Source organism: Brevibacillus sp. SYP-B805, assembly GCF_011059135.1.
Lineage (GTDB): Bacteria > Bacillota > Bacilli > Brevibacillales > Brevibacillaceae > Brevibacillus_F.
In genome coordinates, this window is the sequence record NZ_JAALGD010000005.1 from 15,629 (window position 1) to 73,299 (window position 57,671).

Consider the following 57,671-nt stretch of genomic DNA (forward strand, 5'->3'; position numbering starts at 1 on the left):
CCGATAGGAGCACCCAACTAACGGCGTCTAGGCGTGGAAGGGAGGAAGTGGGGAAAGACGCCGTAAGTCGGGCACTTCCCTCCCCACGCAAAGCGTCGGTCGGGTCGTCGAACAGGTTTCCCCCTATGGGGGAAAAGGTTCGACTCCACAACGATAGGCAATTAAAAAACCGGCGTGACAGCCGGTTGTTTGTTGGCGATATGGTGCGCCCGATAGGAGCACCCAACTAACGGCGTCTAGGCGTGGAAGGGAGGAAGTGGGGAAAGACGCCGTAAGTCGGGCACTTCCCTCCCCACGCAAAGCGTCGGTCGGGTCGTCGAACAGGTTTCCCCCTATGGTGGAAAAGGTTCGACTCCACAACGATAGGCAATTAAAAAACCGGCGTGACAGCCGGTTGTTTGTTGGCGATATGGTGCGCCCGATAGGAGTCGAACCTACGCAAGACGCGGTTCCGGAGACCGCCGCTCTATCCACTGAGCTACGGGCGCATGACGTTGCTCATTTATTATATAAACTGACGCGGAAAAATGCAAGAAAGCAGTGAATTCATATTTTGGCAGGAAAATTGCATAGCGACTTCGAATATAATGAATGGAGAAAGAAGCCTTGGCTTTCAGTTCATTGGAAGGGGGTCGGAACTGAATGAATATGGGGCTTGGTCTTTATCAGGAGCAGACGCTGAAGCTGGTGATGACTCCGGAGTTGCGGCAGGCGATCACGATCCTGCAATATTCCACGGCAGACCTGATTTCCTATTTGCAGGAGCAGGCGAACGAGAATCCGGTCATCGAACTGCAGGAGATCAGCGCTGCGGCGGATTTGGCCGCAGCAAAAGCGGAACGGCCCGCGCCGGAAGTGGATTGGAAAGAGCTGATCGGCAACCGGGCGACAGGCGAGTATAGTGTGGCGAAAAATGAAAACACTTACAATCCGATTGATCATGCGCATAAATCCGGCTCTACGCTGTATGAGCATCTGGAGAGCCAGCTGGGTCTGGTCAAAGGATTGACCGACGGACAGAGAAAAATCGCGCTCTATTTGATCGGCAATCTGGATGAGAAAGGGTACCTGGAGATCAGTCTGGAAGAGGTGGCCCACCGCATGGGGGCGGCGCTCGACGAAGTGGAAGACATGTTGACCGTCATCCAGCATTTCGACCCGGTCGGCGTTGGCGCGCGGAGTCTGGAAGAATGCCTGCTGCTGCAGCTGCAGCATGAGGGCCTGGATGACGAGAAGGTGGTCCGGGTGGTGCGGGATCATCTGGCCGATCTCGCCAACAACCGTTTTCAGCGGATTGCCGAGAAGCTGTCGTGCAGCATTCAAGAGGTGCAGGAGATCGCTGATCGGGTGCGCTCGTTGAACCCGCGCCCGGGAGCCTCATTCAGCCATGGCGAGACCCGCTATGTGATTCCGGATGTAACGGTGGAGAAGGTGGGGGGCGAGTACATTGTCCTGGTGAACGACATTTCCGCTCCGCGCCTGGTGATCAACCGGTTTTACGAGAAAATGCTGAAGGAGCAAAAAAGCCAGGATGAGGCGCGTCAATTTATTCATGAGAAGCTGAATGCGGCGCTGTGGCTGGCCAAAAGCCTGGAACAGCGCAGGCTCACACTCATGCGGGTCACGCAGGCCATCGTTGAGGTGCAGCGCGATTTTTTTGAACACGGCGTTCATTTCCTGAAGCCGATGACCCAAAAAGAGATCGCCGAACGGGTCAATCTGCATGAGTCGACGATCAGTCGGGCGACCAGCAACAAGTATGTCCAGACCCCGCGGGGAATCTTTGAGTTGAAGTACTTTTTCACGTCGGCGCTGGCGACCGCCAGCGGGGAAGCGGCTTCATCCGAAAGCGTAAAAAAACGGATCAAGGCGATCATCGACGGAGAGGACCGCAAACGGCCGCTGTCGGATCAGGCCATCACAGAAATGCTGATGAAGGAGGGCATCGAAATCTCCCGGCGTACCGTGGCCAAATACCGGGAAGAGATGTTGATTCCTTCCTCTGCGAAACGAAAGAGGTTTTGACGAGAAATGGACGCACACGTTTTTCACATCAGGCTGTATGGGCGCAAGGGATGCTGTCTCTGCGACGACGTGGAGGCCCGGATCCGGTGGGTTGGAAGGGAGACCCCCCTTCGGCTGGAGCTGGTCGATATCACGACGGATCCCGCGCTGGAAGAGAAATACATGCTGACGATTCCCGTCGTGGAGATCGACGGCGAGGAAGCTTTTGTGTCCGTGACCGGCATCATGACGGAAGAAGAACTGCGGGAGGAATTGGCGAGACGCAAGCGGAGATAGCAGGGAAGCCCTTTGATTCGGAAAATCAAGGGGCTTTCCCTTGTATGTATGTGGCAATTGTGTTACAGTATCGGTAGAAGGGTATTTTTTTATCCCGTACCGGGACAAAAAATGTATGCGCGGGACATTTTACGTCCCTAAAAGGAAGAGAGAGATGCGCGACTTGATTGAGATTCAGCAGAAGCTGCTGCCCGATCTGGTGGACGTCCTGCGAAAACGATACATGCTGCTGCAATCCATTTTTCACCTCCAGCCGATCGGCCGGCGGACCCTGGCCCAGGTATCGTCTACGACGGAGCGGATCCTGCGCGGTGAAGTGGAGCTGTTGAAGGAGATGGGGCTGCTCTCCTTCACGGCGGCCGGCATGAGCGTCACGGAAGAGGGACAGCGCGTGCTGGAGCGGCTGGAGCCGATGGTGGCTGAACTGTTTGGCCTGACGGAATTGGCCCAACGTCTGCAGCATCGTTTGAAGATTCCAGAAGTGATCGTGGTGCAGGGGGATGCCGACCGCAGCGAATGGGTAAAGCAGGAGCTGGGACGCGTCGGCGCCCGTGTCTTGAAGCAGCGCATCCGGGAGCGGGATGTGGTAGCGGTCACGGGGGGGACGTCGATCGCCAGCCTGGCGGAGCATCTCACGCCGTCGCCTGTTTTTCGCTCCGTACAATTCGTCCCCGCCCGCGGCGGTTTGGGGGAGAAAGTGGAGCTGCAGGCGAATACGCTGGCTTCCGTCATGGCGGCCAAAACCGGCGGCACCTACCGCCTGCTGCACGTGCCTGACCGGCTGTCGCCCGATGCCCTGCAGGCGCTTCTGGATGAGCCGCAGGTGGTGGAGGTGCTGGAACTTTTGCGCACCGCTCGCATCGTCGTTCACGGGATCGGGGATGCGCTGGTCATGGCGAAGCGGCGCAAGTATTCCCCGCAGGAGCTGGAGGAACTGGAGCAGACGGGGGCGGTTTCCGAGGCGTTTGGCTATTATTTCGACGAGGCGGGAGAGATCGTCCATCGGATGCCCACCATCGGGCTGCAACTGGAGGATGTGCGCAAGGCGGAAGTGGTGCTGTCGATCGCCGGTGGGGCAAGCAAGGCGAAGGCCATTCTGTCGTTTGCGAAGCAGTCCTGCCAAAGCGTACTGATCACCGACGAAGGGGCGGCCCGTGCGCTCCTGGCAGAGGGGAATGAGAAAGAGGGGGAACAGCCATGACGTTCCGCATGTATGTCCCTGTCATTGCCCTGATCGCGGGAATTGCGGCCAGCCTCTCGCTCTCCTTTCCGCTGGCGCTCGGCATCCTGTTCGCCCTGCTCGTCACGCTGGCAGCCGTGAAAGGTCTTGGGTACAGCTACCGCGAGCAGCTTCAATTCGGGTGGGAAGGCGTGCGGCAGGCGAAGCCGGTGCTCAGCATCCTGTTTCTTGTCGGCTTGCTGATCCCGCTGTTGATGATGGGCGGGACGATCCCGGCGATCATTTACTATGGTTTATCGATCGTCAATGTGGATTATCTGTTTGTGCTCTCGTTTGCCCTGACTGCGCTCGTTTCCTGCCTGCTCGGGACCTCGGTCGGCACATTAAGCACCGTGGGCCTCTCCTTGATGGGGATCGCCCATGCGGCCCAGATGCCCCTTGGGATGATGGCAGGCGCCCTGATCAGCGGGGCGATGGTGGGGGAGCGTTTTTCGCCCCTCTCTTCCAGCCGCCTGCTGGTCATCAGCAGCGTGAAAGCCGATGCCCGCATCGAACGGTACTCCATCACGACCGGAGGAATCGCGGTGGGGCTGAGTGCCATCTTCTTCCTGGCGTTGGATCTATGGATGAAGCACGCGCCGGCGGATTCGATGATTGCTTCGTATCAGGAACTGTTGCGCCGGTATTTTTCCCCGTCGCTTGTGCCGCTCCTGCCGCTGGTGATCCTGATCGGCTCGTTCGCCCTGCGGGTAAAGGCAACCCGTGCATTGGGGTATGGGATCGCGAGCGCGGCGCTGCTGGTCACCTTCACGCATCCTGCCGGTTGGACAGCGTTTGTCAAGGCGATGCTGTTCGGCTACGAGCTGGGGTCCGGGACGAAGCTGGATGCCCTTGTCCACGGCGGCGGCATGCTCGCGATTCTGCAGGTCCTTCTGCTGATCAGTTTAGCGGGATTTATGAACGGCATACTAAATAAAGCCCAATTAATGGAGCCCCTTGTCGATCGGTTGATCGGAAAGACGGACAGCGTCCCGGTGCTGGTGACCAAAAGCGTGATGCTTTCCCTCGTGGTGGTAATCATCAGCTGCAACCAGACGATTCCGATCCTGATCCTCGGCACAACGCTGCAAAACCGCTTTGCCCGGTTTCCGGACGGGAGCCTGTTGTTCGGCCGAACCATGCTGGACTCCACGCTGGTCATGCCGGTGCTGATCCCCTGGAACGGCTTGGCGATGGTGATGAGCGTCACCCTTGGCGTCCCCACCATCCAAACCTTGCCGTATCTCTGTTTCGGACTGGTGCTGCCGCTCGTGACCATCCTGTTTTCGCGGTACCATCGGGCGGGAAAGACCGACGGATTTGCAAGCTCGTCACGTTCCACCGCTTAGGCGACTCCCGTTTTCCATCAAGGAAAGCGGTAGCGATAGAGAAACCATCGAGATAAAAAATAGGAGGTAATCAACATGGTAAAAGTAGGGATTAATGGATTTGGCCGCATCGGCCGCAACGTTTTCCGCGCCGCATTGGCCAACCCGCATGTGGAGATCGTTGCAGTCAACGACCTGACTGACGCGGCGACGCTGGCTCATCTGCTCAAATATGACTCCGTTCACGGCGTGCTGGACGTGGATGTGGAAGCCCGCGAGAACACGCTGATTGTCGGCGGCAAGGAAATCAAGGTGCTGGCCGAGCGTGACCCGGCGCAATTGAAATGGAGCGAGTACGGCGTGGAGATCGTCGTCGAATCGACAGGACGCTTCACCAAGCGCGAAGACGCGGCGAAGCACCTGGAGGGCGGCGCGAAAAAGGTGATCATCTCCGCTCCGGCCACCAATGAAGATATCACGATCGTCATGGGCGTCAACGAAGACAAATACGACCCCGCGAAGCATACCGTAATCTCCAACGCCTCCTGCACGACCAACTGTCTGGCTCCGTTTGCCAAGGTCCTGCATGAGAAGTTTGGCATCGTGCGCGGCTTGATGACCACCGTCCACTCCTACACCAATGACCAGCAGATTCTGGACCTGCCGCACAAAGACCTGCGCCGTGCGCGCGCTGCGGCCACCAACATCATTCCGACTTCCACCGGTGCGGCGAAAGCGGTGGCGCTGGTGCTGCCGGAGCTGAAAGGCAAACTGAACGGCTTTGCAATGCGTGTCCCGACCCCGAACGTCTCGGTGGTTGATCTCGTCGCCGAGCTGAAAACGGATGTGACCGTCGAAGAAGTGAACCGTGTGCTGAAAGAAGCGGCGGAAGGCCCGCTGAAAGGCATCCTCGCTTACTCGGAGGAACCGCTTGTCTCTTCCGACTACAATGGCAATCCGGCCTCTTCCACGATCGACGCCCTGTCCACCATGGTGATCGAGGGCAACATGGTGAAAGTCGTTTCCTGGTATGACAACGAATGGGGTTACTCCAACCGTGTGGTCGACCTGTGTCAATTTGTTGCAGAACGCGGCCTGTAAAACGTACAATAGGGATGTTGCCAAAAAGGGAGAGCATACTCTCCCTTTTCCCGTGCGTATGTTCACTGGTAAGAAATAGGGGATGACCCCGGAGGAGGATCCGTTCATGAACAAGCAGTCCATCCGCGATGTAGAACTGTCCGGCAAGCGTGTCTTTTGCCGTGTCGACTTCAACGTGCCCATGCAGGACGGGATCATTACCGACGATACCCGCATCCGGGCAGCGGTACCGACCATTCAGTACCTGACGGAGGCAGGGGCAAAAGTGATTCTGGCCAGCCACTTTGGCCGTCCGAAAGGGGCCGTCGTGGAAGAGATGCGCCTTACCGCGGTCGGCAAGCATCTGGAAACGCTGCTCGGCCGTCCGGTGAAGAAGCTGGACGACTGCGTAGGGCCGGAAGTGGAAGCGGCGGTTGCCGCGATGCAAAACGGCGACGTCGTGCTGCTGGAGAATGTCCGTTTTCAACCCGGCGAGGAGAAAAATGATCCGGAGCTGGCCAAACGCTTCGCCAGCCTGGCTGACTTGTTCGTCAACGACGCGTTTGGGGCGGCCCACCGCGCTCACGCATCGACAGCGGGTATTGCCGCGTACATCCCTGCCGTGGCGGGACTGCTCATGGAAAAGGAGATCCGGTTCCTCGGCGGAGCCCTTTCCCGTCCGGAGCGTCCGTTTACCGCGATTGTGGGCGGCGCGAAGGTGAAAGACAAGATTGCGGTGATCGAGAACCTGCTGACCAAGGTGGATACGCTGATCATTGGCGGCGGGATGGCCAATACGTTTCTCAAAGCCCAAGGCTTCGGCGTCGGCGCTTCCCTCTGCGAGGACGACAAGCTTGAGCTGGCCCGCAGCCTGATGGCGCAGGCGAAGGAGCGGGGCGTGCAGCTGCTGATGCCGGTGGATGTGGTGGTGGCGGACCGCTTCGCCCCGGATGCATCGAAACAGACCGTGCCGGTCAACGCCATTCCCGATGGCTGGATGGCCTTGGATATCGGTCCGGAATCGGTGGCGCTGTTCCGCGAGGCGGTCGTGGCGTCCCGGACCGTGGTATGGAACGGGCCGATGGGCGTGTTCGAGATGGACGCGTTTGCCCAGGGGACGATCGGCGTCGCCCAGGCGATGGCCGACTGCAGCGGCACGACCATTATCGGCGGCGGCGATTCGGTGGCTGCCGTTGAAAAAGCGGGTGTGGCCGACAAGATGACCCATATCTCGACCGGTGGCGGCGCGTCGCTTGAGTTCATGGAAGGCAAAGAGCTGCCCGGCGTGGCCGTGCTGCAGGACAAATAAGAGAGGAGCGTGGATGTTCTGAGAACCCCTATTGTTGCCGGAAACTGGAAAATGTACAAGACAATCGCCGAAGCGAGCGAGTTTGCCGCACAGGTGAAGGAAGCCAATCCGACCGACGCGGTGGAAAAAGTGATTTGCGCCCCGTTTACCGCGCTGCCTGCACTGGCTACCCTGTTGAAAGGGACATCCTATGCGCTGGGAGCGCAAAACATGCACTTCGCCGACCAGGGCGCATATACGGGCGAGATCAGTCCGCTGATGCTGAAAGAGCTCGGCGTGGCGTATGTGATCATCGGCCACTCGGAGCGTCGCCAGTATTTCAACGAAACGGATGCGACCGTTCAGCAGAAGGTAAAAGCGGCGCTGCAGCACGGGCTGAAGCCCATCATCTGCGTGGGCGAGACCCTGGAAGAGCGTGAACAGGGAAAGACGCAAGAGGTGGTGCGCGTGCAGACGGAAGCCGCCCTGCACGATGTGCCGGCTGATCAGCTGAAGAATGTCGTCTTTGCCTACGAGCCGGTCTGGGCGATCGGAACGGGCAAATCGTCGACGGCGGAAGACGCCAATGAGACGATTCGCTACATCCGCAGCGTGATTGCCGCCCGTTTCGGTCAGGAGGCGGCTGATGCCGTGCGCATCCAGTATGGCGGCAGCGTGAAGCCGGACAATATCGCCAGTTTCATGGCGCAGCCCGATATCGACGGCGCGCTGGTAGGGGGCGCAAGCCTGACGGCAGACGGCTACCTCCAGCTTGTGGCCGGAGCCGCCGGAAAATAAGGGGCGGAAGCCGTAACCCCATTTTGAAGGAGGTCCATGCTGTTATGGCGAATCGACCAAAACCGGTTGCCCTGATTATCCTGGACGGATTTGCCCTGCGTGAGGAAACCTACGGGAATGCGGTGGCGCAGGCGAAAAAGCCCAACTTTGACCGCTATTGGAAAACCTATCCCCACGCCACCCTGCAGGCCTGCGGATTGGCTGTCGGCCTGCCGGAGGGGCAGATGGGCAACTCGGAAGTGGGACACTTGAACATCGGCGCCGGCCGGATCGTCTATCAGGACTTGACGAGGATTACCAAGGATATCCAGGAAGGCGCCTTCTTTGAAAACGAGACGCTGCTGGGGGCGATCCGGCACGCCAAGGAGAAAGGCAAGAAGCTTCATCTCTTTGGCCTGCTGTCGGACGGCGGCGTGCACAGCCACATTGAGCATTTGTTCGCCATTCTGGAACTGTGCCGCCGGGAGAAGTTTGACCGGGTCTTTATCCACGGCTTCCTGGACGGCCGCGACGTGGCGCCGGACAGCGCTGTGGGGTATATCGAAGCGCTGCAGGAAAAAATCCGGGAGCTCGGCGTAGGACGTATCGCCACCATTCAGGGACGGTACTACGCGATGGACCGGGACAAGCGCTGGGAGCGGATCGAGAAGGCGTACCGCGCGATGGTTTACGCGGATGCCCCGCATTATACCGATCCGATCCAGGCGGTGAAGGAATCGTACGAGAAGTCCATCATGGATGAATTCGTCATGCCCACGGCCATCGTCGATGAGCAGGACCGACCGGTGGCGACGATTGAGAGCGAAGACGCGATCATCTTCTTCAATTTCCGCCCGGACCGTGCCATTCAGATTTCGCAGGCGTTTACCAACGAAGATTTTCGCGGCTTTGACCGCGGCGAAGGCCGTCCGCGCAGCCTGTATTTCGTCTGCCTTACCCATTTCTCCGAGACGGTGGACGGGTATGTGGCCTACAAACCGACCAATCTGGACAACACGATGGGAGAAGTGTTGGCGCAAAACGGGCTGAAGCAGCTGCGCATTGCGGAGACGGAAAAGTATCCGCATGTCACCTTCTTCTTCAGCGGCGGTCGCGAGCAGGAATTCCCCGGGGAGACGCGCATCCTGATCCCGTCGCCCAAGGTGGCTACCTATGATCTCCAGCCCGAGATGAGCGCACCGGCCGTGACGGATGCGGTGGTGGCGGAGATCGAAGCGGACAAACACGATGCGATCATTCTGAACTTCGCCAACTGCGACATGGTGGGCCATTCCGGCAAGATGGAGCCGACGATCAAGGCGGTGGAGACGGTGGACGCCTGCCTCGGCAGGGTGGTCGATGCCGTCCTGGCAAAAGGCGGGGTAGCCATCATCACTGCGGATCATGGCAATGCCGACCTGATGCTGGATGAAGCGGGACGTCCGATCACGTCACACAGCACGTATCCGGTGCCTGTCATCGTGACCAAACAAGGACTCACCTTGCGGGAAGACGGCGTTCTGGCCGACTTGTCCCCGACGATGCTGGAATTGCTGGGTCTGGAGCAGCCGGCGGAAATGACCGGCAAATCCTTGATACAATCCTAAATTGAAATGAAGAGGAGTGGCAGTACGATGGCAATGATCACCGATGTCTATGCACGCGAAATTTTGGATTCCCGCGGCAATCCGACCGTGGAAGTGGAGGTTTATCTGGAAGACGGTTCCTTCGGCCGCGCTTGCGTGCCGTCCGGCGCCTCCACAGGGGCGTACGAAGCGGTTGAGCTGCGCGACGGCGACAAGAGCCGTTACCTGGGCAAAGGCGTCCTGAAAGCCGTGGAAAACGTCAATGAGATCATCGCGCCGGAAATCATCGGCATGGATGCGCTGGATCAGGTGGGCATCGACATGACGATGATCCAGCTGGACGGTACGCCGAACAAAGGCAAGCTGGGCGCCAACGCGATTCTGGGCGTCTCCATGGCAGTCGCCCATGCGGCGGCCAACTCTCTCGGCGTTTCCCTGTACAACTACCTGGGCGGCTTCAACGCCAAAACGCTGCCGGTTCCGATGATGAACATCCTGAATGGCGGGAAGCATGCGGACAATACCGTAGACATCCAGGAATTCATGGTGATGCCGGTAGGCGCGGAGTCTTTTTCCCAGGCCCTGCGCATGGGTGCGGAGATCTTCCATTCGCTGAAAAAAGTGTTGAACGCCAAAGGCCTGAACACCGCCGTGGGGGATGAAGGGGGATTCGCTCCCAACCTGAAGTCCAACGAAGAGGCAATCACCACCATTCTGGAAGCGATCAAGGCAGCGGGCTACGAGCCGGGCAAAGACGTTTTCCTGGCGCTGGACGTGGCCGCTACCGAGATGTACAAGGACGGCAAGTACCATTTCGAAGGGGAAGGCGTCGTGAAGTCGACCGACGACATGATCGCCTTCTACGAAGAGCTGGTTTCCAAATATCCGATCATCTCCATCGAAGACGGCTTGTCCGAGGATGACTGGGATGGCTGGAAAAAGCTGACCGAGCGGCTGGGCAGCAAGGTTCAGCTCGTCGGGGACGACCTGTTCGTCACCAATACGGAACGTCTGGCACGCGGCATTGAGAACGGCACGGGCAACTCCATCCTGATCAAGGTAAACCAAATCGGCACCTTGACCGAAACGTTCGACGCCATCGAAATGGCGAAGCGTGCCGGTTACACGGCTGTCGTTTCCCACCGCTCCGGCGAAACCGAAGACGCCACCATCGCCGACATCGCCGTGGCCACCAATGCCGGCCAAATCAAGACCGGGGCTCCGTCCCGCACCGACCGCGTGGCGAAATACAACCAGCTGCTGCGCATCGAAGACGAACTGGGCGAAACCGCCCGCTACGGCGGCCGCGCCGCGTTCTACAACCTGAAGAAGTAAGCGCCGCGCGATCGCGCAAGCAAAAAAAGGTGCGTTCCCTGTGAGGGGACACACCTTTTTTTATATGTCGGAAAGTCGCTCCGGCCTGCGTGTCATGCGGTTTTTCGCGGCAGGGTCTACGCGTGAACCATCTCTCTGGGCGCTCCGACAGCCGCAAACCGGCTCTTGCTGAACGGGATGCACATCGGCGTGCCGTAGAGCGGATCGTGCGTGATCCGGCAGTCCATCTGGAACACGTGGCGAACCAGCTCCTCCGTCATGATCTCGTCCGGGCTGCCCTCGGCGTACACGCTCCGGTTGTGTACGGCAACGATGTGGTGAGCGTAGCGGCAGGCCAGGTTCAGGTCGTGCAGCACCATGACGATCGTGCGCTGCTCCGTCAGGTTCAGATCGTACAGCAGATCGAGGATCTCGATTTGGTGCGACATGTCCAGGTAGGTGGTCGGTTCGTCCAACAGAATCGTCTCGGTCCCCTGGGCCAGGGTCATGGCGATCCAGGCACGCTGCCGCTGTCCCCCCGACAGCGAGTCGACGGGATGGTTGGCCAGTTCGGTCAGTTGGGTGACTTCCAGCGCTTTGGTCACCATCCGTTCATCTTCTTCCGACCACTGCTGCAGCCAGCTCTGGTACGGATAGCGTCCCTGCTTGACGAGCTGCAGGACCGTCAAGCCTTCCGGCGCTGTCGGCCCTTGAGGAAGGATCGCCAGCCGCTTGGCCACTTCCTTGGTCGACTGCTTGGCGATCGACTCGCCGTCGAGCAGGATCGTCCCTTCCTTGGGCTTCAACAGCCGGGCGAGCGAGCGCAGCAAGGTGGATTTGCCGCTGCCGTTGCTGCCGATGAAGACCGTGATCTGCCCGCGCGGGATGCGCAGATCAAGCGCTTCAATGATATTCTGTTCACCGTAGGACAATGTCAACTGACGGGTTTCCAAGGCATGCACGCTGCCTCTCTCCTTTCCGCTTACCGGTTTCGGTTTTTGTAGAGCAGGTAGATGAAAAACGGTGCCCCTACCGCCGAAGTAAAGACGCCGACCGGGATGTCGATCGGGGAAAAAGCCGTCCGCGCAATCAGATCGGCAATCAGCAGAATCAGGCTGCCGATCAGGGCGGAAATCGGCAGGGCGCCTCCAAAAGAGGGGCCGACCAGCATTTTAGCGATGTGCGGCGCCAGCAGGGCGACAAAGCTGATTTCCCCGCCGACGGAGACGGCCGCCCCGGTTAACGCGGCGCAAATGATCAACAAGGCAAAGCGGTCGAACTGGACCAGGCTGCCCACGCTGGTTGCCACCTCGTCGCCCAGCTGCTGGACGTTGACGCGGCGGGCGAGCAGCGCAGCCAGCGCGATCAGCCCGATAACCCACGGCCCAATCATCTTGGCGTCGTTCCAGTCGACGCCGTAGATGCTGCCGGTGAGCCAGAGACTGGCCTTGTTTTGCAGGATAAACGGGCTGAACATGATCAGCACCGTGATCAACGCGCTGGCGGCGATTCGGATGCCTACGCCGATCAGCACCAGCCTTAGCGGCGTCACCCCTTTTTTCCAGGCGAGCGCGTACAGGATGAACGTCGTCAGCGTCGCTCCCGCAAATGCGACGGGAGGAAGCCATTGGATGCTGGCCGATTCAAAGTAAAGGAGGAAGGCGACCGCCGCAACCGAGGCGCCTCCTGTGATCCCGAGAATGTCGGGCGCTGCCAGGGGATTGCGGACGATTCCCTGTAGGATGGCCCCGGCCGCTCCCAGCGCGGCACCCACCAATATGGCGATGACGACGCGGGGGAGACGGAACTGTGCCACGATCAGCGCATCCTGCTCCGATCCCATCCCCAGAAACACCTTCAGGACATCGAGGGGAGGGATGTTCATCTCGCCCATCCCCAGGCTGACTACCGTGACGGCCACGCCCAGCAGCAGGCAGATCACGGTGTACAGCAGCGTTTTCTTGTGAATATGAATGGAAAAGGAGCCTTTTTTGCTGCGCAGCGGCAGATACGATTTCATTTCTTGTCCAGCCCCTTTCTCGCCACATAGATGAAGAAGGGGATGCCGACCAGAGCGGTCATCGCTCCGATGGGCACCTCTGCAGGCTTGGCGATGAAACGGGCGGCGATGTCCGCCGCAAGCAGGATGACGGAGCCGAGCATGCCGCTGTACAAGAACACCCACCGCGTGTTCAGCCCGACCAGATAGCGGGCGAGGTGCGGCGTAACCAGTCCGACGAAGCCAATCGGCCCTGCCACGGCGACGGAACTGCCGGAAAGCAGGACAATCACCACGCCGGACAAGATTTTTACCAACAGGGTTCGCTGCCCCAGCCCCTTGGCGACATCATCGCCCAACAGCAGGGTCTGAATCGGCCGGGCGAGGAGGAGGGCAGCCACCCAGGCCACCACCATGTACGGAAAGACGGCCTCCAAAAACTCCAGCTTCCGTCCTCCCACCGAACCGGACAGCCAGAACAGCACTTCGTCCAGCGCCTTTTCGTTCAGGACGAGCATGCCGTGCCGGGCGGATGCAGCCAATGCGGTGATGGCTGCGCCGGCCAGCGTCAGCTTGACCGGCGTCAGGCCGTCTCGGCCCAGCGATCCCAGCAGGTAGACGACAAGCCCGCTGACCGCCGCCCCCAAAAAGGAGATCCAGGTAAACGCGGTGAGCGAACTGATGCCGATAAATGTTACGGCAAACACGACGAACAGGGCCGCCCCGGCATTGAGGCCAAACAGTTCGACATCGGCCACCGGGTTTCGCGTCAGCGATTGCAGCAGCGCGCCGGCGATGCCCAGACTGGCTCCGACGGCCAGGGCGTTCAGCACCCGCGGGACGCGAACTTCCTTGATGACAATGTGTTCATTGGAGCCGTTGAAATGGGTATAGGCGTCGATCGCCGTCTGCCAACCGGTGTCGATGACGCCGAAGACGAGGCTGGCGTAGCTCAAATATATAAGAAGAAACAGACCGATACAGACGCCGGCGATTTTGAGCGGATTGTTATGTAGCAGCGATTTCATGATCTTCATCCTTGGGTGATGTTTTCAATTCTTTACACATTCCAGTGTAGTTGCTGACGAAACGAATTGTCAATGATTTTGAGATTCATTATCATTTTGTTGTTGACATCGACCTACCATGGTAGTAGGATAATGGACGTAAATGATTTTAATTCTCATTTTCATCATGAAAGGAGTCAACACGATGTATTCTCGTACATACCGTACCGTACGCGGCAAAGCGTTTTTTGCCGTACTGATGGCTCTCCTGCTGATCGTTACCGGCTGCGGCGGCGGACAGCAAGCAGCCGAACAAAAGCCGGCTGAGCAAAAACCTGCCGAACAGGCAGCAGGCAGCGCAGGAGGTTCCGATCAATCCTACACCGTGAAACACGCGATGGGAGAAACCACGATCAAAGGCACGCCGCAGCGCGTCGTCGTCCTCACCTCGCAGGGGGTGGAAACGCTGGTGGCCCTGGGCGTTAAACCTGTGGGTGCGGTTGGTTCCTGGACTGACCCGACCACCTTTTACGATTTCGTAAAACCGCAGCTGGAAGGCACCAAAACGGTGGGCACCGAGTCCCAGCCGAACCTGGAAGCGATCGCGGCGCTGAAGCCGGACCTGATCCTCGGGATGAAGTTCCGCCACGAAAAGATTTACCAACAGCTGACTGCCATCGCGCCGACCGTCTTCGTGGAAGAACCGCGCGGCGACTGGAAAGAAAACTTCATGCTGTACGCGGAAGCGGTCAACAAGAAAGCGGAAGGCGAAAAAGTGTTGGCTGATTGGAACAAGCGTATCGAAGCGTTCAAGGCGAAAGTGGGCGACAAGGTGAAAACCAAAGTTTCGCTCGTTCGCTTCATGCCCGGCCGAGTGCGCATTTACTACAACGACACATTCGCCGGCACGATCCTGAAAGACCTGGGCGTAGCCCGTCCGGAAGCGCAAAACAAAGAAGAATTCGCCGCCGAAGTAACCAAAGAGCGGATTCCGGAAATGGACGGCGACATCATGTTCTACTTCTCCTACGAAACGGGAGACGGTGAAGCGAGCAAGCTGGAGAAAGAGTGGACCAACGATCCGCTGTGGAAAAACCTGAATGTGGTGAAAAACAACAAAGCATTCAAGGTGGACGACACGATCTGGAACACGTCCGGCGGCGTCATCTGCGCCAACAAAGTGGTGGACGAACTGGAAAAATACCTGCTCCAACAATAAGAGCAGCGGCATATGAAATACGGCAGGCTGCCGGGAATCTTTCCGGCAGCCTGCTTCTTTTTGGCAGATGTGGTCCCCGCCGACACCAGCAAGGCCCCCGCTCGGCAACGCGTTAGCCATCGCCGATTCACCCGCGCAGCATCTTTTGATCGGTAAACCAGCGCTTGTAGCTGAGCAGGCTCAGCAGGACAGCGGAGACGACCGCAGAAGCGGAGAAGGTAAACATGATCAGGATCTGGTAGCGGACGGCTTCCAGCGGATTGGCCCCGGCGATGATCATGCCGGTCATCGTTCCCGGCAGCTGCACCAACCCCAACGTCTTCATGGTGTCGAACGTAGGGATCAGACTGGATTTCACCGAGCGCTTCAGCACATCCTGAATCGCCTGGCGGATGTTGGCTCCCAGGCAGAGCAGCGTTTCGATCTCCCCGCGCGAGGCCTCCACCTCCCGTTTCATATGGCTTAAAAACAAACCGCACACAATCATGCTGTTGCCAATAATCATGCCGGAGAGCGGGACCAGGTACTGCGGCGTCGGGGCGATAATCCGGAGCCCGAGCAGCAGGGCCATCGTAAACAGCTCGGTCGCCGAAAGCGTCACGGCGACGGGCCAGATGACAGCGGGCAGGTCCTTCCCGCGTCTGGCCGCATTCCAGGAAGCTACGCCGATCATCATCAGAATCAGCAGGAGGATCAAGGCGGGATGATCGGTATGAAAGACGAACTGCAGCACGTACCCGATCGCAAAAAGCTGAACGGCGGTCCGTGCGGTGCTGATGACGATCTCCCGTTCCAGGCCGATCCGCTGCCAGAGGGAGAGAAGCACAGCGATCAGGACAAAGACCAGCGTCAGCCACAAGGCCCAATCAGACATGATGTAGCTGCCCCTCCTTCATGGAACCGTCCTGCAGGAATCTCCGCGCCATTTCCGTTCGTGGCGAATGAAAAAAGGCAGCGGCGGGAGCATCCTCCAGGAGACTCTTTTCCGCCATGAACCAGATCCGGTCACCGAGCCGCCTGGCCTGCTCCAGATGATGGGTGACCCAGAGCAGGGTGACACCATCTTCCCGGTGGACATGGGTCAGCAGTTCCTCCACGGCACGCTGGCTGTGGATGTCCAGCGAAGCGGTCACTTCGTCGAGCAGCAGGATGCGGGGCCGCAGCAGAAGCGTTCTCACCAGGGCGACCCGCTGCTTCTCCCCGCCGGAGAGCAGAGAGGCATCCTTCTCCCACGCCAGCTCGCCCAGTCCCACACGCTCCATCAGGGCACGCGCATAGCGCGCTTCAAACGGCTGCTGGTGGATACGGCTGACCGCCCGCAGATTCTCTTCCACGCTGCCCGGCAGCATGACGGGGTGCTGGGCCACGTAGCTGACCAGCGAACGCCACTTTTCAGGTACCCACTCCGCAGCCGCGCGTGCCTGCAAGCGCACGGTTCCTTCATCCGGCGGGGTCAAAAGACCGATGATCCTGAGCAAGGTGCTTTTTCCCTGACCGGAGAGGCCCAGTATATGGATGATCGACGGCTCGGCGACCACCGCGTTCACATCGCGGAACAGCCAGGATCCCGGGCCGCCGCCCGCGTTTTTTCCAATATGCTCCAACTCCAACAGAGCTCCCATGCGCGTCTCCTCCCGGTAAAACGAAATCCCCGAAGCTGCAGTCTTCGGGGATTTTTCGGCTGTATGTATCAATTATTTATGCTCGGACAGCCATTGGGCAACTGCCTTGATTTCGTCACCTTTTTTCAGCATACCCGGCGGCATTCCGCCTCTACCGTTTTTGATGATATTGGCGATCTCATCAGCGCTGTATTTGCTGCCGACCTTGGTCAGGTTCGGACCTACAATCCCTTCCAGGTTTTGACCATGACAGGAGGAGCAGTTGGCTTTGAACAGGGCGGCTGCGTCAACCTTGGCCGGTGCGGTCGCTCCGCCTGCGGCTTCTTCACCAGACTTCGGAGGGAAATAGATCGATCCTACGAGAGCAATAAGAAATACAAGAAACAAGATGCCAAACGAAGTAAAAAAGGCCTTCGCGGAGTCAATCACGTCGTTTTGATTCATGTCTTTTTTGTTTGGACCAGCCATGAGACAAAGACCTCCTAGTAAAATTAAACGGTTCACATGCAATTTTACGGCAAATCGGTGACAGTTGCAAGGCAGGCAGGAAACCGACAAAGAAAGTACACATTTATTTGGAAGGTTGCTCAACTCTTCGATTTATGATACAGTAAAAATAATGTTTTTTGTCTACGGATCATGATGTTGGGGTGAAGCGACATGGTTTTGGCAGCAAAAATCGTGCTGGTTATCGCGTGTATCGGCTTAATCGCCGTTGTTCTGTTGCAATCGGGAAAAAGTGCAGGTCTTGCCGGATCGATCAGCGGGGGCGCTGAACAGCTGTTGGGCAAGCAAAAGGCGCGCGGCATCGACGCCCTCCTGGGCAAACTGACCGTCGTGTTCGCCGTGATCTTTATGCTATCTGCCATTATGCTCGGGTATTTCATCAAACTCGTATCGTAACGATACAAACAACGAGACAGCAAGTTCGCGCTTGCTGTCTTTTCTCTTTGTCGGGCTGATTGCCTTGCCCCGAAAAGGTGAATACTATACGGAAGAACCTTCAGATATTAAAGGAGACAAATGAATGAAAGAACAAGAGATACTTGCCTTTATGCGCGAACAGGCGTATCATCCGATGACCGTGACGGAACTGGAGGAAGCGTTTCAGATCACGGATGCAGACGGATTTAAAGAGTTGGTTAAAACCCTGAACATCTTGGAGGACCGCGGGGAGATCATCCGCACGCGAACCAATCGTTACGGGGTGCCGGAAAAAATGAACCTGGTGCGGGGAAGACTGCAAAGCCATCCCAAGGGATTCGGCTTTGTCCTGCCCGATACGCCCGGAGAGCCGGATATCTATATCCATGCCCATGATTTTAACGGGGCGATGCATGGGGACATCGTCTTGGCACGGGTGGAAAAGCAGACGTCCGGGAACCGCAAGGAAGGCCGGATTATCCGCATCGTCGAACGGGGGATTACCGAGACGGTCGGAACCTATCAGGACGAAACGCATTACGGTTTTGTCATCCCCGACGACAAGCGAATCGGTCGGGATATTTTTATTCCGAAGACCGCCTCGGCCGGCGCCGTCGATGGCCACAAAGTGGTCGTGAAGATCGTCCGCTACCCGGAAGGACACTCCAATCCTGAGGGGGAAGTGATCGAAATCCTCGGGCACAAAAACGATCCGGGTGTCGACATCCTCTCCATCATCCGCAAGTACGGGTTGCCGGAAGAGTTTCCGCAGGATGTCCTGGCGCAGGCGCAGGCCATACCGGATGAGATCACCCCGGAAGAGATCAAAGGCCGGCGCGATCTGCGCGACCGGATGATGGTCACCATCGACGGCGCCGATGCCAAAGACCTGGACGACGCCGTTTCCCTGGAGAAACTGGAGAACGGCAATTACCTCCTCGGTGTCCATATCGCCGATGTCAGCTACTACGTGCGCGAGAATTCGCCGATCGATCAGGAGGCGTACCGCCGGGGAACCAGCGTCTATCTGGTGGACCGCGTGATTCCGATGATCCCGCACCGCCTGTCCAACGGGATCTGCAGCTTGAACCCCAAGGTGGACCGCTTGACCATCACCTGCGATATGGAGATGGACAGTGACGCCAATGTGGTGAATTACGACATTTACCTCAGCGTGATCCGCACCAATGAACGGATGACCTACACCGATGTGCGCAGGATATTGGAAGACAAGGATGAAGCGTTGATCGAAAAGTACAAGGAACTGGTTCCGATGTTCCAATTGATGGAAGAGCTCTGCCGGAAGCGCCGCAGACGGCGGATGCAGCGGGGCGCCATCGACTTCGATTTCCGCGAAGCCAAAATCTACGTCAACGAAGAGGGAACCCCGACCGAGATCGGCTTCCGCACGCGCTCCATCGCGGAGATGATCATTGAGGAATTCATGCTGGCGGCAAACGAAACGGTGGCCGAACATTTCCACTGGCTGAAACAGCCGTTTATCTACCGTGTGCACGAAGAGCCGAATCCGGAAAAACTGATGGCCTTCATGGAGTTTGTCACCAACTTCGGCTATACCGTGCGGGGCAAGGGCAATACCGTCCATCCACGGGCGCTGCAGCAGCTGCTGGAAGAAGTGAAGGGCACGCCGGAAGAAGTGATCATCAGCACGGTGATGCTGCGTTCCATGAAGCAGGCCCGCTATGATGCGGAAAGCCTGGGCCACTTTGGGCTGGCGACCGACTTTTACACACACTTCACATCGCCCATCCGCCGCTATCCCGACCTGATCGTCCACCGCCTGATCCGCGAGTGGCTGGAGCACGGCGAGATGTCGGAGGAGCGTGCCAGCTACTGGGCCCAGATTCTCCCGGAGATCGCCGAGCATACCTCACAGCGGGAACGGGTGGCCGTCGATGCGGAGCGGGAAACGGACGATCTGAAGAAAGCCGAATACATGCTGGCGCACATCGGCGAAGAATTCGAAGGCGTGATCTCCAGCGTCACTTCGTTCGGCATATTCGTGGAGCTGCCCAATACCATCGAAGGGTTGGTTCACGTCAGCTACCTGACCGACGATTATTACCATTATCATGAGAAAATGTACGCGCTGGTGGGAGAACGTACCGGCAAGCAGTTCCGCATCGGCGATGTGGTGCAGGTGCGTGTGTCCAACGTCAACCTGGATGAACGCACCATCGACTTCGAAATCGTCGGGATGAAAAAGGCGAATCATTTCCGGCCGCGCGGCGAGCGCAAGCCCAAAGTGATTGAAGGCCAGGGCAGAGCCGGCGCCAAAGGTAAAGCCGGCACCAAAAGGAAGGAAAAAGCGGCTTCCCGGAAAAAACGAGCGGCGGGCATTGGCAAAGGAGTCGTCCACATCGCCGCAGAAGAAGCCGGCGACAAGCGGGAAAAAGCGTTCTGGGAAGATCTCGTGCGCGCCAAGAAGGCCCGGAAAAAGAAGGTGGTGGCGCAGGCAAAACGGAAGCGCAAATAGGGGAGCGCCGCCCGTGTAAAATTTCTTGCCACTTTGGTTGTTTTTTGCTAGACTTACTGGTACCAATCTGGCAGGCGAGGGGATCGACATGTCCAAGACCAAGACCGGCGTGAAAGTCGTAGCCCAAAACAGAAAAGCGCGTCACGATTATCACATTGAGGACGTTTACGAGGCCGGCATCGCACTCACGGGCACGGAGATCAAATCGGTTCGTGCCGGACGGGTACAGTTGAAAGACAGCTTCGCCCGGGTGGAAAACGGTCAGGTGAAGCTGTACAAGATGCATATCAGTCCCTACGACCAGGGCAACCGCTTCAATCATGATCCGGAGCGGACGCGCCAGCTGCTGCTGCATCGGCTGGAAATCCTCAAGCTGGTGGGACTGACCCGGGAGAAAGGCTATGCGCTGGTGCCGCTCAGCATTTATTTGAAAGGCGGCTGGGCCAAGGTGGAACTGGCGCTTGCCAAAGGGAAAAAGATCTACGACAAGCGGGAGGATCTGAAGAAGAAGGAAGCGGCGCGCGATGTGGAACGCGCCCTGCGCGACAGGCAGAAGATGTGAACGGAGGCAACTCGTTCCCAAGCCTGGCATCGATCTACATTGATTTTGCCAGCCTCGGTATGCTATATTGTTGATACAGTTGATCGGATGAGAACCGTCTAGGTGTCAATGGAACCGTTGCAACGCCTAGGCGTTTTTGTCTCCCGATCATGTATATTTATTTGGAACCTGGGGGCGTTTTGGATTCGACGGGGATGGTAGAGCATAAGAAGCGAGCCGGGGGGCTGCGGACCCCGTTAACAACGCGGAAAGCCATAACTGGCAACAAACAACTTTCTCTCGCTGCCTAATAACCAGCGAGGCTCTAACACTCCATCGGCCCGTGTGGCGTGATTAGGGCTCACTTCTAACGGGCTACGCCGGCGGCCTCCGCCTGGGGCCAAAGGAAGAAGACCAATCAGGCTAGGCAGCAAACTAGCGTGTCACTCCGCAGGTTTGCCGCCGAATTCCCCATAGAGTGACTGCGCTCGGAGATGCTTATGTGTCGCCGTTTTCGGACGGGGGTTCGAATCCCCCCGCCTCCACCATACATAAAATAAAATGCCGCCAACGGGCGGCTTTTTATTTTATGTCCGTGGCGAGCAGGATTAGACCTCACAAGTCCGATCGGACGGTGGGTTCGCACCGCGTGGACCGGAGCGAAGCGGAGGGAACCCGGATCGGAATCCGACAGAAGTGTAGCCGAGCAAAGCGAGAGATAAAGAAAGGAAGATTCCGATTATTCCTCCGCCTCCGCCAATACATAAAAAAATGCACCCCTTGAGGCTGCTTTTTTATGTATTCATAAGGTAGGGAGTTCGATATCAACAAGACCGACGGACGGGGTTCGAAGGCTTACCGGAGCGAAGCGAGGGAGCGGAAAGTACTGAGCAATTTAATCGGAGATATCGATAATCCCCCGCCTCCACCAATAGAGTCAGAACACTCACCGCATGATGTGGGTGTTTGGCTTTTTAAGGCAGTTTATGGATACGGCGTAGTTGTAAGGAGCTTGAGTATAAGATGCTTAGATGAGTAGGATCATCGAATTCGGACAGGTTCTCCAAAGAGGGTGTTTTTGTATTGCCCAAGTCCTGGACCTTGAATAATGATCATTTTTTCTGTACATGCTGAATAGTAACAATTGTTTAGGGAGTGTGTAGAACATGTACAGAATCTCGATGGCACCTTTTGAGGAATCGTGCTAATTTCAAAGCAAAATAAGGAACTGAAAGAGGTACGGGATTTTACAAATATCGAAACCGCTTATGAACGTGGGATGGAAGCGATATTAATGGAAATTGCCAAGTGAAAACTGCTTGAAAATGAAAGTATTTACCTCCCGTCGGAAGAGGTTAAACAAGCAAGTCGTGAGACCTGTGATGCTTTCCACAGCCTACACATGATTTTAACCATTGAAGAACAAAAGAGAAAACTTTTCGATATCGATTCAGCCTATAATAAAGTGTCGGGCCTTGAGGCAGATGAGTTTTTTATAAAAGGTTTTTTAATGGGATATCGGTTCTTGAAGGAACTGAACAATTCCTACCGAAGTGCAATATAATGTTGTATGGTGGTTCCTTCTGAACTAATGATGCTTTTCCCCATTCCATACGATTTTGTGAGGTGGTGCACCATGTCGAATCTGAATCGATTGATCATCATGAAACGGAATGAAATTTTACAAATTGCTTCAAGGCATGGTGCAAAAAATCTTCGTATCTTTGGATCGCAAGTGAAGGAGACAGCACAAAAAGATAGTGACATAGATGTACTGGTTGAGTTTGAAGAGGGACGCAGCCTGTTGGACCGAATTGCTCTCATTCAGGATCTAGAAGACTTGCTTGGCATGAAGGTAGACGTTGTAAGCGAAAAAGCCCTGCATCCTGTTATACGTGACCAAATTCTACAGGAGGCAGTTCCGCTATGAAAGATGACAAACTATACCTGTCTCATATTTTAGAGTCGATAAACAAAATCGAATCGTATACGGTTTCAGGTTGGGAAACGTTCAAAGATAACACGATGATTCAAGATGCGGTCATTAGAAACTTTGAAATTATCGGGGAAGCAGCCAAAAAGCTTTCTTCCCATCTTAGGGAGTCACATCCTTCCGTTCCATGGCGAAGGATTACTGGTTTTCGTGACGTGCTGATTCATGATTACATGGGCGTTGATCCAGAGGAAGTTTGGAATGTGATTCAGGGATATTTGCCTGAGTTAAAACGCAAGATAGAGGAATTGCTCAGATAGTCTCTAATGGAAAATATTATTGAAATATAATTGGATAATTGGAAACGTTATTAAACTCCCTCGGAAATGCTTATGTATCCCCGTTTTCGGATGGGAGGGGCGGCCGAGAGGGCACGAAGCGAGGAAACGCATCGATATTATCCAAAATGCGCGAAAGAGCGGGAGCGACTGAGCGATAAGATGAAGGTTTCGACATAACTACCGATGAACTTCTTTATCTCAGGAATGTTTTTCTCAGCAGCTTAAGACTTGAACATAACAAACAGTTGTCACAGTATGTCCTCTGTGATGACTGTTTTTATTTTGCAGCAATAATTTAGATGAAGTTTCATTTAAAATATTTCGAAAGTATTTAATTAAATTAAAAATCAACTATATAACTTAAATGTGATAAAGATAACAAAGGAAAAACGTTCACAAATTAGACACAAATGACTTGCTCGTCTATTTCCCAGCAGTCAAGCTGATTTCAGTTGAAAAGCTGTTCATTTGCAGCTCTCATATTATTCGTCAGGAGTGTGTACATAAAAAATGATTTTCTTTGTACCATCGAGAGTTTATGCAGTTTATGTTTTAATGCCAATAAGCTTAGAAAACCTTCCAGATATTTGATTGTTATGCCTCGATAAATCAAACTTGTTTGAGCAAAATGGCGTAGAAACGCAGACGCCGGGCTGTTCCAATCTCGTTTCTCTACTGTCGTCAGTCCTTCCGATGGGCCAAAGAACAGTACATGTTTAAGAACAAGGTTGCTCGGAAGCCCCGACTTGGGAACATTTGCATGTATATTTGAGTTTTTTTGAACTTGATTCAAAAAAGATCGCCAAAGCTTTGAACGGTTACGCTTCATCCGGAATAGGTAGTTATCCCGTCGATCCTTGGCTACTAGAAGAAAGATTTGTTCATTTTCCTTCCCTTCTTTTCTTGAGCCGCGAATTAATTTGGCTCCTGCTTGACTAGTTAGCGCTACTTCTTCGACTGCAATGACTCCTTGCAATCGCTGTTGATAAAAATCAGTCGCTAGTTGCAAAAACTTTTTTCTCCAGCGGTAAAGGGTTACCTTACTCAGCCCTAATTTTTTCGACATTTGCCCTAAACTTGCTCCTTTAACCGCCATTTCCATAAAATCAAGCCATTTTTTCGGGTGGCGACTGCGGTGCATGAGAGATTGGGATAAATCATTGATAGTAGTTCCGCAATTTTTACATTTATAGCGTTTGCGCCCCCGATAATGTGCGTGGAAAGCAAATGCGTCCTTACTTTTGCATTTTGGGCATTGCAGGCCGTTATATTGGGCGTATGATTGATACTTCTTCCAATTCCTTTGAATATCGGCCAATACATGCTGGTTCTCTGCTATTCTGTTTTCCTCTTTGGATCGGTAAGTCATGATTTTACCTCCGCACCCCAGTCTTTCATTTTATTCTAGCATCTCGAGTTGTATGCGGACCACATTTAACTTAACTAATGCTAGGAGAAAAATGGTTAAATTTTTCCAATCATAGATTTTTTTCATATTCACATTTACCATATTCGATAAGAAAAATCGGACGGGAGGATCATCTCCATGGACCATTCCATGTCACCTGCAATGCTGCGAGGCGTTCCCGAATTTCGTTATTTAAATGCAGACAATGTTGCCCGCTATCGGGCTGTGATGCGTTATTTCTATCAGGAATACCAGCGGCTGCGCTACTGGCTTCGGGTAGAAGAGGTATTCGAAGGAGTGAAACAGTGGGGGGTATTGGAAGGATATACGGTTGAACAGTGCCAGGCAGATCTGGAGCAACTCAAAGAATGGCGCAATCTTGCATCCAGACACGATGGCGGCCGTGCCCAAACTGTGGAAGAGTATATGAGAAAGAAGAGTCAGTATGTACTGACACCATATTCAATCGAAATCGAGCGGATGTTGGAAACACTTGAAACCATCAAGGGGTACGGCGGGTCATTGGAGACGACTTACCTTGATACGATTGCGGAGTGTCTGGTAGCTGTACGGGCAAGCGGCGGGCTGTTTCAGGAAGGGGAAGCATCGGTTTGCTGGGAAAAACTGTATCAGGCGTTTAAAACCATGCATGAGAATGCCGCTGACTTCATCGCTAGCATGCATTCGATTCAAGCAGAACAGATGATGGCTACTGAAGCGTTTTTGTTGATGAAAGACAAATTGACCGACTATTTGCAGCATTTTATCAAAGGGCTGCAGAAAAAAGCCTATCAAATTGAAGGGCATCTGCAGAAAATCTCCCCTACTGTGGCTGAAACGTTTATGGAGCATGTCGTGGCTGACGAGATGCGAAAGCCCCGGTTGGAAGATAGTTTTTCAAGTGAAGAGATGGCCATTTCCTTGCGACAAGGCTGGCAAAATCTGAGGAAATGGTTTTTGGGAGAAGGAAGCGAGCAGAGCGAACTTGTCTTACTGGAGCGGGCAACCAAAGAGACGATCGCGAAAGTGGTTCGCTGCGCATTGAGGCTGCAAGAGCGAAAACGGGCCGGAATCAGCCGGAAGAAAGAACTGGAGTATTTGGCACAATGGTTTGACAGACTGACTTCGTTGGATGACGCCCACTGCCTTGCCGCGTATGCGTTTGGCCTGTTTCCCAGCAGGCATCTGCAAGGCGAGGACGAACGCACGACCGATCTTGCCGATATTTCCATGTGGAATGAAGTGCCCAAGATTCGCCCAGTGCGTTCACGCAGCCGTAAAAGACTTTCGCGTTCGGAAACGGAACCGGTTAGACAATCGGAGAACAGAAAGAAGGCTGCAAGGGCCGTCATTGAACAGCAGCTTCAGGAAGAGCGAGAGTTTGTCCACCGGATGGCCAGGAAAAAGCGGGTACGCATCTCTGAATTGGGTGTAGTCGATGCCAAGACGCGTTTGCGGTTATTGCATTGGATCGGTCGCTGTATGGGAAATGTTTCCTGTTCGTTTGTTACAGCGGAGGGAATCAAAGTGAGGTTGCAACTGGCGCAGTCCGGCGAGATGACAACGTTGCTGTGTGAAGACGGCAAACTGGACATGCCCGATTATACGCTATGGTTTGACGTGCCATATAAGGAGGAGACGGTTCATGGGTAGAGGCGGTACTCGGTCATGGGCCCTGCGGCGTATGCGGATGCAAGGCAGAGCAGGAGACGATGTGTGGCGGGAACGACGCAAGGCATGCGCCCTTGCTCTGCTCAATCGACCGTGGATCACCAAGGAGGAAGATCCGGAGCTGTTTTACTGGATTCGCGACCAATATCGTGAACTGAGGGACTGGTTTGCGGAATACGCCGGCTTTTCCCTCATCCTGACCAGGACCATGGCAAAGTTGGATAAGGCACCGCTAAGGGCATTTCCGTGGATGGGTATCCAGGAATTTCGTGAGCCGAGGGATTATGCGTTTTTTACCTATGGATTATGGTTTTTGGAAGGAAAAACGGAGTTGGACCAATTCCTGTTGAAAGACATGGTGGTGCAAATTCGGGAACAGATGATTGGATCGGGACTGCATGTCGATTGGGAACATTATCCCCACCGTTTGTCGATGGTGCGTGCATTAAAGAAGCTCAAACAGCTTGGGGTGCTGATTGCGGTGGATGGTGATGAGCAGGACTGGGCCCACAACGATGAAAACAATGTCCTCTACGAATGTACCTCCAATGTCCGATATGTGCTGCGTCACTTCCCGGAGGAGCTTACACGCTTCACTGACATTCATGAGCTCAATGTCCAGATGGTCTATACGGACACCGCAGACGGAGAAATGAGAAGGCGTCGGCATCGTGTCTACAGGAGGCTTTTATTGGAGCCGGTTATCCTGGATCAGGATTGGGATCCGGATGATTTGTACTATGTCATTACCCAACGCAGGTCGTTGATCGAGCAACTCCGCACCATGTTTGGCTGGGAAGGCAGCCGGTACCGGGAAGGATTATTGTTCTTTCATCCAGACTCCACCAGTGACGGAGATCTTTTTCCCACCATGTCAGCTTTATCCGATCTGGTATTGCTGTTAGCAGGAGAATTGAGACGGCTGCTGCATGCTGAGTCGTCGCTATGGTATGTGGAACAAAATGGGGAGATGGTGCTTGGCCGTACGGATTTGGAAAATCTGTTGCTGGTTTTGAGCCAACGCCACAAGGAATACTGGAGCAAGGAGCACCAGGAGATGACAGCGGCAGAATTGGCTGAAGCTTTGACCAGGCATATGAGTGAATGGGGATTGGGACGTTGGCGGGATGAAAACCGGTTCGCAGTTTCTCCGGTGTTGGGCCGTTGGAATGGCAGCTACCAAGTAGAAGATTCAGAGTAAGGGGAGGGGAAACCATGCAGTTTGAAAATGAATCGCTGAGTGAGGCTATCGCTGTTGCGGGAAATCCGACGCGTAACCGTTGGGAGATGGCACGGGCAGGCATCTTCAATTTTTGGGTGTACGATGATGAAGAGATTTCACTGGAAGAAGGACGTCTCATTCTGCGGGGGACAAACGGCGCGGGAAAATCAGTGACGATGCAGAGCTTTCTCCCTCTGGTGCTGGATGGCGACAAGCGGCCGCAGCGTTTAGATCCATTTGGCTCGCGGGACCGGCGCATTGAATATTATCTGCTGGGCGATGATGGCAAACACACCGACCGTATCGGGTATTTATGGATGGAATTCCATCATCCGCAAAAAGGCGTATACAAAACGATTGGCATCGGGTTGCGAGCGCGCAGGGGAGCTTCCCAGGTAGGCTTTTGGGGATTTTTGCTGGACGACGGCCGCCGGGTAAATCATGATTTCTGGTTGTATGACCGAATTGCCTGGTTGGAAGAAAAAGGAAAATACCCTCTTGATCGGCGTGAATTGGAAGCGAAGATCGGTGCCGGTGGACAGGTGGTACAGGAACAAAAAGCGTACCGCGACCTGGTGAACAAAGCGTTGTTTGGCTTTTATGACAGCGAGGCATTTACTGATTTAATGAATTTGATCATCCAGCTGCGCAGCCCGAAGTTGTCCAAAGATTTCAAACCATCGGCTATATATCATATTTTGACGGAAGCGCTTCCTCCTCTCCAGGAAGATGACTTGCGTCCATTATCCGAGGTTTTGGAAGATATGGACCAGATCGCGGATCGTCTGGATGAGCTAAAGCTGCATCAGAGTGAGCTGGAAAAGTTGGAGAAATCATATGACCGCTATAATCGCTTACTCCTCTATCAAGCATCAGAAGAGGTGCTTGATGCCAAAGCAAAAGCGGACGATGCTGCGAAGCATGTTGAAGAAGTTCAAGCTCAGTGCATCGAAACTGAACAAAAATTATCGGATTCCCATGATCGGTTGCAGGGATACCGCGTCCGTTTGCAAGAAGTTGATGCAGATCTGGATGTATTGAACAGACATGAAGCCATTGAAAAGCAGAGAGAATTGCAAGCGTTGGAGGGGAGTTTCACCGAAACTGGGCAGTATTTGGACAAATCGCGTGCACGCATCAAAGGACTAAGACAGCGTCATGATCGGATGCAATTGGAAATCATGCAGAATGATGGTCTGATGACGGAGCATATGCGTGCCCAGGAAGAACAGCTGCTGGAACTGGAGAGTCTGGCAAGGGAGATAGAATTTGCCGAGCACGATGTCTATCATCGTTATTGGCACCCTCATCCCCCCGAAGATGACAGATTTGTGCTTGAGTGGAAAAAGGATGTGGTCCGCCACCGCGAAGCGGTCGAGCAAGCATGGAAGATTGCGCAGGCAGAGCGGGAAGCGTGGAACAGTTTGCAGGAACTGGAGAAGGAACTGGGAGCCATCCGTCAGGAACGTGACGCAGCCGAAATGGCGAAGGTTGAGGCCGAAAAGCAGACAGAAGCGGCCCTGCAACAGCTAAAAGAGGAAATTGTTCAATGGAAACAGCGAGTGAAAGGGCTTGTTGTTGAAGAAAGGACGTTCCAGCGGATTTTGCAGGCGGTTTCCGCCATTTCTGTGACAAGCAGGAATTACGCTGGTGTGAAGCAACCTGTAATCGAAACGGCAGAAGAGATTCGAAGACAATGGAGGGAACAGGAGTGGCAACACCGCCACGACATCCAGCGGATCGAAGAAGTGCGGGCAGATCTCAAGCGGGAGCAGCAAGCTTGGCGGGAGAGCCGTGAACCTGAGCCGGAACGCAGCGACGCTAGAACTGCTGCGCGTGTTAGCCGAGGTGCAGGAGAAGGAGCCCCACTTTATGCGGTGTGCGATTTTCTGGGGCACTGGACCGAGGAGGAGCGGGCCCGAATCGAAGGGGTACTGAGCGCTTGCGGTCTGCTTGACGCATGGATAACCCCTGATGGACGTATAGGCAGACTCGAAAAAGGGGAAGAAGTATGGATTACACCTGCGCCAGTGGAATGGGGGTATACCCTCGCCGATGTGCTGAAACCTGTTCCTTCGCCGGAAAGCGGTCTGGATGAAGCAGCGATCGATGCGGTATTGCGAACGTTTGCCTGGAAAGAGATAGGCGACACGCCGCCATTTGAAGAGTTGGACACAACGTCTATCTGGATTGGCTCCTCCTTCTTTCAATTTGGTCCAGTTTGCGGGTATGTGACAGATACCCAGCAAGCCCGTTTTATCGGTAAGGAAGCCCGCCGCCGCTTCAAGTTGGCGGAAATAGAACGGTTGCAGTGCGAGATAGAGGCATGTGATCAACAATTGGAGGAGTTATCCAAGAAAGTAACTGAAATCCAGAAGGCCATAACACAGTTGGATGAGGATGTACAGGCGTTTCCGGATGACAAGCTGGTTCAAGAACGATTGGACGTGCTGGCCGATGCCGTACACCGGCTCAATGCGGTGATGGCTCATGCGCAGCGGATGGCCGATCGGGTGCGGGAAAAGAGCAATCATTGGCAGCAGTTGAAAATCGAGCTGGCAGCGAGCACCGAGCAATGGTCCCGCCTCAACAACCTTGGAGCGCTGCAAGCAGCGAGAGAAACGATCCAGTTTTATTTGAACGGCCTATCCGATTTGCATGCGGAGTGGAGACAGTACAGGCAGGCGGCCCAAACCCTTCGCAGGTTGCAAGAAGAGGCAGAGGAACTGCTGTCGGAAGTTGAAAATGAAACGGAACTGGCAGACGAGCTGGAGGAGAAATATCACTCTTTGAAAGTAAAGGTCGAGAGCCTGCGCCGCCACATGCAGGAGTTGGGTATCCACGATTTGTATGAACGCATCTCGCGTTTAGAGGCAGAAAAAAAGGGATTGGAAGAACAAATCGCCGACGAGGATCAAAGAATACGAGACGCTGAACAAGATCGGGCGCGGTACATGGAGCGACTCGAGACAAGAAAACGTCAATTCGACGAACTGCAACAGGCGGTAGAACGTGCTGTGCAACGATGGAATGGAGAAATATCTTTGGGGCTTGTAGCGGATTGGTCGGATGTATCCAGACCGGAATGGGACGATGTCGAAATTTTTCGCCTATGTAAAGCGGTCTATCAGGAATTGCAGCCTTCCTCGGCGGGTAGAAACCGCGAAGGTGTGACCTCTTCACTGCTCGATCAGTTTAATGCGGTCCGCCACTTATTAATGGATTATGCGCTGGAAGCCGTGGTTGATGACAAGACCGGGCGGGTAACGGTTGTATCTATGCGAGATCGGTTGCGGCCCCAATCGCCATCCGCTTTGCTGAAGGAAATAAACGCTCTGATTCTGGAGCAGTCCGGGCTGCTGGATGAAAAGGATCGACAGCTTTACGAGGAAATTATATTGCGCAGTGTAGGCAAAACAATTCGCCAGCGCATTCTGCGTGCCGAACAGTGGATCAAAGAAATGAACCGGCTGATGGCAGAGCGCAACACTTCAAGCGGCTTGAAATTGCAGTTGCAATGGGTCCCCAAGGCCGCCCAATCGGAAAAAGAGATGAACGCCGAGCAATTGGTGGAGCTTTTGCGCAGAGATGCCCGGCTGCTGCGGGAAGACGAGATTGAACGAATGATCCAGCATTTTCGCTCGCGGATTCAATGGGCGAAACAGGGTGCACAGGAAGAGCGGGAATCGCTTCGTAAACACATCTACGAGATCCTGGATTACCGTACATGGTTTCAATTTATGCTTCGGTACAAAAAGGGCGGGGAGGCAGGTTATCGAGAGTTGACCGATTCGAGATTCAATGTGATGAGCGGTGGAGAGAAGGCGATGTCGATGTATATCCCGCTGTTTGCCGCTACGTATTCACGGTATTCTGATGCCAGCCCCGAAGCACCCAAAATCATTTCCCTGGACGAGGCGTTTGCCGGTGTTGACGAAGAAAATATCCGCGACTTGTTCAAACTCTTGACAGAAATGGATTTCGACTACATGATGACCTCGCAGGTGCTATGGGGATGTTATGATACAGTTCCTAGTCTGTCTATAGTGGAAATCTACCGCCCTAATGATGCCGACTTTGTCACGCTGTTCCGCTATCGTTGGAATGGAAAGCGGCTCGAGCTGCTTCCCTCTGAAGAAGCGGCTCCTGCAAGTGAGGAATAATGGATATGGACGACCAACGGATGAATAAGATTAAGGCATTTTTTTCCGAGCCTGGGCTTACACGATTTATAGATGCTGTTCGCAACACCTATCGTAGGCGAGGCGTGTCCGGATACGTTCGGGTAAAACAGCTTTCTGCCAAAGAATGCGAAGCGCTCGAAGGATTGCTTGGCACACTACAAAAGCCTGGTGAAGATTTGCAAGAACCACTGCGAAAAGTGGAAAACATCTTGCTCCAAAGCGGATTCGATATCACGATTCGAGAATTGTTAACTTGTCTGGATGGGCAGGAGGTATTGACACGAGCCGAATTGGAACAACAAGCTGAGAGAAATTGGAATGACTTTATCGATGCGGCATTGCAGGCAAAGAGGGAGAAACAGCTGCCGGTTCAGATCGGCGAATGGGTTGAACGATTGCGTGAAGGAGCAGTACAAGGAAGCCGGATTTTGCGCAGACAGCATGCGCAAAATCCGGAAGATGCACAGCTACAATTTGAATATTGCCTGGATGCACTTTGTCGTGTTTGGGAGATGAAGCAGGAAAAGATTGCGCAGGAAGATTGTGAAGCACCTGAGATGTTGATTCGGCTACCTGTGCTGGCTGCAAAGGTGGCAAGAAATGCACATGCGTTTGATATCAAATTTCCTGCCGGACGATTGCTGTGGTGCGGTCTTCAGGAGATTTTTACACGGAAATCGGAAGACAAGTCAAGTGACTCCTTTGATGCGATGGATTCTAATGAAGAGTGGGAATCGTCCGGCATCATTGACATGAACGAGACTGATGTGGCTGGACAAGCCAGAAGCTTAGAAATTCGAAAAACGTATCGTATCGCTGGCATTGCTGACGATGATATCTCTTCCCAAGTCATTCTCTTTGCGCCGCACCTGACAAAAAGAAACGAAGAGCTCGTCCTGACACTGAGACAAGTCGAGAGATTGCCTGCCATTCCAAAATTCTCCGGGCTGTATGTGGTTGAAAACCCATCGGTGTTTGCAACTTTATTGGATGGAACGCTGCAATATGAGAAATATAGGAGCCGTTCGTCCTATGATAGCGCTCCGATTTTAATCTGTTTAAACGGGCAGCCGAGCGCGGCAACAATTCGATGGATAGACCGTTGTTTGGAGGCAAGAGACCAAAATGACGTGCGTCTTCACTATTCCGGAGATTTTGATGTAAAAGGCTTGGCTATCGCCCAAGGGCTTGCTCGGAGATATGGAAAGCACTTTGTACCATGGCGTATGAGTGTGTCGGATTACGAAAGATTCGCTCCTTACGGAATGGATTTGTCGGATCAGGAGAAAGAGCAATTGCAAAAAATGACAGTTGATTGGGATTACAGCCTTGGTACCCGTATGGCCTTTCTTGGTACAAAGGTTCATCAGGAAGTGTTTGTTGAAGAGTTATTGCAAGATTGGATGGACGTTTTTGGGTCGGAGGTGTAGGTATTGTATCTGGGATCACCGAAAGATGAATTTGATGTCGTATGGAATGAGGCAAAAGAGTTCCTTTTGCTTCAAAGCGATCGCGAAAAAGTCGTGCAATTTGTAAAATGGATGAAAAAGAAAGCTTGCTTGGCGTTTGGACCGGAGCCCTCCTTTCGATTTCCTATTTTTCGAAAGGGTATCTATTGGGCAGAATTGGGGGAAAATGTGGGTAGTGAGGAAAATAAGCATCGACCGGTCGTACTTCTTTGGAGTACAAAGGAAGCTCCGATCGCCATAGTTGTGCCCCTTACTACGCAACGCTTGCATGACGAGTATTTTTTCCATATCGATTTGGAGCATTTTAATAACACGGCGCTTATTGAACAGATTCGAACGATAAGCTTAAGAAGAATCACCTATCCGCTACGAGCGAAGGGAAGGGTAGCTTCCGTAAGTCATCAAGACATAGCCAGGATTGATGATGCGATTAGGAAATTGTTTACTACAAGACATGACGTTACTTGACAGAAGCTTCTTGTTATGCCATAATTCATAGTGAAAGCAATGATCCCGTGAGCAATCACGTACACCTAATTGATCCCAAAAGAGCAACTGAGATAGTTGCTCTTTTGTCATATTTTTTGGTTTACAGCATATAATATCATTACATTGATCCCATAGCAATTGCTATGTATCGGATTGATCTAGGGGAAAACCCCGGAAGACCTCCTTGCATAAGAGGAGGTCTTCTTAACATGTCTCTGTGGATCGTGGGTGTAATCTGCCATCCTCCGCCTCTAAATCAGCACTCAAGCAGTGCTGTTTTTTTATGTACGGGAGGTGGCTAGCTCTAGAAAGCAACTGATATACTAAATACACTCCAAGTGGTAAAATTTTCCCATAACCCCATCTTCAAAATACTTCCATTTTCACTATTACCTTCAACTAATTGAACCGCTATATTGAGATTGGACTATTTTTTATGGAGGAAAACCATGATAAAATGCAACGTTCTTCACCTACTGCTTGCCATATCAATTCTCGTATCAACGAGCGGCTGCAGCTCAAGCGCTCCCATGGCACAACCGGAAGCAACTCCGCACGAAGAAAAAACGGTTCAGCCGCCAAATGCCCCAACTCCCTCCACCCAATCGTCTTCTACCGAAACACCTGCAGCAGTACCCACAGCTACAGCACTACCCAAGCCGCCCTTTACCCTGGAGGAGATCCTCGCTTATCAGGGAGAAGTTGGTCGCTTCTCGGGCAGCAGCTATAATGAATCAGCGCTCAAAGCCGAGCTGGATAAGCTGCCGGAAGGAATGACCGAGGAGGAAATCTATGCATACATCCTGCAGCTTGTCGGTGAGAATTATCAGGAAGAAAAGCGCACGTTTGATGAATTAGAGAAAGTAAACTATCGGCAAGCCCTCTTGTCTATCGATCCTTCCGCTCCCGCACCTTCACAGCAAACAAAGGCAAAGATGAATGTTGAGGTTATCCTGGATGCCAGCGGAAGTATGGCGGAAAAGGTAAACGGCGGTGTTAAAATGGACTTGGCCAAGAAATCGATTCAAGATTTTCTGGGCAACCTTCCCAATCATGCAAACGTGGGTCTTCGTGTATTTGGACATAAGGGCTCCGGAGCCGATAAAGACAAGTTACTCTCCTGCAGCCAGACGGAATTGATATATCCTTTAAGCGGCTATAATCCAAATAGCTTTCAGAGCTCGCTTCAACGTTTCGGGCCGAAAGGATGGACTGGAATTGCAACTGCGCTTGAGGCAGCCCAACAAGATCTGCAAAACTCGTACAGGGAAGGAATGGAAAATATCATCTACCTCGTAACCGACGCAAAGGAAACCTGTGGCGGAAACCCGGTAGAAGTGGCGAAATTGCTCCACGAATCGGAGATCAAGGCAGTGATCAATCTCATCGGCTTTGACGTAGATGATGAGGCACAGCGCCAACTGAAGGCGGTTGCAGAAGCAGGCGGCGGCACTTATACGACTGTCAAGGATAAAAGAGATATGGAAAATGTGTTCCAACAATATCTGAAAAATCTGTACGAGGAAAATCGCAACTGGATGCAGAAGGCCGTAGACAACGTGTGGAATGAGTATGAGAAAGACGAAAACGAGCTGATTGCGACGCAAAAAGCGATGCTGCAAAAAACGGCCGTCGAATATGAGCGATTGCAGGCAGCCGCCGACTACCTGCGTGAAAAAGGCGTGTTGAACAAGCCGCAGTGGTTGAATATCGTCAGCTGGATGGATGATCGGTGGTTAAACCTTAGCGATTATGCCGACGACCGCTGGATATCGATCGGACATAAAATGGATGTGGAATGGATGGAGGCTGCTGCCGAAGTGGAGCATCGCTGGATGGAAAATGGCAGAGAACTGGATCAGAAATCTGGCAAAGTGGCGCTCAGGATCGGGAACTTGCGGGCACCCAAGATCAGGATAGCTCCTCTACGAACACGGCCGATTAGGTTTTAATGGAAAGGGTTTCTTGACCGAAACTGCTTCATCATGACAAGAATGGGAGTTTGGCGATGGTTACGATAATGTCAAACGACGGAAACCGCATCACGAGTATCAACGACTGGTTTGCTTATGCACCTCCAGCGAAGGGGGCCCTTCACTGGAAAGACGGGCGGAGTGCCAAGGAGCTTGCCAAAGCCTGGTTTCGAACAGGCAAGGCCGAGATTCCTGCTGAATTGGCGGCGCTTCTTCAATCACACCCCGTTACCCGCCATTTTCGGATGAAGATCGGCATTCCGGAGAAGGAAACCATCCTTGACGATTTCAAGGGAAGCGGCCGCAACCATGACCTGGTTCTGATTGGCGAAACGCCGGACGACCGTGTATTGGTTGCAGTAGAAGCCAAAACGGATGAGCCATTTGGCGAGATCATCGGTGACTATATCCGATCCCGTGTCAAGGCGAATCCGAGAAGCCGCGTTCCCGACCGAATCCAACAGCTCGCACGGGGGGTATTCGGCCACACGGAGGTATCAACGCTTCGCTATCAACTCCTTCATGCCGCCGCCGGAACGCTTATCGAGGCAAAAAATCAGCATGCCTCGCATGCCGTACTTGTGATTCATGAGTTCGTCCCTTCAACAGGGAAAACGGAGCTAGCAAAACAGAATGAGCAGGACCTGGCGGCTTTTCTTGAGCGATTGTCGAACGGTGGACAGCAGTTAACCGCGGGCGCATTGTGCGGGCCGTTTCATGTGCCGGGCGGGGGCAGGATACCGTCCGACATCCCCCTCTATATTGGCAAGATTGAAACGGACATGTAAACGTAAGAGCTTTTCTGCCATGTGATGAAAAAGCGCGGCTGCACATTGCTGCAGTTGGGTTCATTGACTTTTGGCCGGCCAGGGGCAGAATAAGGGGTAGATGATCCTTGTGAGGTGAGGAGCGAATGATCCGATTAAGCGCGCTTGACCAATCCCCGATTCCGAAAGGGAGGACCGCCACCGAGGCATTGGCCCATACGACGCGTTTGGCCCAGGAACTGGAACGGCTGGGCTATTATCGTTTTTGGGTGGCGGAGCATCATTTTACCATGAGTTTGGCGGGCTCCAGCCCGGAAGTGCTCATCGCCCATCTGGCCGCCCACACCCGGAAGATGCGCATTGGCTCCGGAGGGGTGATGCTGCCCCATTACAGTGCCTACAAGGTGGCGGAGAATTTTCGGGTGCTGGAAGCGCTGCATCCCGGCCGCATCGATTTGGGGGTAGGCAGGGCGCCGGGGGGCATGCCCCTGGCGACCAGAGCGCTGCAGGAAGGGAAAGTGACCGGGATCGATACATATCCGGATCAATTGGATGATTTAATCGGCTACTTGCACGACGCCCTTGACGAAAACCATCCGTTTGCCGGACTTCGGGCGACCCCGCTTGTTCCGACCGTGCCCGAGCTTTGGCTGCTTGGGTCAAGCGGGGAGAGCGCAAGGCTGGCCGCCGCACGGGGAGCAGCCTTTGCCTTTGCGCATTTCATCAATGGAGAGGGCGGGGTGGATGCCATGCGGTGGTACCAGCAACACTTTCAGCCCTCCCACGGCAATGACCGGCCCCAATCGATGGTCGCGATCTTTGCCATTTGTGCCGAGACGGAGGAAGAAGCGAACCGGGTTGCTTCCAGCCTCGATCTTACCCTCCTGCTGCTGGAAAAAGGGGAAGCGGCCCATGGGGTACCCTCGGTGGAAGAGGCGCTGCGTTATCCCTATTCGGCCCTTGACCGGTACCGGATTCAGGAGAACCGCAAACGGATGATCGTGGGGTCACCGGAACAGGTCAGGCAGAAGATCTTGGCGCTGAGCGAAGCGTACAACACGACGGAAGTGATGATCGTCACCATTACCCATGAATTTGAGGCGAAGCTGCGGTCATACCGGCTGCTTGCCGAGGCGTTCGCCTGATCATGGGCCGTCAGCACATTGAGATAGGGGCGCAGCTTTACTTACTGCCTGCTTTTTACTTATACTATTTATGATAGTAAAAAGTATCATAAGGAGGTTATCCTCATGTATGATGTGATCGTCATCGGCGCAGGTCCGGCCGGTGGAAGTGCGGCTCTTTTCACCAGCAAAGCCGGCAAGAAAACCCTTGTGATCGACAGCAACCAGAGTGTCACCAAACGGGCATGGCTCGACAACCATTACGGTGTGGACGGGATTTCCGGTCCGGATTTGATCGAAGTGGGGAAAAAGCAGGCAGGCAAGTTTGGGGCAGAATTCGTGGAAGACGTCGTGACGGATATCCGCTCGGAAAACGGCAAGCATACCGTCGTGACGGAGAGCGGGAAAACTTTTGAAACGGCCCATGTGATTCTGGCCACGGGGATGTCGGTGCAGCTGGCGGAAAAGATCGGGCTCAAGATCGTGCCGGGCACGGAACCGCGCATCAAAAGCATCATTGAAGTGGATCAGCAGGGCAAAACGAACATCGCGGGCATCTGGGCAGCCGGTACCGTGGCGGGGGTGTCCATGCATACGATTATCACGGCGGGCGACGGCGCCAAAGTGGCGATCAATCTCATCAGCGAACTGAACGGGGCGCGTTATGTCGATCATGATGTGCTGAAAGCATAATACAGGGTTAGGGCCGCTTGCAAGGCCCTAACCCTGTGTCGCTTACTGGGACAGGTCGTTATTGCGAGATATCCTCGCCGAAGTATTTCTTGCTGATCTCCGCATAGGTGCCGTCTTTCTTGATCTCTTCCAACGCCTTGTTGATTTTGTTCAACAGTTCCGTATTTCCCTTTTTCACCGGGATGGCCATCTGGTCGAGGAAAAGGGGTTCGCCCACCGCCTTGATGGGAAGCTGGTTCTTGGTGATCGCGTACTTGCCGACCAGTTCATCCGTGATCACGGCATCCAGACGGCCAGGGACCAGCAGATCCTGAAGAGCCGTGACGTCGCTGTCGTAGGTTTGCACTTGATCGGTATATTTTTTGGCGACCTCTTCAAACGTACTGGAGACCACCACTCCGATTTTTTTGCCTTTCAGGTCATCGGGAGAAGAAATCGCGCTCTGGTCGTTCGCCACAAAAATTTGGGCGCCGGATTCATAATAGGGGGCGGAAAAATCAACCTCTTTCTTCCGCTCCTCGGTGATGGCCATGCTGCCGATAATCGCCTGGAACTTGTCCGCTTTTAATGCGGCCAAAATGGTTTGCCAGGGGTTGGTCACCGGTTTGGGATTCATTCCCATTTTTTTGGCGAGCGCATTGCCGATTTCCACGTCGAACCCGACCAGCTGACCGTTCTCCTGGTAGTTGAACGGCGGATACAGGCCGCTCATGGCAAAGGTAAAATCGGCCTGGCTGTTGGCCGACTCCGAGCTGCTACATCCATAAACAAGCGTGCCCAGCAGCGCGATAACCAGGAACAGAACTGCTTTTTTGGTATGCACGTTGAATTCCTCCTTCTATGCTATAAAATACTTCGCAAAAACTGTTTGGCTTTGGGATGCCGGGGATTGGCAAAAAAGTCGGCGGGCTTTCCCTCTTCGGCAATGATCCCGTTATCCATGAACACGATCCGGTCGGCCACCTCTCTGGCAAAGCCCATCTCATGGGTCACGATCACCATCGTCATGCCTTCCTGGGCCAGCTCCTTCATGACCTGCAGTACCTCTCCCACCAATTCCGGATCAAGGGCGGACGTGGGTTCGTCAAACAGCATGATCTGCGGGCTCATGGCGAGGGCGCGGGCGATGGCTACCCGCTGCTTTTGCCCGCCGGACAGCTTGTCCGGATACTCGTCCGCTTTCTCCTGCAATCCGACCTTTTTCAGCAGGGAGAAGGCTTGTTCCCTCGCTTCGGCTTTGCTTCTTTTCTTTACCTGCACGGGCGCCTCCATGATATTTTCCAACACGGTCATATGGGGGAAAAGGTGAAAGTGCTGAAACACCATGCCGACCTGTTCCCTGATCTGATTCAGGTTGACCTGATCGGGTTCGACCCGCTGCCCCATCAGCCAGATTTCGCCTTTGTCCTTTTGTTCCAGAAAATTCAGGCATCGAAGCAGCGTGCTTTTGCCGGAGCCGCTTGGGCCGATCAGCACCACCACCTCCCGGGCGGATATGTCCAAATCGATGCCTTTCAGGACGTGCAGGTTCCCAAAATGTTTGTGCAAACCGCGAACCTTAATCACAGGAACGTCACCTGCTTCCTTTGTCCAATCTTTTCTCCAGGCGGTGCAGCACGAGGCTGAACACGACAATCAGCGCCAGATAGTACAATCCGGCGATCGAATAGAATTCAAGCTGACGAAACGTAGCCGCCGCTTCGCTCATGGAGACGCTGAATATTTCAGAGACCCCGATGAACGCCACCAGGGAAGAATCCTTCAGGCCAATGATGAACTGGTTGCCGAGCGGGGGGATGGCTCGTTTGAATGCCTGGGGCAAAATGATGCGCCGCATGGCGAGGCCATAGGACATTCCCAACGAGCGGGCCGCTTCCATCTGTCCTTTGTCAATCGATTGGATCGCTCCCCGGAAAATTTCCGCGATATAAGCGCCGCTGTGGATGGCGAGAGCCAAGACGCCTGCCCAAAACTTGGACAGGACAATGAAGTGGGTGATCCCGAAGTACAGCCACATGATTTGGACAATCAGAGGGGTTCCGCGAATCAGGCCGATGTAGCCATTGGCGATCAGCCGCAGCCAGCCCCTGTCGGATATTTTCATAAAGGCGAAGACCAAACCGATCAACGAGGCGAGGAGCAGGGAAGCGACGGTGATTTCCAGCGTCACCCAGGTTGCCTTCGCGAACCCGGAAAACGTGCCGACAAAGCTTTCCACGAACCGATTCATCCGAGATACTCTCCTAAGTCGTAAAGGGAATTTGATAGTACTGATATTAGCAGAATATTCAAATTTGTTAATTGTACAAATGGGATAAAAATCGGGGAGAAATTATATACAAATTGATCAGATTTTATACATAGCAAAAATGAGGGGGAAAAAGGAGAATCTCCCCTGGGGAATCCGCTTGCGAAACGAACGGAACCACCCCGGGGAGATCTTGTTGGACAGACTGTCACTGAAGGAGACGTGCAGGAGGCCGGTCTCGATTACATCCGGAAACGTTGTCAGCTGCGGCATTGATCTGGAGGAAAGCGCGAGGGAGAGAACCGCCAAGCTTTTCTGGCGGCGGCGCCATGAAGGGAAAGGAAACGCTATCTGGAGGAGGATGGTTGGGCGTAATCGCGGTTATCTTTCTTTCGCATAAAATTTGGCTTTCGTCGACAGCAAACTGGCTTCCCGAATCGATTCTTCGTAACTCTTGGCAAACAAATCGTGCAGATTTCCGTTAAGAAATCCTACAGAAAAGGAGATGGCCACATTCTTGTATGCAATGGGCCTTTTCATTTGCTCATAAAAAAACTGCAATTCCGATTGCTCTCTCTTTGTGATGACCACGAACTCATCCCCGCCGTACCGGCACAGGTAATCGCCATCTTGGCAGATTTCTTTCAAGCGGTTGGCAAAGTGGGTCAAGACTTCGTTGCCGAAGATATGGCTGTATTTTTTGTTGATTTCGCCAAAATTATTTAGATCGAGGAAAAACAGGTGAAACCGTGTTTGCTGTTCAACCAAAAAATTATATAAATATTCAATGTAGGAAGCTCTGTACAATCCGGTAAGGGGATCGATATTTTTCCCGATCTCTTCGCGCAGCGTTTCTCTGGTTACAATGCCGATCACTTCATGGTCATCCATCACAAGAAGTCTTTCCACTTCGTTCTCTTCCATCATGGCGAGAGCTTGTCCGATAAAGGCATTCTTGTGGATCGAGAGTGGATTCGCCGTCATGACGTCAGCAACGATGCGGTTCGGGTGGGCGGCACGAATGTCCCGGGAGGTTACGATTCCCACCACTTTGCCTTCTTCAAACACCACCAAGGAACCAACTTTCAGTTCATTCATTTTTTCCGCCGCGTACTGTGCGCTTTTTCCGGACGAAACCCCGTAAAGTTGTCGGCACATGAATGTTTCCACTTTCAAGCCAAATCCACCTCTCGTTGCACGGAAACAGCGACCTTCAGCTCCGCGCGCAGCACCATTCGTTCATTCAACAGCTTGTCTGCTTCTTCCATAATAATTTGTAAAATGATTTCTTTATCGATCATTTCGATCAGCGTATTCCGAATCAATACCGCTTCCACTTTCGGATGATCGATCTTGATGATGGAAAACTGCTCGGGAGACAGGGCTTCAGCCATCCTTCTTACCGCTTCCGGTCCAACTGGGGCTTGTCTTCCAATCAGCAAGAGGTCTTTCATTGGAGGAACTTCGAACTCGGTAAATTTAATCGTGATGCTGGCTTTTTTTGAGTAGTAATTGTTGTTTGTCATAAAAAAACACACTCTTTTCCCTATGGTCTCTCGATTTCAGCAATGGATTTCGGCTTATCCAGCAGATACCCTTGACCCAATTCGACACCCAACTGCTTCACTACTGCCAATTCACTCTCCTTCTCAATTCCTTCCAGAATCAATTTCGTATGATCTTCGCAATATTTCACCAACAGGTCAACGAGTTTTCTTTTTTTCTCAAACTCTTCAATATGGGCCGTTACCGTCCTGGATAGTTTAATATAATTGGGATCGTAATCAAATAAATGCCGGAATGAAATAGAGCCCTCTCCGAAATCGTCCAGCGCAATGAAGAATCCTTCCTTTTGCAGATTGGGGATGACCCCCTTTGCCTTTAATTCATCCCAGAGCGCATGTTCTTCGGCGGATTCGTTAATTTCAAAGACGATTTGACCAATGATGCCGGCGGCCGTTTCTTTCACCTGATTGACGAATTCATCAAACCCTTCATGCAGCAGTGTGGAAGGGAAGATGTTGACAAACAGTTTGCAGCCTGCCGCAACCAAGTGAGAGCTCTGAAACGTTTCAATGCTTTTCATGATGGATTTCGTGTCCAATTCAAACAACAGATTGGCTTTCCGCGCCTGCTGGAACAAGCGCATTGGATCATACGCTTCGCAGCGAATCAAAGATTCAACTCCAATCAAACGATTGTTCTTCAAGCACTTGACAGGTTGATAGCTGTGAAAAAAGCTATCGGTTTTGATTATGTTCTCGATAGTAGCCATAGATCTTATCCCTTTTCTAGTTTTTTCCCTATGGAAGATATGGCTTTGTACGAGTTTGTGACAAAAAAGCTGCTCAAAAATTGAGCAGCCTTGTTATCATTACAACTTCGACAACTCAGCCACCATAGATTACCTTTAGGTCTGTAGTTTTGCGTCCCAGTCTTTCGACAGGTTTGCCTTTTCGATTGTAACTATTTGGATGGTAAAAATTCACTATTCAGAGTATAGGACTAATAGCACACTTGCGCAATAGAAAAATTATGAAAAAAGTATAGTTTTGTCGAATTTTGCAAATGGCAGTCGGATCGTGCTGCATGGAGAAGCTTGATGTTTTTTTATAATGGTTTTCATGAGGTTCGCAGGTGATACCGGCTTGCTGCAGTTGGTTTTGACAATCCAGCCGATTAATTATAGAATTTTCTAACAGGAATTCTACATTTTGTAATGATTGGAGGCTTTTTTATGGATCAAGAGTTGGAATTAAAGGCTCCTTTGCAGGCAGAGGAGTTGAAGTACGCCGGGTTTTGGATCAGGTTCCTTGCGTATGTCATCGACGGCATTTTGCTTTATGTGGTTACGTTTCTCTTGGTACTCGTGCATGAAAAACTGGTTTTTCTTTCTTATCTCATCAGCATCTTGTATTTCCCGCTGCTGGAAAGCTCCAGCATGCAGGGGACGCTCGGCAAAAAAGCCCTGGGATTGATCGTCGTTGATGAGGAGGGGAACCGCATCACCGTCGGAAGGGCATTCGGAAGATTTTTCGCCAAAATATTGTCCGGAATCATTCTGTACATCGGTTACATCATGGTTGCCTTTACTGAGAAGAAACAAGGACTGCATGACAAGATTGTGAGCACGTACGTGGTGAAAAAATAAAGCGTGCCGACAGAAGCCTCTTGCTGTGGTGACACGGCAAGAGGCTTTTTGCGCAGATCGGACAGTAAAGGTTCATGAACGTGGAAAAGGGACGGAGAAACGTTTGGGGGCCTTCGCCGAGCGGGTAGTGCGTTCGCTCAAGTCGGCGGGGGTACTTTATGCTCGGGCCATCTGGAGCAGCTGTTCCGTGGTCATGATCGCGGCAAATTCTTCGTGCAGGCTGACCAGATTCATCCGGTGGATCTCCTCGGCGGTATAGTGTTTGCCGTCGTGTCCCACTCTGTTAAACGTCGCGGTCGCATCGGCAATCAAGACGGGGGAGAATCCCAGATTTTTGGCCATGCGGGTGGTTGTCGAAACGCAATGATCGGTGGTGAGGCCCACGATCACGAGCGTCTTGATGCCTTGGCTGGCCAGCAGAGCTTCCAGGTTCGTACCGATGAATGCGCTGTTCACCTGTTTGCGGATCACGGGTTCGCTGCCGGTCGGAGCAACCATCGCTTTGATCTCGCAGGCTTCCGGTGTGGAAAAGAGAGATTCCGGCGAAGGGTTAACATGCTGGATATGGATGACAGGACGGTTTGTCTCTCGCCACACGGCCAGGATTTTTGCCATGTTTTCCTCAGCGTCCGGGTTGTTTCTGCTGCCCCAGCTCGGATGGTCGAACGCATGCTGGACGTCGATGAGAAGAAGCGCTGCGTTTTTCTCGAAAGGAACCATTGTACAAACCTCCTCTTTGTCGGTAAGATCATTTTGTAAAATCAACCAATGGTTCGCAATGGAGAAAGCAAAGCAAAAACCCTTCTTGACTTTCATTCATGAAGTGTTTGGAATCATTACTTTCGTTGGCAAAGGGGAGGGGGAATGTCGTGGATGCGGTGGACAAACGGATCGTGGAATTGCTTCAGGAAGACGGCAGAATCACGATGAAGCAGTTGGGGAAAGTCGTGGGGCTGACAGCTCCCGCGGCGGCAGAACGCGTCCGGAAATTGGAGGAGCAGGGGGTCATAACCGGCTACAAAGCCACGGTAAACCCCGAAAAAATGAACAAGCACGTAACGGCTTTTGTGTTGTTTGATACCACGCAATGCAAAAAATTCGTGGAGTTTTGCAAAACCTATCCGGATGTGACGGAATGCTATCGGTTGGCGGGACAGTACAGTTATCTCGTGAAGGTGGTTACCCAATCGGTCCATAGTCTGGAGCGCTTTATCGACCAAGCCATGCCTTATGGCAAATCCTCCACGCTGATCGTCCTATCTTCCGCAGTAACGGACAAAGCGGTCGCATTGGAATTGGACGATTGAACGGGATTCCTTTCCCTGTATAATTTTCCTGTATAATGAGAAAATCAAATGGAAAATGGGAAGGTAGAGAGGGGGGAATGTCATTGGGGAAAATCGCGCTGTTCTCCCTGCTGTTCTGGATCACGGGAAATCCGTTTTTGGCGCTCTTCTTGCTGCTGGTCATCCTGTACTTTCTCGATATGCGTTATGTGAGACTTTTGCCCGATCTGTTCCGGCCGCTTCGGCTGAACAGCCGGTTGGCGAAGCTCAGGCAGCAGCTGCGGGTCAATCCGCATGACACCTCGGCCAAATGGGAAGCGGCCCGGATTCTGATGGAGCAGCGGCGCTATCCGGAGGCGCTCGCGTATCTGGAAGAGATCCGCAGCGTCGTGGATGATTCCGCCGAATTCCTGTGCGAATACGGGATCTGTCTGTTGAAGACCGGAGAGAAAGAGATCGGGGAAGAATGGATCCGGAAAGCCTTGTCCCTCAACCCGCGTGTCAAATACGGCGAACCGTACCTCCATCTGGCGGAGGCCTTTGCCCGGGAAGATGTTTCCAAGGCGCTGGCCTACCTGCAAGAACTGAAGGGCCTCCATTCGTCATCGGCTGAAGTCTGCTACCGGCTGGGCCAGCTGTACCAGCGGCTGGGGCAGAAGGAAGAAGCCCATGCCGCCTATCGGGAAGCGATCGACGTGTACAAGGGACTGCCTGCCTACAAGAAGCGCACCGAAAGGCGATGGGCGCTGCTGGCAAGAATGAACGCTTGGAAGCAATAATCGAACAAACCGCTTGCCTCATCCAGAAGGCGGGACGCTAGGGCAGATCGCGAACCTTTTCTGCAATCGGCGTGCGTTCCTTGACGGCCGGCACGTCCGCCGGATAGCCGACGCCGAACACCCCGATCACATCATAGCCGTCCGGCACGCCGAGAATTTCGCGGTTGCGGGGCGTCGCGCCGAGCGATGTCCATCGTGTCCCCGCCCCTGCCGCATGGGCGGCCAGCAAGAAATTCTGGACGAAACAAGCGGTTGCGATCACATTTTCGTCCCGTTCAAACGGTGTGGCTCCCGGCTTGGACAAGACCGCAAACACAACGGGCGCGCCGCCGAAATCGGTTTTGTGGTTCAGCTTCGCACGCGTATCCGCTCCGACAAAGCGGATTTCCCACGGCTCCGTCAGGCGGTGATTGGGGGCATAACTGGCTGCCTCGAACCACGCCATCAGCTGTTGGCGATCAATGGGATCAGGTTTGAAATCCTTGATATTGCGGCGGGTCTTGATGACGTTCAGGATTGTCATGGGTTGCCAGCTCCTTTTGTGAGAATCATGGGATATCATATTCCGTTGTGCCGGCGTGGGGCCCTCCCCGCGTTTTTTTATGCTCCGGCGATGAGCGCGATCTACCTTTTCATTATCTCCCACGATCAATGGTTTGTATGTTGCAGAAGGAAGAGGGCCCCTTTCATGGGGAAAGAAAAACGGTTGACACACCATGCGAGCGATGATACCATACCAATGAAAATGATTATCAATACTAGCGATTGGACGAGAAGGGGACTCAACACAGCGATGAACAGAAAGATGCTCGTTATCCTGCAAGCGTTGCTTCTGATGGCTGCCATGCTGCTGCCGTTGGCGACCCATGCCGCTACCAAGGCGGAAAGCGATTTGGCCGAAGCGCAAGCCGCCGTTACGCAGGCGTTGGATCTGGCGAAAGCGGGCAAGCTGGACGAGGCGAAGAAAGCCTATGACACCTTCAACGACACCTGGCGCAAGATTGAAGACGGCGTCAAGGAAGAGTCGGGAACGGCCTACAAAGAGATTGAATCTCACATGGGCAAAGTGGTGTACGCCTTCATGCAGGGCAAACCGCAAGGCGTGGCGGAAGCCCTGGAAGGCCTGCATGCCGTCAATGAAACATTTATTCACGGCGGCTATCAGGATGGCGGACAATTTCAGCAGCAAAATCTGTCCCTGGCCGATTTTGTGCAAATCCTGCGCGACACCAAGGAAAATGTGGACAACCACGAGCAGGAAGCTGCCTTGCAAGGCATGAATCAGGTGGCCGATTCCTGGTTGAGCGTCGAGGGAATCGTCGTTTCCCAATCGGCTGCTGTTTACAGCGATTCGGAAAAGGATATCGTTACGGCAAGCGCCATGCTGGAAGCGTCTCCGCCCGATTATGCGGGGGCATCCCGGGTGCTGGACGGCATGATCCGCTATCTGACGCCGCTCGCGGAAAAATCGTCCTACAGCCTGTGGGATGCGGCGATGATTATCCTGCGGGAAGGCCTGGAGGCGTTGCTTGTCGTCACCGCCCTGCTCGCGTTTGTGGGTAAATCCAACCAGCCCAAAGGGAAAGGCTGGATCTGGGGCGGCGTCTCCGTCGGCATGCTGGTCAGCATCGCCATCGCCGTCGTCATCAAGATGGCGTTCTCTTCCGGGGCGTTTGGCAGCAACAACGCGCTGATCGCCGGTTGGACGGGCGTCATTGCGGCCGCCATGCTCCTGTATGTGAGCTACTGGCTGCACAGTCAATCAAGCCTTGCCGGGTGGAACCGCTACATTCGCGAAAAAAGCGAATCGGCCCTTACGACCGGCCGCCTCATCTCCCTGGGGACGATCTCGTTTCTCGCTGTGTTTCGGGAAGGAACGGAAACCGTGCTGTTCTTCATCGGCATGGTGAACCAGATCAGCATCCAGAACATGCTGATCGGCATTCTTCTCGGGTTTGGCCTGCTGGCGGTGCTGGCCTATCTGATCATTTTTATCGGTGTGAAGCTGCCGATCAAACCGTTCTTCCTGATCTCCAGCGTCTTTGTTTTCTACCTGTGCCTGAAATTCACGGGGATGGGCATCCACAGCCTGCAGCTTGCCGGCGTGCTGCCGTCATCGCTGGTTCCCTATCTGCCCAGCATCGATCTGCTCGCCTTCTATCCGTCCCTGGAGAGCAGCATCCCGCAGATCGGCTTGCTGTTGATCGCCGTGGTGGTCGTCATTCGGAAAAAATGGGTAAGCAAGCAAATTCAAGCATAACATCTTGGGAGGACATATCATGATGAAACGGACATACGGATTCCTTGCTCTCGCTCTGGTTACTGCTTTGGGATTGGCAGGTTGCAGCTCCGCATCCACGCATGAAGGGCATGAAACTTCTTCGAATCAGGAAGCGCCGAAGCAGGAAGCAGCAGCCGACATCAAATCGGGCGTGGCGAAAATGCTCGAGGAAACGGCCGAGCTGAAGAAGCAGCTGGAGGCGGGCGACCAGGCGAAGGTGAAGGAAGCGGGCCAAGAAGTGCATGAAGCGTGGGAGTCGTTCGAGGATAACGTCAAGGCGAAATATCCGGACCTCTACAACAAGGTGGAAGAAGCGCTGGATCCGCTGGTAGCGGGCACGGAGGCGCAACAGCTTGACAAGGAGGCCGTCGGCAAGCTGAACGACCAGCTGACCGCCGCTTTGAACGAACTGGCCGCGAAGGAACAATAACAGAAGCACGCATGGCAAAAGCAGCGGATGAACAGCCGCTGCTTTTTTCGCTGATATGCAGGCAGGACACAAAGGGGCCGCCAAGCAGGGAGGGTTGCCTTGGACGGTACAAAGGAAGATTCCGCCAAAAACCTCTGTACACCGCGGAGTGATCGATGTTAAGCTTTTTCCAGGAATACCCATCTCCGTGAAGGGAGGGGGACAGGTGATTTACTGGATCATCGTTGGTTCCTTTGTTCTTCTAATTTTGCTTGCGGCTTATGCTATGGAGAGAAAACGCGCCCGGAAACGGTATCCCGAAGAATATTCCCGGGAAGCCGCCAATAACGCAATGCATGCCGCCGAAAAAGAGGCGGCATCCCGAACCTGGATGGATCTTCCGTAATCAGTCGGGTGATTCCACGAACTCCTCATCATGGAGGAGTTTTTTGTGTGCCGTCATCGTTTGGCGGTAGAGGTCCCGGTAGCGAAGATGGGTGATTGCGCCGGCTTCATTTTCGTAAAAGGTGATCGTTTCATCAACAGCTTCCGTGACATGGGATGGTCACTTCCGGGAGCATGTCCTGAACAAGGAAAAGACGCCTGCTGTCAAGGCGTCTGGTTCTAGGTATATCGGAATGAGTGACAAAAAAGTCTGGGGCCCCCGCCGACACCAGCAAGGGACCCCACTCGGCACAGCGATAGCGATCGCCGAGTGGGTGGAACGTTCGCTTAAGTCGGCGGGGTATTCTTGTATTTCGCGCGATATTCGTCCTCCAGCATGCTCATGATGATGGAGTCGTGGTATTGGTGGTCGTAATACAAGGCGTCGCGCTGCACGCCTTCCCGCTGGAACCCGAGCTGTTCATAGACGTGGATGGCCCGTTCGTTGTAGGAGAAGACGTTGAGCTCAATCCGGTGCAGATTGCAGATGCCGAAACCATAATCAAGCATCAGGCGGAGCGCTTCGCTGCCGTATCCCTTGCCCTGGTTCTCCTCGCCGTTGATCGCGATGCGGATGTTGGCGCTGCGGTTGTTCCGGTGGATATCCTGCAGCGCCACGTCCCCGATCACTTCATCGGTATCCTTGCGCGCGATCAGGAGCAGCACGGTGGAGGTATCCTGGCTCTTGCCCTCAATGTAGCGGTGGATCTGTTCGCGGGTAAAATTGGCCTGCGTGCCGGTCAGTCTTCGGACGTCCGGGTCAAACAGCATGCGGAAGTAGAGGTCGGTATCATCCAGACCGAGGGGGCGCAGATAAACTTTTTCCCCGATCAGGAAGCGTACGGGTTTGCCGGTTTGTGCGTTCATGGAATCTCTTTCCTCCTTTTTTCTCTACTATATCGGGATGGTGTATACTCGAAAATGGGCAGTTTCGATAGAATGAAAGGGACAGATGAGGAGGGGGACAAAGAGGGTGCTGCTGCCGAAGCTGGATCCGCGGGGGGAATCTCCGCTCTATGTCCAAATATATGCTCATATCAAACATGACATCATATCAGGAAAGCTTCCGGAACGGTCGCGTCTGCCCTCCATTCGCAAGCTGGCCGATTTCCTCGGCATCAGCACGACTCCGGTGGAACTGGCCTACAATCAGTTGGTGGCGGAGGGCTTCATCGAAAGCAGGCCCAGAAGCGGTTTTGTTGTCCAAGACTTACCCGATCCATACGGCCGGGTCGGGAGCGTCAGCCCACTGGCGCTGGAAAGCGGGGGTATTCGGGAAGAGAGGGCCTATCGCTATGATTTTCATTTGTCCAAAAACGATTTCCGTCCGTTTCCTTTCTCGCTCTGGCGCCGGCTGATCAACCAGACGCTGCGCGAAGATAAGCAGCAGCTTCTTTTTTACGGCGACCCCCAGGGAGAAGCGGGGCTCCGGAAAGAGATCGCCCACTATCTGTACCAGTTTCGCGGGGTGAGGTGTTCGCCGGACCAGATCGTGATCGGTTCGGAGCAATACCATCTGCTCTCAATGCTCAGCCTTCTCCTGCGGGAACACGTCGCCAGCATCGGGGTGGAGAATCCCGGTTACCCCCTGCTGCCGGCCGCGTTTCGGCAGCAGGGCTTTCAGGTGGTGCCGATCCCGCTTGCGGACGATGGCCTCGACATCGGCGCGCTCTGCGATGCACCGGTCAGGCTCGTTGCCGTCTCGCCGTCCCATCAATTTCCCCGCGGCATGATCATGCCGATCGCCAAAAGGCTGCGGCTGCTGGAATGGGCCAATGATGTCGACGGTTTTATCATCGAAGACGATTATGACGGAGAGTTTCGTTACCACGGCAGACCGGCGCCCGCCCTGCAGGGCCTGCTGCCAACCGACCGGGTGATCTATCTGGGGGGCTTTTCGCAGGCAGTGGCGCCCGCTCTCGGCATCCACTATCTGGTGCTGCCGAAGAGGTTGCTGGAAGGGTATTACCGGCTGTATGACCAAACGCTGTTCGAACAGTCTTCGTCCCGGCTGCTTCAGCATGCATTCATGCTGTTTATGCAAGCAGGCTACCTCGGCAAGCACGTCCGCAAGATGCGCAACCTGTACCGCAAGAAGCATGATCGGCTGGTTCAGGCGGTCCAGCGTCACTTTCAGGAAAAAGCGGAAGTAATCGGCAAAGATGCCGGATTTCATGTGCTCCTGCGTGTCCACAGTCCCCGTACGGAAAAAGAGCTTCTCCAACTGGCGAAAGACGCCGGGATCAGAATCGCCTCGGCCGCCTTCACGTGGCACCAACCGCCGGCAGAGGAGCGCAAGGAGTTCTTTCTCGGCTTTGGCGGGATCGAGATGGAAAACATCGAAGAAGGGATCGTTCGGCTGAAGGAAGCGTGGTTTGGCGCAGAGGGGACCGGATAGGCGAAGGCTGGAGCATGAAGACCAATGTCCGGGTTCAAATTCAACCGGACCGCACGGGCGTTTTTCCAAGCCTATTACGGGGTGAAACGCTTTTCGTTGACGAAAGAGATGGCGGCCGCCCTGCGGGAAGCGGAGAAGCGGCGGGATTACGAGATGACCGTGGCGGATCTGATCGAAGTGTATGAAAGGAGTCGGCGACCGTCAGGCAATGAGAGCCTGCCCGCGCCGCCGAGATTGGGGCAATCACCGGGCAAAAGATCGCGGATGAGTAAAAACGGGCCGCCGGCATCGACGCTGTGCCGGCAGCCCGGCTGCCGTCATCCCGCCATGAAGTTGACGGTCCCTCTTGGATAGAAGACGTTGATATGATCGACGTGCGGATCGGGTACCTCCCGGGTTGGAGCGGGGAACACCACTTTCAACTGGTACTTGTCCGTTGCGTTGTACACCAAGATGACCTGATCCTGCAGGGTGTGAATGGCCGCCGGTTTGCCGAGGGTTTTTTCGATTTGGGACTTGGTCAGCTCCTGCAGGCGCAGATCATAGGAACGAATCTCAACGAGCTGCTCGCCCTTGTTGAAGCCAAACACGAATCCCCGGCCGTTGTAAGCGGCATAGCCGATTCCGTTCACAAAATCGATGGCGTCCGGTTTTCCCCAGTCTTTCTCGACCGTCTCCAACCCGGTATGCTCGACGGTAAAGTCCGTGCCGAAGCCTCTGCCTTCCTTCGCCATATCCCGTACGATGGTGATCAGCTCCTCGCTGCTGCCGTACGCCATCAGATTGCGCAGCCCCTGCGGGTAGAGAACGCCGATGTGATCAAGCGGCGGATCAGGATTGGCGGCGGCAGGTTCGGGGGCGCCGACCCGCAGTTGAACCTTCTCGTTTACGGGATACGTGAACACGATCAGATTGGCATAATGGCTGACCTGCGCAGGTTCCCCCCACGCCTGCTTCACCTGGGACAGGCTCAGCTTTTGCACGCGGGGGTCATGCCAGCGGATCTCGACAATCTGCATGCCTTTGTTGTAACCAAACAGCAGCCTCTGATCCGGATAAGCCGCATAGGTGAGGCCGTTGGCATATCGGGTTTGTGCCGGTTGGCCCAGCTGTTTCTCCACCTCATCAAAGACCGATGTTCCGGCCGCAAAGGGAAACTGGGAAGATACCTTCCCCTGCCGGGCGCTCGTTTGAATGGAAAGGAGTAGTTGGGAAACGTCCGAAGAAGCGGGAGATGGCAGGGGGAGTTGTGCATCCGGCTGTGCATCCGGCGATGTTTGCGGCGGGGAGCCCACCTTTTCCTTGCTGCCGAGTATGGATCCGGCCCAGAACGCTCCCATGAGCAGGGCGGCTGACAGGCTGATTCCGATGATGATAAAACGTCGTGACCGCTTCCGCATGTGTGCGCCACCTCCTTGTTTCCGGTTGGTTGATTCATGTTCTTGTTAGATTGGACGTAGTTCTTGCGGTTTTATTACAGGAAAAAGAAAAATTCCGGTTGGAAATGGGTGGCTGCCGGAAACGGAAAAAGTTGATACAATAGAGAGCAACCATTACTTTCCGAGGGAAAGCACAAGGGGAACAAACATGGTAGACATTCCCAACTATCAATCGATTGCGCTCGATATCGCTCACCGGATCGCCAGCGGGGAATTTCCCGTGAACGCCAAGATCTCCGGGAGGACGCTGCTGGCCAGCCAGTATCGCGTGTCGCCGGAGACCATCCGCAAAGCGATCGGTCTGTTGAAAGAGGAAGGCATCGTGGAGGTCTCGCAAGGCAAAGAGATCCATGTGGTATCCAGCCAATTGGCTTATGACTATATCAACAGGTTCCGGTATCTGCAGTCCGTCTATTCGCTCAAGCAGGAGCTGGAGTTGATTCTGGCCGAGAAAAAAAAGCTGGACAAGCGGCTGGAAGACCTGATTGACAGCGTGGTCAACTACTCCGACCGCATGCGCCACCTCACCCCCTTTAACCCGGTGGAGGTGACCGTGGAGGAAGGCTCCTGGGTAATCGGAAAAACCATCGCCGATATCAGGTTGTGGCAGTTTACCGGAGCCACGATCATAGCGCTGCGCCGGGGAACGGGCGCGACCATTTCGCCCGGTCCGCATGTTCTGCTGCGAGAAAACGACCGGCTTGTCGTGGTCGGCGATGAGAATGTGCTCCAGCGTACAACCGAGTATTTCCGCCACAAGCCGGAGTAAGCGCCGGCATTGGCCCGTCGACACTCTTCTTCACGAAGGGTGTTTTTTGTTTTATCGGGTTAAACTAACAACCCGATATGAAATTGGGGTTGTTAGTTAGGGAAGTTGTTGATACAATTGTGAAAAAAAAGATGGTGTTCCGGGAAAGGAGGATGTTCCTTGAGAATCGGATTGATTGGGTTTGGAAAAACCGGAAAAGAAGTGGCCGCTGAAGTGTTGAAGGACCCTTCCTGCACGCTTGAATGGGTGTTGCGGAAGTCGGAAGGGGATCATGGAAGGTTTGCCAGCCAGGTGCTCGGCTTTGCCGGGGAGAGGGGGCAAATCTTTTCAGCGGCATCCCTTGATGTCGCCCGTTTTCTAATCTCCCATCCGGTTGACGTCATTCTCGACTTTTCCACGCCGGAATTCCTCGATCATTACGGGCATGCCTGCCGCCAGGGGATCAAGATCGTCTCGGCCATCTCCAACTACGACGAATGGCAGCTGTCCAAACTGAGAAAATGGGGACAGGTGTCCGCCCTGCTGCACTCGCCCAATATCACCTTGGGCATCAACATCCTGATGGAAGCTTCCAAGCTGCTGCAGCAGATCCTTCCCCAGGCGGACATTGAAATCGTGGAGGAACACTTCCGCGAGAAGAAGGAGGTGTCCGGAACGGCTGTCCGCATCGCCAGGAATTTGGGATTGGAAGAAGAACGGCATATCAATTCCATCCGGGTGGGCGGTGTGGTCGGCAGACATGAAGTGATTTTTGGGCTGCCCAACCAGACCATCCGCCTTGTCCACGAATCGATCAACCGCTCCGCCTTCGGACAGGGAGCGATCTATGCGGCCAAATGGCTGGTCAACAAATCAAAAGGCCTCTATACGATGGAACAGGTTCTCAGCTTCCGGAACCTGCAGCACGATTCCTACGCATCCCGCCTGTAAAAAAACCGCCCGATGGCGGTTTGGCACATGCATGCTTGTCATTCCCCGGTCATACTCACTGTTTCAGCGCGATGCTGTCCTTCACCAGCCGGACGAACTCCAGCTGCTCTGCACCCGATGCGGTCGCTTCGGCCAATGCCAGCACGCTCTGCAGGGAGCCCTCCCTGGCCCAGTAGCTTCCCCGCATGATCTCGCCATACTCCGCCACCGCTGCGAGGAACTGCAGGTCGCGCGGCATGCTCTTGCCGATCCGGATCGGTTGGGCAATCTCCTTTCCTTTTCCCGTGTCGACGTCCTGATAACGCAGGCGCACCGTGCCCCATTCATCGTCAACCCCATCCTTCAGCTTGACTTCATACAGGGCCGTTACAGTATGTCCGGAGCCGATCTCGCCTCCATCCACCTTGTCATTGCGGAAATCTTCATCGCGCACGTCACGGTTTTCATAACCAAGGAGGCGGTAACGCTCCACTTTTTGCGGATCGAAATCAACCTGGACCTTTACGTCTTTGGCGATGGTCTGCAGGGTGCCGGTCAGCGCTTCGGCAAAGACCCGCCGGGCTTCGGAAAAGCTGTCGATGTAGGCGTAGGTGCCGTCCCCTTTGTCGGCCAGCTGTTCCATCAGCACGTCGTTGTAATTGCCCATCCCGAAACCAAAGGTGTTCAGCATGATGCCGCGTCTGGCATACTGCCCGATTACCTGCAGGATGCCCTCGGCACCGGTCTCGCCGACATTGGCCACGCCATCCGAGCAAAGGATGACGCGGTTGTTGGCTTCTTCATCAAACGCATCCGCGGCCATCGCATAGCCGAGCCGCAGCCCTTCTTCGGCGTTGGTTGATCCTTCCGGCGCCAGGGAGTCGATGGCCTGCAGGATGTTTTCCTTGTGGCGGACGGAGGTGGGCTCGAGGAGCCTGCGCCCTTGGGAGCCGTATACGACAATGCCCACCTGATCGTCCTCGTTCAATTGGCCGACCAGCACGCGCAGGCTTTTTTTCACCAGCTCCAGCCGGTTTTCCCGCGCCATGGAACCCGACACATCGATCACGAAGACGAGGCGGGCGGGCTTTCGGTTCTCTGCGGCGATCTCCTTGCCCTTAATGCCGATGCGGAGCAGGTGATACCCCTTGCCAAACGGCGACTGCCCGCCGTCAATCTGGATGCGAAAGACATCGTTTTGGGGAGGAGGATAGGAGGCGGGGAAATAATTGATCAGCTCTTCCACGCGGACGGCTTCCTCGGGCGGCAGCGACCCGCGGGACACATAATTGCGGACGACGGTATACGAGCCGGTATCCACATCGACGGCAAAGGTGGAGAGATGGTCCTCGTCGGTGGAAACAAACGGATTGGTGCCGTAGTGCTTGAAATACATGGCATCATACTCGGCTCCGTTGGGTGCTCTTCGCAGTCCGGCCTTGGTATTGGGAGTGGGAGCGGCAGAGGCGGAATCGTGACGAACGGTATTCATCTGCGGGCTTTCAATCGGGACGGCCTGTTGGCTGCCGGCCTGAGGCGCGGTTGCGCGTTGCAGCGGCTGGCTGCTGCTGCACCCCGCTGCTGCCAGAACAGCCAGCATGAGCGCTGCCGGCCACACACGTTTTTGCATGATGACATCCCCCTTTTTTCTTTTTTTTGACGTGGGAAAAAAAGGGAACGTTTCGCCGGGCGAGCCGGTTGGCAAAATGGCGGGCAGCCGGAAGCGCACCTGTTATTCGCTTGCCCCATGCTGGCGCAGCAGTTGGGCAACGTTGTGATTGCCTTTCTCGATGGCGAGGGCCAAAGCCGTTTTGCCGCCCGCCGCTTGTGCGTTGACGGGCACCCCATGTTCAATCAGCAGGCGGATAATCTCGCAGTTGTCATCATGGAACGCGGCGGTGTGCAGACAGGTATGGCCGTTGCTGTCAAAGATATCGGTCCGTGCTCCATGCTGCAAAAGCAGCCGGATGACCTCAAGATTCCGCTCGCCTGCAATGGCTGCATGCAGGGCGGTATTGGAGGGGATGTAGGCGATGGTGGAATGGGAGACGGCGTTGACGTCGGCTCCATGCTCCAATAAAGCCCGGACGGCATCGGGATGGCCGAAATGGGCGGCAAATCCCAGAGGGGTGAGCCCATCCTCATTTTCCGTATTGGCGAGCGCCGGATCGGCACTCAGCATCTCCTGGAGCCGCTGAACATCTCCTGCTTGGGCGGCCTGGAACAGGTCATGGATTTCTTGCGCTGGACGCATGGTTTGCAACCTCCTTCTTCGCGGTTCCGTCAAAGTGACGCTCGGCAAAACCGCTTGCCTTCTGGTACCTATGGTAATGCAGTTGGCACCAATTGGAAATAAGGGCCAATGCATCGCTGGACAAGATGTAACATGGAAGAATGAAAAAATCTGTCCATTTGTAAAATGGTGGGAAGAGGCCGGTATGCTATGATAATAGATGACGGAAAATTGCGTTAATTCAGGAGGGTGGGATACCCGTGAACAGGAGGAGGAAGATGGGATGAAAGGGCGGGAGTTTCTCCGTGATCTTCACACGGTGCAGCGCATGTATATTGACGGGGAGTGGGCGGCCTCTTCCACCGGCGCGATCCGGGAAGTGATCAATCCGGCCACCGGGGAGCGCATCGGGCTGGTGGCGGAAGGGAGCGTGGAGGATACTATCCGGGCGATCCAGGCGGCCCGCCGCGCATTCGATCAGGATGGCTGGGCGGAGAGCAAGGCGCGCGAACGGGCCATGATGCTGCTGAAAATCGCGGACCTGCTGGAGCAGCGGACAGAGGAGTTCGCCTGGCTGGACACGCTGAACAACGGCAAACCGCTGCGCGAGTCACGTTATGACATGAGCGACGCGGTCAACCAGTTCCGTTACTATGCCGGACTGGCGACCAAACCGCACGGCCAAACCTACGACGTGCCCGATCAGATGCAGGCCATGGTGGTGCGGGAGCCGATCGGCGTCGTGGCGCAGATCATCCCCTGGAACTATCCGCTGGTCATGGCGACGCAAAAAATCGCCCCGGCGATTGCGGCCGGCTGTACCGTGGTGATCAAACCGGCCGAACAGACGCCGCTGTCGCTGATCCGGCTGTTCGAAATCATTGACCAGGTGGGCTTTCCGCCCGGCGTGATCAACCTGGTGCTGGGAGCGGGGGAGACGGTGGGGGCGGAGATGGCGCGCCACCCGCTGGTGGACAAAGTGGCGTTTACAGGCGGTACGGAAACCGGCATCCGCATCATGAAGGCGGCAGCGGATACGATCAAGAAGGTAAGCCTGGAGCTCGGCGGCAAATCCCCCAACATCGTGTTTGCCGACGCCGATTACGAGACGGCGGTGGATTACGCCCTGTTTGCCATTTTTGCCAACCAGGGAGAGGTTTGTTCCGCCGGATCCCGTCTGCTGCTGGAGGAAAGCCTCTATGACCGCTTCGTCCCGGAACTGGTGGAACGGGCGAAACAGATCGTCGTCGGCCCCGGCACGGACGAGGAGACGGAGATGGGGCCGCTGATCAGTGAAGAGCATATGAACCGGGTCTTGTGGTATATCGAGGAAGGCAGGCGGGAAGGGG

The 57,671-nt window shown here is 54.2% G+C and carries 55 protein-coding genes, 1 tRNA gene, 1 other RNA gene and 1 riboswitch (1 of these 58 cut by a window edge); of the genes, 37 read left to right on the plus strand and 20 right to left on the minus strand.

Annotated features, from left to right (window positions below; all coding sequences use genetic code 11):
* Positions 1–410 precede the first annotated feature (410 nt).
* Positions 411–488: transfer RNA gene (locus G3578_RS07905), tRNA-Arg, on the minus strand.
* 154 nt (positions 489–642) lie between these two features.
* Between G3578_RS07905 and rpoN the strand changes: the two genes are divergently transcribed.
* From rpoN to eno, 9 genes are all read left to right on the plus strand, one after another.
* Positions 643–2,025 (plus strand): RNA polymerase factor sigma-54, encoded by a 1,383-nt coding sequence (gene rpoN, locus G3578_RS07910; RefSeq protein ID WP_165211099.1) that lies wholly within the window; start codon positions 643–645, stop codon positions 2,023–2,025.
* Between the two features lie 6 nt (positions 2,026–2,031).
* Positions 2,032–2,301 (plus strand): glutaredoxin family protein, encoded by a 270-nt coding sequence (locus G3578_RS07915; RefSeq protein ID WP_165211102.1) that lies wholly within the window; start codon positions 2,032–2,034, stop codon positions 2,299–2,301.
* A gap of 154 nt (positions 2,302–2,455) precedes the next feature.
* Complete coding sequence (locus G3578_RS07920) at positions 2,456–3,502, plus strand: sugar-binding transcriptional regulator (RefSeq protein WP_165211105.1); 1,047 nt, start codon at positions 2,456–2,458, stop codon at positions 3,500–3,502.
* Positions 3,499–4,869, plus strand: a complete 1,371-nt coding sequence (locus tag G3578_RS07925) for a Na+/H+ antiporter NhaC family protein (RefSeq protein ID WP_165211108.1) — start codon at positions 3,499–3,501, stop codon at positions 4,867–4,869. Before G3578_RS07920 ends, G3578_RS07925 begins: the two co-directional genes overlap by 4 nt.
* A 75-nt stretch (positions 4,870–4,944) precedes the next feature.
* Entirely contained in the window at positions 4,945–5,949 is a 1,005-nt protein-coding gene (gene gap / locus G3578_RS07930) for a type I glyceraldehyde-3-phosphate dehydrogenase (protein ID WP_165211111.1), read from the plus strand.
* 106 nt (positions 5,950–6,055) lie between these two features.
* The gene (locus tag G3578_RS07935) at positions 6,056–7,237 is read left to right on the plus strand and encodes a phosphoglycerate kinase (protein WP_165211114.1); all 1,182 of its coding nucleotides are present in this window, start codon (positions 6,056–6,058) and stop codon (positions 7,235–7,237) included.
* An 18-nt stretch (positions 7,238–7,255) separates the two neighbouring features.
* Positions 7,256–8,014, plus strand: a complete 759-nt coding sequence (gene tpiA / locus G3578_RS07940; protein ID WP_165211641.1) for a triose-phosphate isomerase — start codon at positions 7,256–7,258, stop codon at positions 8,012–8,014.
* Positions 8,015–8,058: 44 nt separating this feature from the next.
* Positions 8,059–9,600, plus strand: a complete 1,542-nt coding sequence (gene gpmI / locus G3578_RS07945) for a 2,3-bisphosphoglycerate-independent phosphoglycerate mutase (RefSeq protein WP_165211117.1) — start codon at positions 8,059–8,061, stop codon at positions 9,598–9,600.
* 27 nt (positions 9,601–9,627) lie between these two features.
* Positions 9,628–10,914 carry a phosphopyruvate hydratase gene (gene eno, locus G3578_RS07950; protein ID WP_165211120.1) on the plus strand — a complete coding sequence of 429 codons (1,287 nt, stop codon included), beginning with the start codon at positions 9,628–9,630 and terminating at the stop codon, positions 10,912–10,914.
* A gap of 116 nt (positions 10,915–11,030) precedes the next feature.
* On the opposite strand, the gene G3578_RS07955 is transcribed toward eno, so the two are convergent.
* The 3 genes from G3578_RS07955 to G3578_RS07965 are packed head-to-tail and all read right to left on the minus strand — an operon-like array spanning position 11,031 to position 13,920.
* Positions 11,031–11,855, minus strand: coding sequence for an ATP-binding cassette domain-containing protein (locus tag G3578_RS07955; RefSeq protein ID WP_165211123.1), 825 nt, complete (start codon positions 11,853–11,855; stop codon positions 11,031–11,033).
* 20 nt (positions 11,856–11,875) lie between these two features.
* Positions 11,876–12,913 (minus strand): FecCD family ABC transporter permease, encoded by a 1,038-nt coding sequence (locus G3578_RS07960; RefSeq protein WP_165211126.1) that lies wholly within the window; start codon positions 12,911–12,913, stop codon positions 11,876–11,878.
* On the minus strand, positions 12,910–13,920 hold the full coding sequence (locus tag G3578_RS07965; protein WP_165211129.1) for a FecCD family ABC transporter permease: 1,011 nt from the start codon (positions 13,918–13,920) through the stop codon (positions 12,910–12,912). The genes G3578_RS07960 and G3578_RS07965 overlap by 4 nt, the downstream gene beginning before the upstream one ends.
* Positions 13,921–14,104: 184 nt before the next feature.
* Between G3578_RS07965 and G3578_RS07970 the strand changes: the two genes are divergently transcribed.
* The gene (locus G3578_RS07970; protein WP_165211132.1) at positions 14,105–15,118 is read left to right on the plus strand and encodes an ABC transporter substrate-binding protein; all 1,014 of its coding nucleotides are present in this window, start codon (positions 14,105–14,107) and stop codon (positions 15,116–15,118) included.
* A 127-nt stretch (positions 15,119–15,245) separates the two neighbouring features.
* Here G3578_RS07970 and G3578_RS07975 read toward each other — a convergent pair whose 3' ends face one another.
* The 3 genes from G3578_RS07975 to G3578_RS07985 form a co-directional block, all read right to left on the minus strand.
* The gene (locus G3578_RS07975; protein WP_165211134.1) at positions 15,246–15,992 is read right to left on the minus strand and encodes an ABC transporter permease; all 747 of its coding nucleotides are present in this window, start codon (positions 15,990–15,992) and stop codon (positions 15,246–15,248) included.
* Complete coding sequence (locus G3578_RS07980; protein ID WP_165211136.1) at positions 15,985–16,740, minus strand: ABC transporter ATP-binding protein; 756 nt, start codon at positions 16,738–16,740, stop codon at positions 15,985–15,987. Before G3578_RS07980 ends, G3578_RS07975 begins: the two co-directional genes overlap by 8 nt.
* Positions 16,741–16,812: 72 nt before the next feature.
* Positions 16,813–17,208, minus strand: a complete 396-nt coding sequence (locus G3578_RS07985; protein ID WP_165211138.1) for a c-type cytochrome — start codon at positions 17,206–17,208, stop codon at positions 16,813–16,815.
* 192 nt (positions 17,209–17,400) lie between these two features.
* Between G3578_RS07985 and secG the strand changes: the two genes are divergently transcribed.
* From secG to G3578_RS08015, 7 genes are all read left to right on the plus strand, one after another.
* On the plus strand, positions 17,401–17,643 hold the full coding sequence (gene secG, locus G3578_RS07990; protein ID WP_165211140.1) for a preprotein translocase subunit SecG: 243 nt from the start codon (positions 17,401–17,403) through the stop codon (positions 17,641–17,643).
* A 124-nt stretch (positions 17,644–17,767) separates the two neighbouring features.
* Positions 17,768–20,161: a ribonuclease R gene (gene rnr / locus G3578_RS07995; protein WP_165211142.1), complete on the plus strand. Its 2,394-nt coding sequence runs from the start codon at positions 17,768–17,770 to the stop codon at positions 20,159–20,161.
* A gap of 88 nt (positions 20,162–20,249) precedes the next feature.
* Complete coding sequence (gene smpB, locus G3578_RS08000) at positions 20,250–20,723, plus strand: SsrA-binding protein SmpB (RefSeq protein ID WP_165211144.1); 474 nt, start codon at positions 20,250–20,252, stop codon at positions 20,721–20,723.
* Between the two features lie 170 nt (positions 20,724–20,893).
* Positions 20,894–21,250, plus strand: a transfer-messenger RNA (tmRNA) gene (gene ssrA / locus G3578_RS08005).
* A 785-nt stretch (positions 21,251–22,035) separates the two neighbouring features.
* On the plus strand, positions 22,036–22,266 hold the full coding sequence (locus G3578_RS21365; protein WP_481752731.1) for a DUF6809 family protein: 231 nt from the start codon (positions 22,036–22,038) through the stop codon (positions 22,264–22,266).
* 72 nt (positions 22,267–22,338) lie between these two features.
* The gene (locus G3578_RS08010) at positions 22,339–22,632 is read left to right on the plus strand and encodes a nucleotidyltransferase family protein (protein ID WP_241254523.1); all 294 of its coding nucleotides are present in this window, start codon (positions 22,339–22,341) and stop codon (positions 22,630–22,632) included.
* Positions 22,629–22,955 carry a HepT-like ribonuclease domain-containing protein gene (locus G3578_RS08015; RefSeq protein WP_165211146.1) on the plus strand — a complete coding sequence of 109 codons (327 nt, stop codon included), beginning with the start codon at positions 22,629–22,631 and terminating at the stop codon, positions 22,953–22,955. The genes G3578_RS08010 and G3578_RS08015 overlap by 4 nt, the downstream gene beginning before the upstream one ends.
* A gap of 469 nt (positions 22,956–23,424) precedes the next feature.
* Here G3578_RS08015 and G3578_RS08020 read toward each other — a convergent pair whose 3' ends face one another.
* Positions 23,425–24,345 (minus strand): IS1 family transposase, encoded by a 921-nt coding sequence (locus G3578_RS08020; protein ID WP_165211148.1) that lies wholly within the window; start codon positions 24,343–24,345, stop codon positions 23,425–23,427.
* Between the two features lie 177 nt (positions 24,346–24,522).
* Here G3578_RS08020 and G3578_RS08025 point away from each other — a divergent pair, with 177 nt between their 5' ends.
* The 9 genes from G3578_RS08025 to G3578_RS08065 all read left to right on the plus strand — a co-directional run bounded on the left by G3578_RS08025 (position 24,523) and on the right by G3578_RS08065 (position 37,976).
* Entirely contained in the window at positions 24,523–26,037 is a 1,515-nt protein-coding gene (locus G3578_RS08025) for a TIGR02677 family protein (protein WP_165211151.1), read from the plus strand.
* Complete coding sequence (locus G3578_RS08030; protein ID WP_206529568.1) at positions 26,030–27,256, plus strand: TIGR02678 family protein; 1,227 nt, start codon at positions 26,030–26,032, stop codon at positions 27,254–27,256. Before G3578_RS08025 ends, G3578_RS08030 begins: the two co-directional genes overlap by 8 nt.
* Before the next feature lie 14 nt (positions 27,257–27,270).
* Positions 27,271–31,440, plus strand: a complete 4,170-nt coding sequence (locus G3578_RS08035; RefSeq protein ID WP_165211154.1) for a TIGR02680 family protein — start codon at positions 27,271–27,273, stop codon at positions 31,438–31,440.
* Between the two features lie 5 nt (positions 31,441–31,445).
* Positions 31,446–32,891 (plus strand): TIGR02679 domain-containing protein, encoded by a 1,446-nt coding sequence (locus G3578_RS08040; RefSeq protein WP_165211157.1) that lies wholly within the window; start codon positions 31,446–31,448, stop codon positions 32,889–32,891.
* A 3-nt stretch (positions 32,892–32,894) separates the two neighbouring features.
* Positions 32,895–33,398 (plus strand): type II toxin-antitoxin system PemK/MazF family toxin, encoded by a 504-nt coding sequence (locus G3578_RS08045; protein WP_165211160.1) that lies wholly within the window; start codon positions 32,895–32,897, stop codon positions 33,396–33,398.
* A 470-nt stretch (positions 33,399–33,868) separates the two neighbouring features.
* Positions 33,869–35,371 carry a VWA domain-containing protein gene (locus G3578_RS08050; protein ID WP_165211163.1) on the plus strand — a complete coding sequence of 501 codons (1,503 nt, stop codon included), beginning with the start codon at positions 33,869–33,871 and terminating at the stop codon, positions 35,369–35,371.
* A gap of 56 nt (positions 35,372–35,427) precedes the next feature.
* Positions 35,428–36,180 carry a DUF6946 family protein gene (locus G3578_RS08055; protein WP_165211166.1) on the plus strand — a complete coding sequence of 251 codons (753 nt, stop codon included), beginning with the start codon at positions 35,428–35,430 and terminating at the stop codon, positions 36,178–36,180.
* A gap of 125 nt (positions 36,181–36,305) precedes the next feature.
* On the plus strand, positions 36,306–37,304 hold the full coding sequence (locus G3578_RS08060; protein ID WP_165211169.1) for an LLM class flavin-dependent oxidoreductase: 999 nt from the start codon (positions 36,306–36,308) through the stop codon (positions 37,302–37,304).
* A gap of 105 nt (positions 37,305–37,409) precedes the next feature.
* The gene (locus G3578_RS08065) at positions 37,410–37,976 is read left to right on the plus strand and encodes an FAD-dependent oxidoreductase (protein ID WP_165211172.1); all 567 of its coding nucleotides are present in this window, start codon (positions 37,410–37,412) and stop codon (positions 37,974–37,976) included.
* Positions 37,977–38,034: 58 nt separating this feature from the next.
* Here the strand turns inward: G3578_RS08065 and G3578_RS08070 are convergent, their stop codons facing one another.
* The 6 genes from G3578_RS08070 to G3578_RS08095 all read right to left on the minus strand — a co-directional run bounded on the left by G3578_RS08070 (position 38,035) and on the right by G3578_RS08095 (position 42,499).
* Positions 38,035–38,799, minus strand: a complete 765-nt coding sequence (locus tag G3578_RS08070; protein WP_481752729.1) for an ABC transporter substrate-binding protein — start codon at positions 38,797–38,799, stop codon at positions 38,035–38,037.
* 20 nt (positions 38,800–38,819) lie between these two features.
* Positions 38,820–39,542 carry an ATP-binding cassette domain-containing protein gene (locus G3578_RS08075; RefSeq protein ID WP_165211175.1) on the minus strand — a complete coding sequence of 241 codons (723 nt, stop codon included), beginning with the start codon at positions 39,540–39,542 and terminating at the stop codon, positions 38,820–38,822.
* Positions 39,543–39,549: 7 nt separating this feature from the next.
* Positions 39,550–40,206: an amino acid ABC transporter permease gene (locus tag G3578_RS08080; RefSeq protein WP_165211178.1), complete on the minus strand. Its 657-nt coding sequence runs from the start codon at positions 40,204–40,206 to the stop codon at positions 39,550–39,552.
* Positions 40,207–40,605: 399 nt separating this feature from the next.
* On the minus strand, positions 40,606–41,394 hold the full coding sequence (locus G3578_RS08085) for a CBS domain-containing protein (protein WP_346773980.1): 789 nt from the start codon (positions 41,392–41,394) through the stop codon (positions 40,606–40,608).
* Positions 41,395–41,396: 2 nt separating this feature from the next.
* A complete protein-coding gene (locus G3578_RS08090) occupies positions 41,397–41,750 on the minus strand; it encodes a hypothetical protein (RefSeq protein ID WP_165211183.1) in 354 nt (117 codons plus the stop codon).
* A gap of 20 nt (positions 41,751–41,770) precedes the next feature.
* Positions 41,771–42,499 (minus strand): EAL domain-containing protein, encoded by a 729-nt coding sequence (locus tag G3578_RS08095; RefSeq protein ID WP_165211186.1) that lies wholly within the window; start codon positions 42,497–42,499, stop codon positions 41,771–41,773.
* Positions 42,500–42,605: 106 nt separating this feature from the next.
* A riboswitch (cyclic di-GMP riboswitch) is annotated at positions 42,606–42,687 on the minus strand.
* Positions 42,688–42,961: 274 nt separating this feature from the next.
* On the opposite strand from G3578_RS08095, the gene G3578_RS08100 reads away from it, so the two are divergent.
* Complete coding sequence (locus tag G3578_RS08100; protein WP_165211189.1) at positions 42,962–43,375, plus strand: RDD family protein; 414 nt, start codon at positions 42,962–42,964, stop codon at positions 43,373–43,375.
* Between the two features lie 156 nt (positions 43,376–43,531).
* Here the strand turns inward: G3578_RS08100 and G3578_RS08105 are convergent, their stop codons facing one another.
* Positions 43,532–44,095 (minus strand): cysteine hydrolase family protein, encoded by a 564-nt coding sequence (locus G3578_RS08105; protein ID WP_165211192.1) that lies wholly within the window; start codon positions 44,093–44,095, stop codon positions 43,532–43,534.
* Between the two features lie 149 nt (positions 44,096–44,244).
* Here G3578_RS08105 and G3578_RS08110 point away from each other — a divergent pair, with 149 nt between their 5' ends.
* Positions 44,245–44,682: an AsnC family transcriptional regulator gene (locus G3578_RS08110; RefSeq protein ID WP_165211195.1), complete on the plus strand. Its 438-nt coding sequence runs from the start codon at positions 44,245–44,247 to the stop codon at positions 44,680–44,682.
* Positions 44,683–44,765: 83 nt separating this feature from the next.
* Positions 44,766–45,440 carry a tetratricopeptide repeat protein gene (locus G3578_RS08115; RefSeq protein ID WP_165211198.1) on the plus strand — a complete coding sequence of 225 codons (675 nt, stop codon included), beginning with the start codon at positions 44,766–44,768 and terminating at the stop codon, positions 45,438–45,440.
* Between the two features lie 37 nt (positions 45,441–45,477).
* Here the strand turns inward: G3578_RS08115 and G3578_RS08120 are convergent, their stop codons facing one another.
* On the minus strand, positions 45,478–45,963 hold the full coding sequence (locus G3578_RS08120; protein ID WP_165211201.1) for a nitroreductase family protein: 486 nt from the start codon (positions 45,961–45,963) through the stop codon (positions 45,478–45,480).
* A gap of 270 nt (positions 45,964–46,233) precedes the next feature.
* Between G3578_RS08120 and G3578_RS08125 the strand changes: the two genes are divergently transcribed.
* From G3578_RS08125 to G3578_RS08135, 3 genes are all read left to right on the plus strand, one after another.
* Entirely contained in the window at positions 46,234–47,700 is a 1,467-nt protein-coding gene (locus G3578_RS08125) for an FTR1 family protein (protein WP_165211204.1), read from the plus strand.
* Positions 47,701–47,719: 19 nt separating this feature from the next.
* A complete protein-coding gene (locus G3578_RS08130) occupies positions 47,720–48,151 on the plus strand; it encodes a hypothetical protein (RefSeq protein ID WP_165211207.1) in 432 nt (143 codons plus the stop codon).
* 205 nt (positions 48,152–48,356) lie between these two features.
* The gene (locus tag G3578_RS08135; RefSeq protein ID WP_165211210.1) at positions 48,357–48,536 is read left to right on the plus strand and encodes a hypothetical protein; all 180 of its coding nucleotides are present in this window, start codon (positions 48,357–48,359) and stop codon (positions 48,534–48,536) included.
* 326 nt (positions 48,537–48,862) lie between these two features.
* On the opposite strand, the gene G3578_RS08140 is transcribed toward G3578_RS08135, so the two are convergent.
* On the minus strand, positions 48,863–49,441 hold the full coding sequence (locus G3578_RS08140; RefSeq protein ID WP_165211213.1) for a GNAT family N-acetyltransferase: 579 nt from the start codon (positions 49,439–49,441) through the stop codon (positions 48,863–48,865).
* 85 nt (positions 49,442–49,526) lie between these two features.
* On the opposite strand from G3578_RS08140, the gene pdxR reads away from it, so the two are divergent.
* Together pdxR and G3578_RS08150 are read left to right on the plus strand one after the other, a co-directional pair.
* On the plus strand, positions 49,527–50,972 hold the full coding sequence (gene pdxR / locus G3578_RS08145) for a MocR-like pyridoxine biosynthesis transcription factor PdxR (protein ID WP_165211216.1): 1,446 nt from the start codon (positions 49,527–49,529) through the stop codon (positions 50,970–50,972).
* A gap of 24 nt (positions 50,973–50,996) precedes the next feature.
* The gene (locus tag G3578_RS08150) at positions 50,997–51,326 is read left to right on the plus strand and encodes a hypothetical protein (protein ID WP_165211219.1); all 330 of its coding nucleotides are present in this window, start codon (positions 50,997–50,999) and stop codon (positions 51,324–51,326) included.
* On the opposite strand, the gene G3578_RS08155 is transcribed toward G3578_RS08150, so the two are convergent.
* Positions 51,290–52,372 carry a YjgB family protein gene (locus G3578_RS08155; protein ID WP_165211222.1) on the minus strand — a complete coding sequence of 361 codons (1,083 nt, stop codon included), beginning with the start codon at positions 52,370–52,372 and terminating at the stop codon, positions 51,290–51,292. The two genes, G3578_RS08150 and G3578_RS08155, sit on opposite strands and share 37 nt — an antisense overlap.
* A 187-nt stretch (positions 52,373–52,559) precedes the next feature.
* On the opposite strand from G3578_RS08155, the gene G3578_RS08160 reads away from it, so the two are divergent.
* Together G3578_RS08160 and G3578_RS08165 are read left to right on the plus strand one after the other, a co-directional pair.
* Positions 52,560–53,180, plus strand: coding sequence for a GntR family transcriptional regulator (locus tag G3578_RS08160; RefSeq protein WP_165211225.1), 621 nt, complete (start codon positions 52,560–52,562; stop codon positions 53,178–53,180).
* Positions 53,181–53,339: 159 nt separating this feature from the next.
* Positions 53,340–54,110, plus strand: a complete 771-nt coding sequence (locus G3578_RS08165; RefSeq protein WP_165211228.1) for a 4-hydroxy-tetrahydrodipicolinate reductase — start codon at positions 53,340–53,342, stop codon at positions 54,108–54,110.
* 55 nt (positions 54,111–54,165) lie between these two features.
* Here G3578_RS08165 and G3578_RS08170 read toward each other — a convergent pair whose 3' ends face one another.
* Together G3578_RS08170 and G3578_RS08175 are read right to left on the minus strand one after the other, a co-directional pair.
* Positions 54,166–55,719 carry a vWA domain-containing protein gene (locus G3578_RS08170; RefSeq protein ID WP_165211231.1) on the minus strand — a complete coding sequence of 518 codons (1,554 nt, stop codon included), beginning with the start codon at positions 55,717–55,719 and terminating at the stop codon, positions 54,166–54,168.
* A gap of 102 nt (positions 55,720–55,821) precedes the next feature.
* Positions 55,822–56,343 (minus strand): ankyrin repeat domain-containing protein, encoded by a 522-nt coding sequence (locus tag G3578_RS08175; protein WP_165211234.1) that lies wholly within the window; start codon positions 56,341–56,343, stop codon positions 55,822–55,824.
* Between the two features lie 262 nt (positions 56,344–56,605).
* Between G3578_RS08175 and G3578_RS08180 the strand changes: the two genes are divergently transcribed.
* A protein-coding gene (locus tag G3578_RS08180; RefSeq protein WP_165211237.1) for an aldehyde dehydrogenase family protein crosses the window boundary here: on the plus strand, positions 56,606–57,671 show its 5' portion. The gene runs 455 nt beyond the window's last position; 1,066 of the gene's 1,521 nt are visible here — the first part of the coding sequence; its start codon is at positions 56,606–56,608; the stop codon falls past the right edge of the window.

Coding starts and splice junctions, on each gene's coding strand:
- G3578_RS08065 (WP_165211172.1), top strand. CDS start 37,410: ATGTATGATGTGATCGTCATCGGCGCAGGTCCGGCCGGTGGAAGTGCG.
- gpmI (WP_165211117.1), top strand. CDS start 8,059: ATGGCGAATCGACCAAAACCGGTTGCCCTGATTATCCTGGACGGATTT.
- G3578_RS08175 (WP_165211234.1), bottom strand. CDS start 56,343: ATGCGTCCAGCGCAAGAAATCCATGACCTGTTCCAGGCCGCCCAAGCA.
- G3578_RS08020 (WP_165211148.1), bottom strand. CDS start 24,345: ATGACTTACCGATCCAAAGAGGAAAACAGAATAGCAGAGAACCAGCAT.
- G3578_RS07920 (WP_165211105.1), top strand. CDS start 2,456: ATGCGCGACTTGATTGAGATTCAGCAGAAGCTGCTGCCCGATCTGGTG.
- G3578_RS08030 (WP_206529568.1), top strand. CDS start 26,030: ATGGGTAGAGGCGGTACTCGGTCATGGGCCCTGCGGCGTATGCGGATG.
- smpB (WP_165211144.1), top strand. CDS start 20,250: ATGTCCAAGACCAAGACCGGCGTGAAAGTCGTAGCCCAAAACAGAAAA.
- G3578_RS08035 (WP_165211154.1), top strand. CDS start 27,271: ATGCAGTTTGAAAATGAATCGCTGAGTGAGGCTATCGCTGTTGCGGGA.
- pdxR (WP_165211216.1), top strand. CDS start 49,527: ATGAGGAGGGGGACAAAGAGGGTGCTGCTGCCGAAGCTGGATCCGCGG.
- G3578_RS07925 (WP_165211108.1), top strand. CDS start 3,499: ATGACGTTCCGCATGTATGTCCCTGTCATTGCCCTGATCGCGGGAATT.
- G3578_RS08100 (WP_165211189.1), top strand. CDS start 42,962: ATGGATCAAGAGTTGGAATTAAAGGCTCCTTTGCAGGCAGAGGAGTTG.
- G3578_RS08130 (WP_165211207.1), top strand. CDS start 47,720: ATGATGAAACGGACATACGGATTCCTTGCTCTCGCTCTGGTTACTGCT.
- G3578_RS08060 (WP_165211169.1), top strand. CDS start 36,306: ATGATCCGATTAAGCGCGCTTGACCAATCCCCGATTCCGAAAGGGAGG.
- G3578_RS08125 (WP_165211204.1), top strand. CDS start 46,234: ATGAACAGAAAGATGCTCGTTATCCTGCAAGCGTTGCTTCTGATGGCT.
- G3578_RS08080 (WP_165211178.1), bottom strand. CDS start 40,206: ATGAATCGGTTCGTGGAAAGCTTTGTCGGCACGTTTTCCGGGTTCGCG.
- G3578_RS07970 (WP_165211132.1), top strand. CDS start 14,105: ATGTATTCTCGTACATACCGTACCGTACGCGGCAAAGCGTTTTTTGCC.
- G3578_RS08105 (WP_165211192.1), bottom strand. CDS start 44,095: ATGGTTCCTTTCGAGAAAAACGCAGCGCTTCTTCTCATCGACGTCCAG.
- secG (WP_165211140.1), top strand. CDS start 17,401: ATGGTTTTGGCAGCAAAAATCGTGCTGGTTATCGCGTGTATCGGCTTA.
- G3578_RS07915 (WP_165211102.1), top strand. CDS start 2,032: ATGGACGCACACGTTTTTCACATCAGGCTGTATGGGCGCAAGGGATGC.
- G3578_RS07975 (WP_165211134.1), bottom strand. CDS start 15,992: ATGTCTGATTGGGCCTTGTGGCTGACGCTGGTCTTTGTCCTGATCGCT.
- G3578_RS08170 (WP_165211231.1), bottom strand. CDS start 55,719: ATGCAAAAACGTGTGTGGCCGGCAGCGCTCATGCTGGCTGTTCTGGCA.
- G3578_RS07980 (WP_165211136.1), bottom strand. CDS start 16,740: ATGGGAGCTCTGTTGGAGTTGGAGCATATTGGAAAAAACGCGGGCGGC.
- G3578_RS07935 (WP_165211114.1), top strand. CDS start 6,056: ATGAACAAGCAGTCCATCCGCGATGTAGAACTGTCCGGCAAGCGTGTC.
- G3578_RS08055 (WP_165211166.1), top strand. CDS start 35,428: ATGGTTACGATAATGTCAAACGACGGAAACCGCATCACGAGTATCAAC.
- rpoN (WP_165211099.1), top strand. CDS start 643: ATGAATATGGGGCTTGGTCTTTATCAGGAGCAGACGCTGAAGCTGGTG.
- G3578_RS07965 (WP_165211129.1), bottom strand. CDS start 13,920: ATGAAATCGCTGCTACATAACAATCCGCTCAAAATCGCCGGCGTCTGT.
- G3578_RS08150 (WP_165211219.1), top strand. CDS start 50,997: ATGTCCGGGTTCAAATTCAACCGGACCGCACGGGCGTTTTTCCAAGCC.
- G3578_RS08095 (WP_165211186.1), bottom strand. CDS start 42,499: ATGGCTACTATCGAGAACATAATCAAAACCGATAGCTTTTTTCACAGC.
- eno (WP_165211120.1), top strand. CDS start 9,628: ATGGCAATGATCACCGATGTCTATGCACGCGAAATTTTGGATTCCCGC.
- G3578_RS08120 (WP_165211201.1), bottom strand. CDS start 45,963: ATGACAATCCTGAACGTCATCAAGACCCGCCGCAATATCAAGGATTTC.
- G3578_RS08010 (WP_241254523.1), top strand. CDS start 22,339: ATGTCGAATCTGAATCGATTGATCATCATGAAACGGAATGAAATTTTA.
- G3578_RS08155 (WP_165211222.1), bottom strand. CDS start 52,372: ATGCGGAAGCGGTCACGACGTTTTATCATCATCGGAATCAGCCTGTCA.
- G3578_RS08015 (WP_165211146.1), top strand. CDS start 22,629: ATGAAAGATGACAAACTATACCTGTCTCATATTTTAGAGTCGATAAAC.
- G3578_RS08040 (WP_165211157.1), top strand. CDS start 31,446: ATGGACGACCAACGGATGAATAAGATTAAGGCATTTTTTTCCGAGCCT.
- G3578_RS07960 (WP_165211126.1), bottom strand. CDS start 12,913: ATGAAATCGTATCTGCCGCTGCGCAGCAAAAAAGGCTCCTTTTCCATT.
- G3578_RS08090 (WP_165211183.1), bottom strand. CDS start 41,750: ATGACAAACAACAATTACTACTCAAAAAAAGCCAGCATCACGATTAAA.
- rnr (WP_165211142.1), top strand. CDS start 17,768: ATGAAAGAACAAGAGATACTTGCCTTTATGCGCGAACAGGCGTATCAT.
- G3578_RS08160 (WP_165211225.1), top strand. CDS start 52,560: ATGGTAGACATTCCCAACTATCAATCGATTGCGCTCGATATCGCTCAC.
- G3578_RS07985 (WP_165211138.1), bottom strand. CDS start 17,208: ATGGCTGGTCCAAACAAAAAAGACATGAATCAAAACGACGTGATTGAC.
- G3578_RS08140 (WP_165211213.1), bottom strand. CDS start 49,441: ATGAACGCACAAACCGGCAAACCCGTACGCTTCCTGATCGGGGAAAAA.
- gap (WP_165211111.1), top strand. CDS start 4,945: ATGGTAAAAGTAGGGATTAATGGATTTGGCCGCATCGGCCGCAACGTT.
- G3578_RS08025 (WP_165211151.1), top strand. CDS start 24,523: ATGGACCATTCCATGTCACCTGCAATGCTGCGAGGCGTTCCCGAATTT.
- G3578_RS08050 (WP_165211163.1), top strand. CDS start 33,869: ATGATAAAATGCAACGTTCTTCACCTACTGCTTGCCATATCAATTCTC.